Origin of the sequence: Aliiroseovarius marinus (assembly GCF_004360145.1) — a bacterium.
In the GTDB taxonomy this organism is placed as follows: Bacteria; Pseudomonadota; Alphaproteobacteria; order Rhodobacterales; family Rhodobacteraceae; genus Aliiroseovarius; species Aliiroseovarius marinus.
On record NZ_SAIT01000019.1, the window covers coordinates 1 to 56520 of the forward strand.

The window sequence follows — 56520 nt, forward strand, 5'->3', positions numbered from 1 at the left end:
GGCGGCGCTACCGTGGTCCAATATTGCGCCGCCCTTTATACTGTCGGCGATGGTTCGAAACCTGATCCGTATGCGCGGAACATATGACGAGATCATGCGCCATCGCGACATCTCGGCCGAGTTTGGATGCGCCGAGGACGCGGCGAGCTTTGTTCCCGCAGCCCATATTGCCCTTGTCGCGCCGGAACCGGAACATGGGCTTCTGTGGCGCCGAAAGCTTGGGCTCGAGCTTCCGCACCGCCTGGATGTACTGACAAAATCTCAGGCACTCAGCGACGTGAGCACCCTTAAGACTGCCCCCGACGCCTTTGTGATAAGCGCGTCACTGGCGGGGGAGTCTGACGGTCTACGATTGGTGAGCGAGCTGCGCTCGCGCGTGCATACCCGTAACGCGATCATCGTGGTCATCCATGACCGGGATCGCCCTCATGATGGTGCGATGGCCTTGGATCTGGGGGCGGATGCGATCCTGAATTGCGGGTTCGATGCGACAGAGCTTGCCGTGCGCCTGAAAACCCTTCTGGCACGCAAACGAGAGCTGGATGCCCTACGCAAACGCTTTGACCACAACCTGTCACTGGCGGTGCAGGATCCGCTGACCGGGCTGCACAATCGCCGCTACGCACAAAGCTATCTGAACCGGCTGGAGCAAGAGGCGCTGACCAACGGGCAGCCCTATGCGATTATGGTGCTGGATCTGGACCACTTCAAATCCATCAACGACCGGTTCGGCCATGGTGTCGGCGATCAGGTGCTGATCGAGGTCGCAAACCGTCTGCGCGACAATCTACGTGCCTTCGACCTTCTGGCGCGGTTTGGTGGCGAGGAGTTCATGGTCGCCCTGCCCGATGTCAGCCAAAAAGATGTGATCGCCATGGCTGAACGTTTGCGCCGCGCCATCGGGGATCAGCCGATTTACGTCGCCGAGGCCACTTTCCCGATCGCAGTGACGGTCTCGGTCGGGGTTGCGGTTTGGGGTGATCAGCCGAACGACGCGCGCAGCGCCCATGAGCTGACACAGGCTGCGGATCAAGCGCTATATGCTTCGAAATCCGACGGCCGCAACGTGGTCACCTTCGGGCGATCTGCGGCCTAAGCAGACGGGCCACGTACAGACGCAGCCCACCTGAAATTAACGATCCTTGGGCCTCGGCCCGCGATCCACAGCGCTTTCCAAGCGATCGGCAAAGGCCTTGCGGTCTGCCACGGACATGCCGTCGATCTGCTCGACAAGAAGATGCCGCAAGGTCTCGCCGCGCAGACGCAGACGTTCGGCCTGCTGAGCCAACGTGGCTTCAAAAGCAGCCGCGTCGAAACTGTCACTGCGCAACAGCTGCAGAAGCATCACAAAATCCCGCTCGAGCACCGCGCGATTGTCCTTGAACGATCCGCTTTCACGCCGAAACGCGCGACCGATTTCGCGCCGGTCCTTGTGATCCAGTGCTTTGGCAATTGGGCCAAACCCCAGATCGCGGATCGCACCACGCTCGGGGCCGCGGTGATCAAACTCTTCCCCACGATGGCCCGAAACTTTGGCGCCCACGATCAATCCCAGAACCAGAAGGTTCAGCGTCAACGAGACCACAAGTACCACGCGCGTCCAGCGTCGGGGTGCGCGCGGATCCGAGGTCGGTGTCTGCGGTGTCTGATCTGACATGGTTATCCCTCATCCTCTGCAAAGAGTGTCGTTCCCAAATATCCGGGCGCAAGGTCTTCCAGCGCGTAAGACGTATCCGTGGTGACATAATCCCCGGCCAGCACCAGCCCGCCAGAAAGCGTTTCAAGTTGCACGGGCTGCGTGAATCCAATCCAGACACCAGCCACGGTTGCCGTCGCAAGGCTGGCCGCAGCCGGCAGCCCGCCAATTGCGCTCCAGATAGAGGCGAACACCCCCTTCGTCTGCGCTTTCGGTGCGGGCAGTGGATCGACCACAGGCATATGTGCCTGCGCGTCGGCCATGATCGCCGCCATCAGCGCATCAGTGGGCGCTGCCACATCCTGCCGGGCCGCCTCAAAGAACAGGTCCAGCTCGTCGTCTTGCATCGGCTGATTATCAGTCTTCGCCATATCCCAACTCCTCTCGTCGCCCGGCCAGATCCTTGGCCAGAGCCCTTTTTCCCCTTGCGGTCAGGCTTTCCACCGCTTCGACGCTGATGCCCAGGATCTGGGCGATCTCGGGGTTCGTTGCCCCTTCTATATGTCGAAGCGTCACCGCAACTTTCTGTCGATCCGGCAAGCGGTTCAGCGCGTCTTGCAGCGCCGTCGCCCGATCGACATCCATCATGTTTTCAACCGCCGAGGGCTGACCATCTTCCGGGTCACCCGCCGCGTCCAGATCAACGGTCCGGCGTTTCCGCAGCCGGTCCGTGCAGAGGTTCGACACCACTCGATACAGCCAGGTCGAGACCTGAGCCTCGCCGCTGCGCCAGCTTGCGGCCTGTTTCCACAGACGCAACATCGCTTCTTGCGTGACGTCCTCGGCCTCGGCGCGATCCCCGCCCAGAAGGCGTGTCGCAAAGCCCAAGACGCGCGGTGCCAGCCGATGGGTCAGCAGCTGCGCTGCCATAGGGTCGCCATTGCCGTAAAGCACCAGCAACGCCTCATCCGAAGCACCTTCATACGCGTCCAAGGCCATGTTCATATACCCTGCCTAGCCCGTTCCCTGACCCATGACAATGTGCGGATGCCCCACCCCGTCAGGCGGGGCATCCACGTCAGGTTTAGCCCTTGCGGTCGCGGTTTTTACCGCCATGACGCATGAACATCTCTTTCTGGGCCGCATCGAACTCGGCCGCCGAAATCGCGTTGTCATCGTCCGTGTCGAACCGGTCGATCATACGCTCAAGCTTGGCCTGATCAGGCGACATTTCATCAAAGCTCAGGCTGCCATTGCCGTCCGCGTCTTTCTTGGCCAGCATGTCTTCCAGCTTCCAGCCCATGCGCTTTTGGAACATCTTGCCTTTGCCGTCACCCTTACCGTCGCCTTTTGCAGCCATACGATCTGCCATGCGCTTTTCGGCCTGGGCTTTTAGCTCGTCCAACGTCAGTGCGCCGTCACCATTGGCATCAGCCGTATCAAACCGTGCCTTGGCAGCGGCCTGCAGGTCCTCGACGGTGATTTGACCGTTCTTATCCAGATCAACATCGACGAACTCCATCTGCATGAACCCGCCTTTACGGCCCATCGGGCCACGGTCGCCGTCTTTGCCCCCAAACGCCATGGCAGCGGTCGAGGTCAACGTCAGCGCGGCACCCAGGCCCAGAGCAATGGCGGTCGCAGCAGTTTTCTTGTTCAGTTTCATAACGATCTCCTAAGATTTCTTGCCTCTTGCAACACCGTGTTTCTGTGTCGCTGTTTCTGTGTCGCTATGTATCTTCAACGCGTGGGCGTCAGCTTTCCGTCGCCGTTCTGCGCATTTTTCCGCGACATCCCGACGCAAGCGTGTTTCTGGGCCTGATTTACATGTGAAGTTCTGTATGATGGTCTGACGCGCGATAAAGGATTCCCAGATGACCGAGAACGCCCAGATGACTGCGGATGACGTAATGCCAACGCTGACCGACGCTGAACGCGAGATGAAACCCGCCCTGCGCAAGGGCTGGGCGAAGCGGTGCCCGAACTGTGGCACGGGCAAACTTTTTCAGGGCTATCTAAAGGTCCATCATGACTGCACCGTCTGCGGAGAAGAGCTGCACCACCAGCGCGCAGATGATGGCCCGGCCTATCTGACCATCATTCTTGTCGGCCACGTCATGGCCCCGCTACTACACGTCTTTTATGTGCATATCGTGCAGGACCCTCTGATCCTCGCCACGATCTTTACGGTCGGGACTGTCGCTGCGTCACTTTACCTTCTGCCCCGTTTCAAGGGCTTTATGATTGCCTTTCAGTGGGCGAAACGTATGCATGGGTTTGCTGGACCGAAATAACAGAACACACTCAGGGGCCGACATGGACAAATCCAAGATCATCCGCGACGCAGCAACCGTCATTCTGATCCGGGACAAGGCCACCCGCCCCCAAGTTCTGATGGGACAGCGCGGCGCAAAGGCCGCTTTCATGCCCAACAAATTCGTCTTTCCCGGTGGTGCGTTGGACGCCACCGACGCACAAGTGCCTTTGGCAGACGCCGGAGCCGAGCCCTGCCTGACCCGTCTGGGCGAACAGGCGGATGCCTCGAAAGCGCAGGCGCTTTTGGTCGCAGCCATTCGCGAATTGTGGGAAGAAACCGGTCAGATTTTGGGCGAGGCTGGCGCGTGGTCCGGCGACATCCCCGGCGATTGGCAGAGCTTCGCAGATGCGGGCTTTATCCCATCCGCCAAGGGCATGTCCTTTGTTTTTCGCGCCATCACGCCCAAAGGCCGTCCGCGCCGCTTTGATGCGCGCTTCTTTGCGGTGGACGCGGACGAGCTACAGACAGACATCGACGATTTCTCGCGCGCGTCGGACGAGTTGAGCCACCTGCAATGGATCCCGCTCGATGACGTCCGCCGCTTTGACCTGCCCTTCATCACCGAAGTTGTGCTGGCCGAAATCGTGGGCAACCTGCCCAACCTCGGCGCGCCTGCGCAGGTGCCGTTCTTCAACAACTCGGACGAAGAAAGCCTGTTTGAGCGTCTGGGCGGTGTCGGCCCGCTGTCCGCCACGCTGTAACAGCGTTATTTCAGGTACAGAACCAGCACCAGAACCGAGGCGAGGATCAACGCGGTCCCCGCATATTCACGCCCGCTGACCTTTTCGCGGAACACGAACAGTGTAGCAGCGTAGGAAAACAACAACTCGATCTGGCCCAGAGCTTTCACGAGAGCTGCGTTTTGCAGCGTGAAGGCGGTGAACCAGCAAAAGCTGCCGATCATCGAGCTGAGCCCAACCAGAACACCCACGCGCCATGCGGCAAACACGCGGGTGACCTCGCCCTTTTCGCGCAGGACCATCCAACCTGCCATGACCAGCGATTGAAACGCGGTGACAACCGCCAAGGTAAAGCCTGCGCGCGCCACCACATCCTCGACGCCCAGCGACAGGGACGCGCCGCGATAACCGATGGCGGAAAAGGAAAAGAGCAGCCCCGCCCCCAGCCCCAGCGCAGCGGCCTTATTAAAGAAGCGCCGCCAGCCCTGCCCGCCTTCGGGTGGGTCGGACAGCAAGATCAGCCCGAAGAACCCGATGCCAATCGCCAGCGCCCCAGCCATGCCGACGCCCTCGCCCAGCACAAGAAGGCCAGTCAGGGCCGTTAGCACCACTTCGGTTTTCTTGAAGGTGATCCCAACCGCAAAATTACGCTCAGCAAACAGCGCCACCACGCAGATCGTTGCCAAAATTTGGGCAATCCCTCCGGTGAAGGCAAAGGCAAAGAACCGGGCGTCAGGGCGTGGCACCTCCACCCCCGTGACCGCGAAATAGCCCGCCATCAGAACGGCGACCAGCGGCGCGGAATAGACAAACCGCGCGAAAGTGGCCCCGGTTGCGCTGAGCCGCGTGTCCTTCAGCCGCTTTTGCAGCATGAAGCGCAGGTTTTGCGAGAACGCGGCCAATATGGTGATGGGGATCCAAGCTTGCATGCAAACGGCTTCGCACGTCCCGCGCCCCTTCGCAAGCGCGGGGCTTACCGCGTTTGCAGCCGGTCCGTGGCGTATCCGTTAAAGGCCAGCATGTCGGCAGCCGCCTTGATGCGATCCGCGCCGCCAGTGCGCTTTCGGTCGATGATCCAGCCGAAGCTGCCCGACGGCGTGCCAATCGCTGCGGTGCGATAGTCTGCATCCACCCAAAGCACCCAGTATTCGGTCCCGAACGGTGGCGTGCCCACGACAATCCGGCCCGGCGTTTTCATCTGCGCGTCATAGCGCTCGCGCGAACTGGCCGCGTTGCTGAGCGTGATGCCTGTGATGCCCCGTGCGCCATGTTCAATGGACACCTTGCCATAAAGCGGTGTTTCGTCGGGATGAACGAACTCACCCCGGATCACCCAGTCCCCAGCGAACCGCGCCGCGTCAAACCGCGTGGTCGAACTGATGGGGCGGCGGGTGTTGCGATGAAACTCGATCCCGCCGCCACCGACGCAGGCCGTGACCAAAGTGGGCGCAACAGCGGCCACACCAAGTTTCAGCACAGTACGTCGGTCTATCATATTGGTTTCCTTAGAACGGCATCGGATGCGCGCGATGCGCGGCGTCGATATCGGCCAGAACCTCGTCCGACAAGACCAGATCCTTGCTATCCAAGATAAGCCCCAGCTGCTCCATCGAGGATGCGCCGAAGATCGTCGAGCCCATGAAGGGCCGCGAGACCGAGAACGCCAGCGCCATCTGAACCAGATCTAGCCCATGCTTGTCAGCCACCGCCTGATAAGCATCCACGGCAGGGAAGGCTTGGTCTGTGATACGTCCGCCCAAATCCGGATAGCCGTTCTTCGCCGCGATCTCGAGACGCGAGCCAGCAGGCACTGCGCCGTTTTGATATTTGCCGGTCAGAAGCCCTGTTGCCAGTGGCGAATAGGACAGAACCCGCGGGCCTTCGTTCATGCAGAGCTCGGCCAGATCGGTGTCCGCCAAGCGGCACATCAGGCTGTATTCGTTCTGGATCGAGATCACCTCGGGCGCGCCCATGTCGCGGGCAATGCGCAGCCATTGCGCGGTGCCCCACGCGCTTTCGTTGGACAGACCGAAATGGCGGACCTTGCCGGCGGCTACGACCTCGGCCATAGCGGTCAGCACGTCGCGCATATGCGCTTCGGTTTCTTCGCGGTTCTGCTTTGACGGATCAAAAGTCCAGTTCTGGCGGAAGGCATAGCTGCCGCGCAGTGGCCAATGGGTTTGATAAATGTCGATATAGTCGGTCTGCAGCTTCTCAAGCGACTCGTCCACCGCCTGATGAATAACCGCACCGTCATAGCCCTTGCCGTCCCGTTTCCAGCCCGGATTGTCGCCCGAAACTTTGGTGGCGATGACCACCTCGTCACGGCGCCCCGATTTGGCCAGCCAAGTGCCGATAACGGCCTCCGACGCGCCACAGCGCTCGGCCTTGATGGGGTTCACCGGGTACATCTCGGCCGTATCGATGAAGTTGCCGCCATGATCCAGGAACATGTCGATCTGCGCGTGACCCTCGGCCTCGGTATTCGTTGACCCCCACAGCATCGAGCCAAGAGAAAGCGCGCTGACCTCGAGCGCGCCACCGGCAAGTTTATTCATTCGCATGACAATTCTCCGTCTAAGCTCGTAATCTTGTTGGGGGTAGGTAAGCGGACCGGCGCAAAGCTCAAGCCCCGGCCCGTTGAAATGTTGGGTTAAATGGTTGCGTTCACGCCGCCGCCATCCAGCAGGACGTTCTGCCCGACCATAAAGCCCGCATGCTGAGAGCACAGAAAGGCGCAGGTTGCGCCAAACTCTTCCCGCGTGCCATAGCGCCCGGCGGGAATGGTCGCCATACGCTGGGCGCGCGCTTCGTCCATGGTGATCCCTTGTGCCTCGGTGGCGCCTTTGTCCAGGGCCGCAGCGCGATCAGTATCGTGCAGCCCTGGCAGCAGGTTGTTGATAATTACACCCTGCCCCGCCACCTGACGCGCAGTGCCCGCAACAAAGCCCGTCAATCCGGTACGGGCCGTGTTGGACAGGCCCAGAACCGCAATTGGTGCTTTCACCGATTGGCTGGTGATGTTCACCACGCGGCCCCAGCCCCGGTCGATCATCCCCGGCATCAGTGCCTGCATCAGCGCGATCGGCGTCAGCATGTTGGCATCAAACGCGTCGATGAAATCATCGCGGCTCCAGTCCGACCACATGCCGGGGGGCGGACCGCCTGCATTGGTCACAAGGATATCGACCTCGCCCGCCGCCTTCAGAACCTCTGCGCGCCCGTCTTCCGAGGTGATGTCGGCGGCAACCGTCACAACCTCGACACCAGTTTCCGCGCGGATCGCGTCAGCTGCCTCTAACAAAGGCCCCTCAGTCCGCGCATTCATCACCAACGACACGCCCTCGCGCGCCAGAGCTTGCGCACAACCAAAGCCCAAGCCTTTGGACGATGCACAGACCAGCGCCTTCTTTCCCGAAATTCCCAGATCCATGTGACCCTCCGCTGCATTTGTTGTTGTCCAACACCTAGCGGTCCACGCTGTGGGAACGCAACCTGCATGTTGCGCGCCCCTGCCCGCGTCGCTATATGCGACCCATGTTGGATACGAACACAAACCGCCCCGAATTGCCGCCCGAGATTGCGCGCCGTCGCACCTTTGCGATCATCAGCCACCCGGACGCCGGCAAGACGACCCTGACCGAGAAATTCCTTCTGTATGGTGGCGCCATTCAGATGGCCGGACAGGTGCGCGCCAAGGGCGAGGCACGTCGCACGCGATCCGACTTCATGAAGATGGAACAGGACCGGGGCATCTCGGTTTCGGCTTCGGCCATGTCGTTTGATTTCGGCAAGTATCGCTTCAATCTGGTCGACACGCCCGGCCACTCGGACTTCTCGGAAGACACCTATCGCACGCTGACCGCAGTGGACGCCGCCGTCATGGTGATCGACGGGGCGAAAGGTGTGGAAAGCCAGACGCAGAAACTGTTCGAGGTCTGCCGCCTGCGCGATCTTCCGATCCTGACCTTCTGTAACAAGATGGACCGGGAAAGCCGCGACACGTTTGATATCATTGATGAAATTCAAGAAAACCTCGCCATCGACGTGACGCCCGCCAGCTGGCCGATCGGGATGGGGCGTGATTTCATGGGGTGCTATGACCTGCTGAATGATCGTCTGGAACTGATGGACCGCGCCGACCGGAACGTCGTCGCCGAAACCATCGAGATCAACGGTCTGGACGATCCCAAACTGGCCGAGCATGTGCCCGAACACCTGCTTGAAAAGTTTCTGGAAGAGGTCGAGATGGCGAAAGAGCTTCTGCCCACGCTCGACCCCAAATCCGTGCTGGAAGGCCACATGACGCCGATCTGGTTCGGCTCGGCCATCAACTCGTTCGGCGTGCAAGAGCTGATGCAGGGCATCGCGAATTACGGCCCGGAACCGCAGCCGCAACAGGCCGATCCCCGCGCCATCGCGCCCGAGGAAAAGAAGGTCGCCGGTTTCGTCTTCAAGGTTCAGGCCAACATGGACCCGAAACACCGCGACCGGGTGGCGTTCATGCGTCTGGCCTCGGGCCACTTTAAGCGCGGTATGAAACTGACCCATGTGCGTTCGAAAAAACCGATGGCGGTGTCGAACCCGGTTCTGTTTCTCGCCTCGGACCGTGAGTTGGCGGAAGAGGCTTGGGCGGGCGACATCATCGGTATTCCGAACCACGGCCAGCTGCGCATCGGCGACACGCTGACCGAGGGCGAGATGATCCGCGCCACAGGCATTCCGTCCTTTGCGCCGGAACTGCTTCAGGGTGTCCGCGCGGGCGACCCGATGAAAGCCAAGCACCTTGAGAAAGCGCTGATGCAGTTTGCTGAAGAAGGCGCTGCAAAGGTGTTCAAACCGAACATCGGTTCCGGCTTCATCGTCGGCGTCGTCGGCGCGCTGCAGTTCGAAGTCCTCGCCAGTCGGATCGAGCTGGAATACGGCCTGCCCGTGCGCTTTGAACAGTCGCAATTCACCTCGGCCCGCTGGATCCTTGGCGACAAGGACGAGGTCGAAAAGTTGGTGAATGCCAACAAGCAGCACATCGCGCACGACAATGACGGAGATCCGGTGTTTTTGACGCGTCTTCAATGGGATATCGACCGTGTTGAACGCGACTATCCGCACCTGAGACTGTCAGCCACCAAGGAAATGATGGTCTGATCCATGTGCCCGCCACGCACCTCGCCCCTGCAAAACCGTGTTTTGCCAACGGGCGAGGTTGTGGCGGATCCCGCACGTGGAATGTTCACCGGAAATCGCGGCATTCTGCCCTTTACCGAGGGGCGGCTTGGCACCTCCCGCTGGAAACATCAGCATTGGATCATTTGCGATCTGACCCACCCCAAAGGCCGCTATCACGGGCCCATGCCGGCGCGGGCATGGACGCCTCTGTTCTTTCTGGATGAGGCCGTCGGCCTTGCCGCTGGCCATCGCCCCTGCGCCTATTGTCGCCCCGATGCTTATCGTCGTTTCAAAGCCGCATGGGCCACGGCGCATGGCCCGATGGGACACCAAGACATGGATCGCTTGCTGCACACCTCCCGCGTGACCCGCAATCGTCAGCAAGTTCGGCACAGTGCCGAATGCTCGGTTCTACCAGACGGAACATTCATTCTGCACGACAATCAACCTCACCTGCTGATCGGGAATGTCGCACGCCGTTTTACGCTGAAAGGATACGATGCCCCGACGGATCGCCCAACTGCGATAGTCGAGGTCCTGACCCCGGCCCCAACCGTCGCGACTCTTCGCGCCGGGTATCAACCTGAACTGCATCCAAGCGCGTGATCCGTGCAACAGCGGCACGTTTTCGGCCACAATTCACGCAAACTGCCCCATGTCATTGACCCTAGCGCCTTTTTTCTTTAGGCACTTCTTCATCAGAGAGGGACGCGAAAGCGCACGCCATCCGGGCCTCCCTCGTTCAGCCGCACGGGCGCAGGATGTCCGTGATACAGGACATACATGACCAAATTTTCTGACTTGAAACTCAGCCCCAAGGTGCTGAAAGCTATTGACGAAGCGGGCTATGAAAGCCCGACCCCCATTCAGGCAGGCGCAATCCCCCCTGCCCTCGAAGGCCGCGATGTGCTGGGCATTGCCCAGACCGGCACCGGCAAGACAGCCTCGTTCACACTGCCGATGATTTCGGCCTTGGCCCGTGGCCGCGCCCGCGCACGGATGCCGCGCTCGCTGGTACTTTGCCCGACGCGCGAGCTTGCTGCGCAGGTTGCCGAAAACTTCGACGTGTACGCCAAACACGTGAAACTGACCAAAGCCCTTCTGATCGGCGGTGTCAGCTTCAAAGAACAGGATCAGCTGATCGACCGTGGCGTTGACGTTCTGATCGCTACCCCCGGCCGCCTTCTGGACCATTTCGAACGCGGCAAGCTCTTGCTGACCGGCGTGCAGATCATGGTTGTGGACGAAGCCGACCGGATGCTGGACATGGGCTTTATCCCTGACATCGAACGCATCTTTGGCCTGACCCCGTTCACGCGCCAGACGCTTTTCTTCTCGGCCACGATGGCACCGGAAATTGAGCGGATCACCAATACCTTCCTGTCGAATCCCGAACGGATCGAGGTTGCCCGTCAGGCCACCACATCCGAGACGATCACGCAGGAACTGTGCATGTTCAAGGCCTCGCGCCGCGACCGTGCCTCGTCTGAGAAGCGCAAGCTGCTGCGCGCGCTGATCGACCGCGAGGGCGAAAAATGCACCAACGCGATCATCTTCTGCAACCGCAAGACCGATGTGGATATCTGCGCGAAATCGCTGAAGAAATACGGCTATAACGCGGCGCCCATTCACGGCGATCTGGACCAATCCAAGCGCATGGAAGTTCTGGACGGGTTCCGCGCTGGTACGCTTCAATTCCTCTGCGCCTCGGACGTGGCCGCACGCGGGTTGGACATTCCGAATGTCAGCCACGTGTTCAACTATGATGTACCCGGGCATGCGGAAGACTATGTTCACCGCATCGGTCGTACCGGGCGTGCCGGACGTGAAGGCAAAGCCATCATGATCTGCGAGCCGCGTGACGAAAAGAATCTGGATGCCGTTGAGCGTCTAATCGAAAAAGAAGTGCCGCGCGTCGACAGTCCGCTGAAAGACGAAAAGCCCAAGCGTAGCCGTGCGAAAGCGGACGAAGAGAAGGCCGAAAAGCCTGCCCGTCAGCGCAAGAGCGCCAAGCCGAAGGACGAGGTGGTCGAGGCCGCCCCCACTGAGCAGTCGAAGCCCGAAGCCAAGCCCGAGCGCAACGATCGCAACAAATCGCGTGGCCGTGGTAACAATCGCGGTGGCGGCAACAAGGTCGTTGGCATGGGCGATCACCTGCCCGAGTTCATCGCCAAAAGCTTTGAAGAGCGCCGCGCAGGATAATCCCTGCCCCGCCCTACGCACAAAAAAAACGCGACGCCTGATCGGGCGTCGCGTTTTTGTTTCAGCGCGTGCGCGTGGATCACTCCAAGCGGCTGACCACAACCGTGACTTCCGGCTTGCGCCCGATCTCGTCATTGGTGGATTTGCGCGCGATGCGTTTCAGTTCATCCGCCAGTTTGTCTTCGTCGCGCAGCGTCTTGTTCGCGGCGCGCATCAGGAACTGGCCCAAATCTTCTTCAAGCACATCGACCAGCGGCGCGTTAGAATGGCCGACCTCGGGCAGGCCCATCAGCTCGACCCACGGTTCGCCCAGCGGCTCATCGCCGTCCAGAATGACGTTGACGATCACATGGCCGTTCAGCGCGAGACGAATTCGGTCGCGGACGATCCCGTCCAGCGCACCGATCAGGATGTCTCCGTCCAGATAAATACGATCCGTTTCAACATGTTCCACCACATGCGGCACGTCCCCGGTCAGGTCACAAACGGCACCATTCACGACAACCATCGAAGGCCGCCCGCCCTTCTCGGCCAGTTTGGCATGTTCGCGCAGATGGCGGTGTTCGCCGTGCATCGGGATGACCATTTCGGGGTTGATGATCTCGTGCACACGTTGCAGATCGGGGCAGTTCGCGTGGCCCGAAACGTGATAGCGGTCGTTCTCGGCAACCAGTTCCACACCCATTTCCGAGAACGCATTCATGATGCGGATCACACCGCGCTCGTTGCCCGGAATGGTCTTGGAGGAAAACAGGAACATGTCCCCTTCCGCCATCGACAGGCCCATATATTTGCCCCGCGCCAGTTGGGCCGAGGCCGCGCGGCGCTCGCCTTGCGATCCGGTCACGATCAGCATCAGGTTTTCCCGCGGGATGTCGCGCGCGTCTTCCGGCGTCACAGTGGTCGGGAAGTCGTCCAGCACGCCGGTTTCGATCCCGGCTTGGATCATCCGGCGCATAGCGCGGCCCAACAGGCAGATCGAGCGCCCAGCAGCCTTGCCAGCGTCAGCCAGTTGCTTCACACGTGCCACGTTCGACGCAAAGGTGGTTGCCACGACCATATGCGGCGCGTCTTTCAGCAATTCGATCAGCTCAGGACCGACCTCGGCCTCGGACCTGCCCGGCGCAGGCGAGAATACGTTGGTTGAATCGCAGACCAGTGCCTTCACGCCCGGTTTTGCCACCTCGCGCCACAGATCCTCGTCAAACGCATCGCCCAGAACTGGGGTTTCATCCAACTTGAAGTCGCCCGTGTGCACGATGCGACCTGCGGGCGTGTCGATGATCAGACCTGCGCTTTCGGGGATCGAGTGGCTGAGCGGCAGATAGCTGACCTTGAACGGTCCGGCCTCGATCACCTGCGGATATACGCCTGCGGTCACGACGACCTCGGGCACCTGCCCGGCTTCCTCCAGCTTGCGCTGCGCATGGTAGCGGGTGAAGGGGCGTGCGTGGATCGGCGCCTTCAGTTTCGAATAGAGCCGTCCCACCGCGCCCACGTGATCTTCGTGCGCGTGGGTGATGAAAATGGCTTCCAGCCGGTCGACGTTTTCCACCAGCCAAGAGATGTCCGGCATAATCAGGTTTACGCCCGGTGTCGTATCCATATCCGGGAAGGTCACGCCCAGATCCACAAGGATCAAACGTTCCTTGCCGGGCTTGCCATAGCCATAGACATAGGCGTTCATGCCGATCTCGCCGGCGCCCCCTAGCGGGAGGTAAATCAGACGGTCAGCGCTCATATGTTGCCCTGTTCCTTATTGTAATCATAGATGCGCACAAGCCCGTGCATGGTCAGATCTTCATCGATCTCGTCGTATAGATGCGCGCCTTGTTCAAAGAGCGGCGCGAGCCCTCCGGTTCCGATGACCTTCATGGGAAGGCCGTATTCGTCTTTCACTTTTTGCACCAGCCCTTGCACAAGGCCCACATAGCCCCAGAAGATGCCGGACTGAATGCAGCCCACGGTGTTGGTGCCAATCACCTTGTCGGGTTGGGTCACATCCACATGAGGCAGCGCGGCGGCGCCTTGGTGCAGGGCTTCCAGCGACAGGTTCACGCCGGGGGCGATCACGCCGCCGATATAGGCCCCATCATGGGCCACCACGTCGATATTCGTCGCAGTCCCGAAATCGACAACCATGCAGTCGCCGCCATAGCGTTCAAACCCAGCCACAGCGTTGGCCAGACGGTCGGGACCGGGCGTCGTGCCCTGATCCACGCGCGGGGCGACGGGCAGCAGGCAGTCAGGTTTGCCCACAACCAGCGGACGCAAGCCAAAGAAACGATCTGCGAAAACGCGCAAGTTCCACACAACGCGCGGCACGGTCGAGCTGATCACCACACCCGTAATCTGGGGATCAATCTTGTAGTGATTGATCAGCGTCGAGAACCACGTGAAATACGCATCCGCGGTCCGCGAATGGTGGGTCGATGTTCTGAGCGTGCACAGAAATTTTTCGCCATCCCAGATCGAGAAAACGGTGTTCGTGTTGCCGCAGTCAATGGCCAGAAGCATGGGCCACTCCTTCAGAAAAATATCTCGGCCGCGGGGATGACCTCGCGGGATCTTGCTGTTGATAGGACAAGGTTGCCCTGCGCGTCCACTGTTTCAAATCGTCCCACGTATTCGTCGCGGGTGGTGCGGGCGGTAATGACCTCGCCCAGACGGGCTGCGCGGGCCAACCAAGCCTCGCGGATGGGCTCGAACCCGTAAGTGGTGAACTGGGTCTCGTAATGCTGATAGGCCGGCGCCAAGAAGCCCAGAAACTCTTCTGGGGTGAGCTGTACGCCCGTTTCGCCTGCCAGACTGACCGGGGCTACGGCGGTAGCTTCGACCTGCTGGGTCTGCGGGGCGTCGATCAGGTTGACGCCGATCCCGATGGCGATGTGGCTGACCTGACCGCCAGCAAGACCCGCGCTTTCCAACAGGATGCCAGCCACCTTGCCGCCATTCAAAAGCACGTCATTGGGCCATTTCAACGACAGCCCGCTGGTGCGCCCGGTGGCCGTGGCGAAGGCATCGTAAAGCGCCAAAGACGCAACGAAGCTGCGCAGCGCAACCTGATCCGGGGTTTCATTCGGGCGCATGACCAGCGTGGCCGAGAAGTGACCACGTGGCGCGGCCCACGGCCTGCCCCGGCGCCCGCGCCCGGCTGTTTGCTCATGCGCAAGCACCCATGTGGGGCCCAAAAGGCCCGGCGCAATACGCCGGGCCTCTTCATTGGTGCTGTCCACACTGGCCAGAACGCGTTTCTCAACACTTTCAGGCCATTTGGGCAGGGCTTTATTTGACAAGGGCTTCAGCAGCCGCAGCAGCGGCGCCTTCGATGCCGAAGAAGTTTACGACACCCAACAGGATGATCGCAGCCGATCCCATTAGAGCCGCCCAAGCCGCGGGAGACATGTTCAGCTCGACGCCCTCTCCTTCTTCACCGAAATACATGAAGTACACGATGCGCAGGTAGTAGAAGGCACCGATCACCGAGGCGATCACACCCGCCACGGCCAGCCACGCCATTCCGGCCTGAACGGCGGCGATCAGCACACCGTATTTGGCGAAGAAGCCAAGCATCGGCGGCACACCCGCCAGCGAGAACAGAAGGATCAGCATCGCCAGCCCCTTCAGCTTGTCGTTCACGGCAAACTGGTTCAGCGCTGAGATGTCAGTGACGGGGCGGCCATCCCGTTCCATCGACATGATGAAGGCGAAGGTGCCGATGTTCATGGTCAAGTAAACGGCCATGTACAGAAGCATCGCCTGCACACCATATGCACTGCCTGCGGCCAGACCCAGCAGGGCAAAGCCCATATGGGCGATCGACGAGAACGCCATCAGACGTTTGATGTTGGTTTGACCAATCGCGGCCACAGCGCCCAGGAACATGGACAGGACAGCCAGCAGCGCGATGATCTGCTGCCAGTCGCCAACGGCCTGACCGAAGGCGTCGAACAGCACACGGGCGAACAGGCCCATTGCGGCCAGTTTCGGTGCGGTGGCGAAGAAGGCTGTGACCGGGGTCGGTGCGCCCTCGTACACGTCCGGGGTCCACATGTGGAACGGCACGGCCGAGACTTTGAAGGCCAGACCGGCGGTCACAAACACCAGACCGATAAGAAGGCCAAGGCCAACCTGACCGTGGTTTGCAGCCTCGATAATGCCCGAGAACAGCGTGGTACCCGAATAGCCATAGACCAGCGACGAACCATAGAGCAGCAGACCCGAGGACAAGGCGCCCAGCACGAAGTATTTCAGACCGGCTTCGGTCGACTTCACGCTATCACGGTTCAGCGACGCCACAACGTAAAGCGACAGCGACTGCAGTTCGAGGCCCATATAGAGCGTCATCAGATCGCCAGCCGAAACCATGACCATCATGCCAACTGTGGCGAGCGTCACAAGGATCGGGTACTCGAACTTCAAAAGACCCCGGCGCGACATGGTTGCCTCGCCCATGACCAGAACTGCAGCGGCGGCCAGAAGGATCGCAACCTTGGCGAAGCGCGAATACGCGTCGTCCAGGAACATGCCGCCAAAGGCCGCTGTGTTGCCGTCTCCGCCCGCGACCATCAGGGCCACAAGCACCATGACACCGCCAGTGATCCAAGTGATCGGCTTGGCCAGCCCGTCCTTCGACGTATAGACCGCGCCCAGAAGCGCCACCATCGCATAGACCGCAAGGATCAGCTCAGGCAGAACCGTTTGAATATCAACAGAGCTCATCTTTCGCTCTCCTTAATGCGCTGCGGCCTGAGCCATCTCTGCATCAGCAGGGATAGCGGCGTGGAAGTTGGTCAGAAGTGCCTCGACCGAGGGGCCAATGATGTCCGTGACCAGCGAGGGGTAGACACCCAGAAGCAGGGTCATGAAGACGAGCGGTGCGAAGATCGCTTTCTCGCGGCTGTTCATCTCGGTGATCGACTTCAGGCTTTCCTTGATCAGGTCACCAAAGACGACGCGGCGATAGAGGTACAGCGCATACGCGGCCGAGAAGATCACGCCCGAGGTAGCAACCAGAGCCACCCAGGTGTTGGCTTTGAACATGCCGACCAGCGTCAGGAATTCACCGACGAAGCCCGAGGTGCCCGGCAGACCCACATTTGCCATGGTGAAGAACATGAAGATCAGCGCGTAAGCCGGCATGCGGTTCACAAGGCCTCCGTACGCGTCGATCTCGCGGGTGTGCATGCGGTCATAGATGACGCCCACACACAGGAAGAGCGCGCCCGAGATAAAGCCGTGGCTGATCATCTGGAAGATCGCCCCGTCCAGACCTTGCTGGTTCAGCGCGAAGATACCGGCGGTCACATAGCCCATGTGGGCGACCGACGAATACGCAATCAGCTTTTTCATGTCTTCCTGCACCAGTGCCACCAGCGAGGTATAGACAATCGCAATCGCCGACATCCACAGGACGAAGCAGGCCATGGTGTCTGCGCCGATGGGGAACATCGGCAAGCTGAAACGCAGGAAGCCATAGCCGCCCATTTTCAGAAGGATCGCAGCCAGAACAACCGAACCGGCGGTAGGCGCCTGAACGTGTGCATCCGGCAACCAGGTGTGGACAGGCCACATCGGCATTTTCACCGCGAAGCTTGCGAAGAAGGCGAGGAACAGAAGCGTCTGCGCGCCACCTACGATCTGAATTCCCAGCAGGCTGAAGTCTTCTGAACCAAAGCTGTGGTTCATCAGCGTCGGGATATCCGTCGTGCCCGCATCGACGAACATATAGATCATCGCGACCAGCATCAGGACCGAGCCCAAGAAGGTGTAGAGGAAGAACTTGAAGGACGCATAGATGCGGTCCTTGCCGCCCCAGATCCCGATGATCAGGAACATCGGGATCAGGCCTGCTTCGAAGAACAGGTAGAATAGCACCAGATCCAACGCCATGAAGACACCCAGCATCAGGGTCTCAAGCAGCAGGAAGGCAATCATGTATTCCTTCACGCGCGCGGTCACGCCCCAGCTGGCCCAGATGGTCAGCGGCATCATGAAGGTGGTGAGCATCACAAACAGGACCGAGATCCCGTCGACGCCCATTTTGTACTTCAGCCCCATGATCCACTCGCCCTCTTCCACAAACTGGAAGCCGGTGTCGGCGGGATCAAACCCGACAAGCACCAGAAGCGAGAAAAGGAAAGTTGCAACCGTCGCTGCCAGCGCAAGATATTTCGCGTTACGCCCGGCCGCTTCGTCATCGCCGCGCAAGAACAGCGCGAGGATCACCGCCGCGACCAGCGGCAGGAAGGTGATGATGGAAAGCAGGTTGTTCATTAGTGCGCTCCACCGCTGAAGATAATCATGATTGTCACCAAGGCGACGATGCCAAGGACCATCGCGAAGGCATAAGAGAAGAGGTAACCGGTCTGTGCGCGGCCAGCCTGCTTGGTGAACCAGGGCACGATGCCCATCGCCACGCCATTCAGGAAGCCGTCAATCACGTTGCCGTCACCGCGTTTCCACAGGAACCGTCCAACCATGAACGCGGGTTTGACGAAAAGGATGTCGTAGATCTCGTCGAAGTACCATTTGTTCAGAAGGAAGTTGTAGACATGCGGGAAGGTTTCGGCCAGGCGCTTCGGCAGGCTCGGGTTCTTGATGTAGAACCAGAACGCCGTCACGAACCCAATGATCATCGCCACGAAGGGCGAAAGCTTGACCCATTTCGGCACATAGTGCGCGTCATGCAGGACGTGGTTGTCCGGGTGCATGAAGATCGCACCTTTCGGGGCTTCGCCGTGATGGGCAGCGGCAACCGCCGCATGTGCTGGGTCGGCCATGGTTTCAGCATGTGCTTCATCCGTGGCATGGGCTGCGTCGTCATGGCTGTGATCGTCCGCATGCGTATCTGCGGCGTGATCATCACCGTGACCGTCAGCGGCTTCGCCGTGATCGTCATGATGCGCGCTTGCATGGGCTTCGATGCCGAAGAACTGGTTCACTTTATCTTCTTTGCCGAAGAACGGGCCGTACCAAATCATACCAGCAAAGATCGCACCGATCGCCAAAACACCCAGCGGGATGGTCATGACCAAGGGGCTTTCATGGGCGTGCTCATGCGTGTGCTTGTCGCCGCGCGCCTTGCCGTAGAAAGTCATGAACATCAGACGCCAGCTATAGAAGCTGGTGAACAGCGCCGCGATGACCAGCATCCAGAAGGCGTAGCCTCCGTTCGTGCCGGCAAAGGCGCTTTCAATCACGGCGTCTTTCGACAGGAAGCCTGCAAAGCCGATGGTGGTCAGCGGGATGCCGACACCGGTGATGGCCAGCGTGCCGATCATCATCGCCCAGAAGGTGATGGGAAGCTTCTTCCGCAGGTCGCCGTAGTTGCGCATGTCCTGCTCGTGATGCATCCCGTGGATGACCGAACCGGCGCCAAGGAACAGCATCGCCTTGAAGAAGGCGTGGGTGAACAGGTGGAACATGGCGACCGAGTAGACGCCGACGCCAGCGGCCACAAACATATAGCCCAGCTGCGAACAGGTCGAATAGGCGATCACGCGTTTGATGTCGTTTTGCACAAGACCCACGGTGGCCGCGAAGAACGCGGTAGTGGCGCCAAGGAAGACGATGAAATTGGTGGCCTCGGGCGCGTATTCCATCAGGGGCGACATGCGGCAGACCAAGAAGACACCGGCGGTCACCATGGTCGCGGCGTGGATCAGCGCCGACACTGGAGTCGGGCCCTCCATCGCGTCCGGCAGCCAGGTGTGCAGGATCAGCTGCGCCGATTTACCCATCGCACCGACGAACAACAGGAAGGCCAGCAAGTTTGCGGCGTTCCAGTCGGTCCACAGGAAGTGGATGTTGGTTTCCGCCAGCGCGGGCGCTGCAGCGAACACATCGTCAAAGCGGATGCTGTCGGTCATGTAGAACAGGCCGAAGATGCCCAGAGCGAAACCAAAGTCACCTACACGGTTCACCACGAAAGCTTTGATCGCCGCCGCGTTGGCCGAGGGTTTCTTATAGTAAAAGCCGATCAACAGATACGAGGCCACGCCCACGCCTTCCCAACCGAAGAACATCTGCAACAAGTTGTCTGAGGTCACCAGCATCAACATGGTGAAGGTGAAGAAGGACAGATAGGCGAAGAAACGGGGACGATAGCTTTCGCCCTCGAACTGCGGATCATGGGCCATGTAGCCCATAGAATACAGGTGAACCAGCGACGAAACGCTCGTCACCACGACCAGCATGATCGCGGTTAGGCGGTCCAGACGGATCGACCAGTCAACGCTCAGCGAGCCCGACTGCACCCAATCCATCAGGTGAATGATCTGCGTCTCGGACCCCAGTCCGAAGAAGGTGATCCACGACAGGAAGGCCGACCAGAACAGCAGGGCTGTTGTCAGAATCTGCGCGCCCTTGTCTCCGATGAACCGGTGGCCGAAGCCAGCGACCAACGCGCCAAAAAGCGGGGCAAAAAGGATGAACTGTACCATTCTTGGTTAGCCTTTCATCACGTTGACATCTTCGACAGCGATTGTGCCGCGGTTGCGGAAGAAGCTGACAAGGATCGCCAGACCGATGGCAGCTTCAGCAGCAGCCACGGTCAAAACAAAGAGCGTGAAAACCTGCCCCGTCAGATCGCCCAGATAGGACGAGAACGCGACAAGGTTGATGTTCACGGAAAGAAGCATCAATTCGATCGACATCAAAAGGATGATGACGTTCTTACGGTTCAGGAAGAGCCCGAAAATGCCGATGACGAACAGCGCCGCACCAACTGCGAGATAATGTTCAAGACCTACCATTTTGTCCCTTCCATTCCGGGCGCATCGTCTCGCGCCCACATCGTTTTATTCTTGTTCATCTCAGCCTCTTAAAGCCCCTGCCCCGGTTTTACGTCGATGATCTCCATCGCTTTGGCCGGGTCGCGGTGCATCTGGGCCATGACGTTCTGGCGCTTCACATTCGTGCGGTGGCGCAGGGTCAGAACAATGGCGCCGATCATGGCGACCAGCAGGATCAGACCTGCCAGCTGGAAGAGCAGGATGTATTGGGTGTAAAGGATCTGGCCCAGAGCCTCGGTGTTGTGGGCCACGTCCAGCGCGGGGGTGACAGCAACGCGTGCGGCCTCGGCCCCGTCAGCGAATTGCCAAACGCCGAAGATGGTGCCCAGTTCCATCAGAAGGATCACACCGATCAGCAGCGCCAGCGGCAGAGACTTCGACATCTCGGCCTTCAGGGCGGCGAAATCCACGTCCAGCATCATGACGACGAACAGGAACAGCACCGCAACCGCGCCCACATAGACGATCATCAGAAGCATCGCCACGAACTCGGCGCCCAAGAGGACGAACAGGCCCGTTGCGCCGATGAAGGCGGTGATCAGCCACAGGACCGAGTGGACGGGGTGCCGTGCCATCACGGTAAAGAACCCGCCGACCACGGTGGTCAGGGCAAAGAGGTAAAAGGCGAAATCGGCAACGCTCATGCGTCCCCCTCCTCGTTTTCGTCAAAGACGGCTTGCGCTTCTTCCAGCGCCCGGTTCATCGCCGGCAGGCCGCCCAACATGGACATTTGATAGATCACTTCCGAGATCTCTTTTTCGGTGGCGCCGGCCTCGATGGCGTGGCGCACGGTCACTTTCAGCTGAGGTCCGGCCTGCGCGCCCGCGGCCACCAGCCCGGCAAGGGCCACCAGCATGCGGGTCTTCGCGTCCAGACCATCCTTGTTGAAGGTGTTGCCAAACATCATGTCCATCATGTCTTTCGGCATGGTGGGCATCAGCTTGTCCAAACCCTCGGGAACGAACTTCTCGAGCGCAGGGTTGAAGGCGCGGAGCATCAAGGTGCCCTGCTCCAGCATTTCAGCGTATTTTTTTGATAGTTCGTCCATGGGATTTCCTTAGCGGTAAGGCGCGTCGAGTTCGATGTTGCGCGCGATCTCGGCTTCCCAGCGTTCGCCGTTCTCAAGCAGTTTTGCCTTGTCATAGAACAGCTCTTCGCGGGTTTCCGTCGCGAACTCGAAATTCGGACCTTCGACAATCGCATCTACCGGGCAAGCTTCCTGACAGAAGCCGCAATAGATGCACTTGGTCATGTCGATGTCATAGCGCGTGGTGCGGCGCGAGCCGTCGTCGCGGGGTTCCGCGTCGATGGTGATCGCTTGCGCGGGGCAGATCGCCTCGCAGAGTTTACATGCGATGCAACGCTCTTCCCCGTTGGGATAGCGGCGCAGCGCGTGTTCCCCACGGAAACGTGGGCTGAGCGGGCCCTTCTCGAACGGGTAGTTGATCGTTGCCTTCTTGGCGAAGAAGTACTTCAGGCCCAGCTGGAACCCTTTGATGAAGTCCGTCAGCAGGAAGTACTTCGTAGCGCGTGCGTAATCAAAAGCCATTGATCAGCCCCCCACAGTCCAGCGGGCATAAGCGCCCCAGAATGCCCCGTATTGGGCGAAGAATGCGACCAGCACGACCCAAGCCAGCGACAACGGCAGGAAGACTTTCCAGCCAATGCGCATCAGTTGGTCATAGCGGTAGCGCGGAGTGATGGCCTTCACCATCGAGAAGACGAAGAAGAAGAAGAAGATCTTCGCGAACAGCCACAGGATGCCGTCCGGTAGGCCTTCCACGGGCGACAGCCAGCCGCCGAAGAACAGGATCGAGATCAGCGTACACATCAGAACGATGGCCACATATTCACCGATCATGAACAGCAGGAAGGGCGTCGACGAGTATTCGACCTGATAGCCCGCCACCAGTTCCGATTCCGCTTCGGGAAGGTCGAAGGGCGGGCGGTTGGTCTCTGCCAGTGCCGAGATCAAGAACAGGAAGACCATCGGGAAGTGCGGCAGCCAGTACCAGCTGAACAGACCCGCGCCGTCTTGTGCGTTCACGATGTCTCCAAAGTTCATCGAGCCGGTCGAGATGATCACACCGATGATGATCAGGCCGATCGAGACTTCGTAAGAAATCATCTGTGCGGCCGAGCGCAGCGAGCCAAGGAACGGGTATTTCGAGTTCGAGGCCCAGCCGCCCATGATCACGCCGTAGACCTCAAGCGAGGAGACCGCGAAGACGAACAGGATCGCCACGTTCACGTCTGCCAGAACCCAGCCGTCGTTAAACGGGATAACCGACCACGCGACCATTGCCAGCACGAAGCTCAGCATCGGGGCCAGCATGAAGACAAACCGGTCCGCGCCCGCAGGCACGACGATTTCCTTCAGCACGTATTTCAGGAAGTCCGCAAAGGATTGCAGCACGCCGAAAGCACCAACCACGTTGGGCCCTTTGCGCAGCTGAACGGCTGCCCAGACCTTGCGGTCGAAGTAGAGCAGAAAGGCCAGCGCCACCAGAAGTGGGACCACGATCAGCAGACACTGACCGATGATCAAAAGCGCGATGCCTAAGTTTGTTGTGGTGAAGAATTCATACATATCTCTTCATGCCCTCAGACCGTAGGTATTCCATATTCATTCAGCAGCCAGCGACGTGCCGGTGCGGGCGCGCGCTTGTGCGGACAGTTCAGCCATCACTTCCGACGCCCGAGCGATCGGGTTGGTCAGGTAGAAATCGCCAATCACATAGCGGAAGGACGCGTTGCCCATCTTCTCGACCGGCAGCGGCTGCCATTCATTGTCAGCGACTTGATCAACGCCACCCAGAACCGGAGCCGCTTCAACCATTGCGCGGCGCAGGCCGGCTTGGGTGTCCCACGGCAGGGTCGCACCCAGTTCAGCCGACAGTGCACGCAGGATGGCCCAGTTTTCCTTGGCCTCGCCCGGTGCGAAGTTGGCGCGCAGCGCGACCTGCGGGCGGCCCTCGGTGTTCACGAACAGACCGCTTTCTTCCGTGTAGGCTGCGCCCGGCAGGATCACGTCGGCGCGCATTGCGCCACGATCACCGTGGCTGCCCTGATAGATCACGAAGGGACCATCAGCGATTTCGATCTCATCCGCGCCCATGTTGAAGAAAACGTCAGCGCCTGTGGTGGCGGCTTCCATGCCGCCTTCGGTCACAGCGCCCAGATCCATTGCGCCAACGCGGCCAGCGGCAGTGTGCAGGATCATCAGCTTCGAGCCGGTATCCTCGGCCAGTTTCATCGCGTTCGACAGAACGGCCAGACCGTCCGCTTCACGCAGGGCGCCCTGCCCGACGATCACCACAGACGGCGCGTCTTTCACAGCGCCATAGTCTTTGCCCACGATGCTGTCCAGCGCGGCGCGGTCATTGCCCACATGCGCGTAATCGTAGGTCAGATCAACGGCTTCACCGACCAGCCCAACCTCGGCACCTTTCAGCCACGCCTTGCGGATGCGGGCGTTCAGAACCGGCGCTTCAACACGCGGGTTGGTGCCAATGAGCTGGATGAATTTGGCGTTGTCGATGTCTTCGATCGATGCCGTGCCGACATAACCCGAGCGGTTGCCAATCGGCAGGCGCGCGTTGTCGGTGCGGCATTCCACGTTGCCACCCAGACCTTCAACGATGGTCTTCAGGCTGAAGGTCGCCTCGGCCGAGGCCAGATCACCGATCAGACCAGCAACTTTATCGGCACCTTTCAGTGCCTCGGCAGCTTTCGACAGAGCCTCCCCCCAGGTGGCTTTGCGCAATTTGCCGTTTTCGCGGATGTAAGGCACGTCCAGACGCTGGCGGCGCAGACCGTCCCAGATGAAACGCGTCTTGTCGGAAATCCATTCCTCGTTCACGCCGTCATGGTTGCGCGGCAGCACGCGCATGACTTCGCGGCCCTTGGTGTCCACGCGGATGTTCGAACCAAGCGCGTCCATCACGTCGATGGTTTCGGTCTTGGTCAGTTCCCACGGACGGGCAGTGAACGCATAGGGTTTCGAGGTCAAGGCACCTACCGGACACAGGTCGATGATGTTGCCCTGCATATTCGAGTCCAGCGTCTGGTTCAGATAGCTGGTAATCTCGGCGTCTTCGCCGCGACCGGTCTGGCCCATCTGGCTGATGCCCGCGACCTCGGTCGTGAAGCGCACGCAGCGGGTGCAGGAAATGCAGCGGGTCATCGCGGTCGACACCAGCGGACCCAGATCCAGATCATCCACCGAGCGCTTCATCTCGTTGAAACGTGTACCGGACATGCCGTAAGCCATCGCCTGATCCTGCAGGTCGCATTCGCCACCCTGGTCGCAGATCGGGCAATCCAGAGGGTGGTTGATCAGCATGAACTCCATCACGCCTTCGCGGGCCTTCTTGACCATGGGCGAGTTGGTTTTCACGACCGGCGGTTGACCTTCCGGACCGGGGCGCAGATCGCGCACCTGCATCGCACAAGACGCTGCCGGCTTGGGCGGACCGCCCACGACCTCGACCAGACACATGCGGCAGTTGCCCGCAATCGACAGACGTTCGTGATAGCAGAAACGCGGAACCTCGATCCCGGCCACTTCACATGCCTGGATCAGCGTCATCGCGCCGTCCACCTCGATTTCCATGTCGTCAATGACGATCTTTTTCAGGTCGCTCATCACGGTCCCTTTTTCGTTCCGCGGGCCGGGTTTTCCCGGTCCCGCACATGTCAGCCCCTCAACGCTCGTACAGTAACGAGCCGGCAAAGGTGCCTTTTTCCATCTCCGCACGGCCTACCGTGCAATAGGTTTCTTCCTGGCCCGCAACCACACCTTTCGACGCCAACAGAGGCTCGGCGATGGCGCGGAAACGGTCCTGTTCAGTTTCGCTGTCGACATAGGCCATGACCTCGCCATGCGAGAAGCCCAGCGACATGGCGTGCTTGCGCAGCGAAAACGCCTTGTTCAGAAGGCGCAGCTTGCGCAATTTCAGCGCATCACAGTTTTCGTCGATCAGATAGGCGACCGACGCCCCCAGCAGCTCGGAATGCATCCGCGCATCCTTGCGCAGCGGATCGTAATCGGTGGCCTGTGCCACACCGGCAGCCAGAGACAGGCCAGCGGCCAGAAAAACAGTGCGAATACTCATCATGACAAATCTCCTTTGTGTCCAAAGGAGATGGTGATGCAGAGCGCTGTCATGCAATAACAACGCGCTGAAACGGGCGTGAAACCGCCTGTTTTCAGTATGTTGCGTTGCTTGATCATGATCCGGCCTCTATCCCGTCTATCGCCCGCTTACTCAGCAGCGATGCTGACTTTGCCCTGTTTATTCACACGAATACGGTCTTCGATTTCATCGCGGAAGTTGTTGATCAGGCCTTGGATCGGCCAAGCCGCCGCATCCCCCAGCGCACAGATCGTGTGGCCTTCGACCTGTTTGGTCACGTCCCACAGCATGTCGATCTCTTCCACGTCGGCCTCGCCTTTCACCAGACGATCCATCACGCGCATCATCCAGCCAGTACCTTCGCGGCACGGCGTACACTGGCCGCAGCTTTCGTGCTTATAGAATTTCGACAGGCGCCAGATGGCTTTGATGATGTCGGTGGACTGGTCCATGACGATCACAGCCGCGGTACCAAGGCCCGAGCCCAGCTCGCCGCGCAGATAGTCGAAATCCATGATCGCATCGCGCATGTTTTCGGCGCGCACACAGGGAACTGAGGACCCGCCCGGAATAACCGCTTTCAGGTTGTCCCAGCCGCCGCGAATGCCGCCGCAGTGCTTTTCGATCAGTTCTTCAAAGCTGATCGACATCGCCTCTTCCACCACGCACGGGTTGTTCACGTGGCCCGAGATGCCAAAAAGCTTGGTGCCAGCGTTGTTGGCGCGGCCAAAGCCCGCAAACCACTCGGGGCCACGGCGCAGGATGGTCGGAACGACAGCAATCGATTCCACGTTGTTCACGGTGGTCGGGCAGCCATACAGACCCGCACCCGCCGGGAATGGCGGCTTCATGCGGGGCATGCCCTTTTTGCCTTCAAGGCTTTCGATCAGCGCAGTTTCTTCACCACAGATATAGGCGCCTGCCCCGTGATGCAGGAACAGGTCGAAATCCCAACCGGATTTCGCAGCATTCTTGCCCAACAGACCCGCATCATAGGCTTCGTCGATGGCCGCTTGCAGCGCTTCACGCTCGCGGATGAATTCGCCGCGGATATAGATGTACGCGGTGTTGGCACCCATCGCGAAGGACGCGATCAGCGCGCCTTCGATCAGCGTGTGCGGATCATGGCGCATGATCTCGCGGTCTTTACAGGTGCCGGGTTCGGATTCATCGGCGTTAATGACCAGATAGGCCGGACGTCCGTCGCTTTCCTTCGGCATGAAGGACCACTTCAGACCGGTCGGGAAGCCCGCCCCGCCACGACCCCGCAGGCCCGAGGCCTTCATCTGATCGATAATCCAGTCGCGACCCTTTTTGATGATCCCGGCTGTGCCGTCCCAGTGACCACGCGCTTTGGCGCCCGCAAGGGTGCGTTCGTGCATGCCATAGAGGTTGGTAAAGATCCGGTCTTTATCCTGCAGCATTCGCTTCTATCCTTCATCCGTCTGACGCGCGCGCCAGATCCGATACGTTACAACCAGTCCGAAAACGAAACCGGCCAGCGCCAGCATGTCGACCAAGGCCATAGTCCGGTTGGACCAGCCAAGGCTGTTGCCAGCAAACGTGCCGCCAACCCACAACAGACCGGTCGCAGCGATGACGAGTGCCGCCAAACGCCCCTGCTGTCCGATGTTGTTTTGCGGGTCAGTTGCCATGTTTATCCCTTAGTAAACCTTGCCCTTTTTGACCTTGGACGAGAATTCGGTTTCTCCGCCCTCGGCCAGGATCTTGGCTTGCTCAATCCAGCCGTCCCGTTCGATCCGGCCTTTGAATTTCAGGTTGTCGTCAACCCATGCGATCTCGTCCGCGCCCCATTTGGCGATCTGGTCGAAATGCCAAAAGCCCAGCTCGTTCAGGGTCTGCTCAAGCTTCGGACCAACGCCCTTCAGCTGTTTCAGATCGTCAGCACCTGCCTTGCGGGGGGCTTTCATGGTGCGAGGTTTCTTCGCCTTGCCGGTCGCCGCGGGGGCTGCGTCAGCCTTGGTCGCCTTGGTAGGCGCTTTAGCGGAGGTTTTTTTCGGGGTTGCCTTCTTCGGCTCGGCTTTCTTAGCGGCCGGTTTGGCCTGCTGGGCCGCCGGTTTGCCGGTCGCAGGCGCTTTCGGGGTCGGCGCGGCGGCGTTGCGGCCAGCCACAACACCGTCTTTGCCGATCCACGGCGTCAGCAGCGGAACTTCGGTGCCGTCGATGCGCTTCACGGTGTCACCAATGTCGGTGGCCAGCTGAACCGATGCGTTATACTGCGTTTTGCCGCTGTCATATTCGGTCAGCGAGGTCAGACCCGACAGAGGCTCGGCCGCATAACGACCGTTCTGCGGGCCGGGCGTGGGCACATTGCCGGCGCGCAGCTCGTCCACGATCTTGGCAAAGCTCTCGGCCGTCAGATCTTCGTAGTAATCCTTGCCAATTTGGGCCATCGGCGCGTTGGTGCACGAGCCCAAGCACTCGACCTCTTCCCAGCTCAGCTTGCCATCGTCCGAGACAACATGCGGCTTGTCGGCGATCTTTTCACGACAGACAGCGATCAGGTCTTCCGCGCCGCAGATCATGCAGCCTGTGGTGCCGCAAATCTGGATATGCGCGACCGAGCCAACCGGCTGCAGTTGGAACATGAAATAGAACGAGGCGACTTCCAGCACGCGGATATAGGCCATACCCAGCATGTCGGCCACTGCTTCAATCGCGGGCTTGGTCAGCCAGCCTTCTTGTTCCTGTGCCCGCCACAAAAGCGGGATCACCGCCGAGGCCTGACGCCCCTCGGGATATTTCGTGATCTGCCCTTCCGCCCACGCAAGGTTGGCTGGCGTGAAAGCAAAGCTTTCGGGCTGTTCATGATGCAAACGGCGGAGCATTAGCGGTCGATCTCCCCAAACACGATGTCCATGGTGCCGATGATGGCGGCAACGTCGGCCAGTTGGTGGCCACCGGCCACATAGTCCATGGCCTGAAGATGCAGGAACCCGGGCGCGCGGATTTTCGAGCGGTAGGGTTTGTTCGATCCGTCCGACACCAGATAGACGCCGAATTCGCCTTTCGGCGCTTCAACGGCGGCGTAGACTTCACCCTCGGGCAGCTTGAAGCCTTCGGTGTAAAGCTTGAAGTGGTGGATCAGGCTTTCCATCGACTGCTTCATGTCGCTACGCTTGGGCGGGGTCAGCTTGCCACGGGCCAGCACATCGCCCTGCCCTTCCGGCGCGCGCAGTTTGTCGACACACTGCAGGATGATCGACAGCGACTGGCGCATCTCTTCCATGCGGACGAGGTAGCGGTCATAGCAGTCGCCGTTCTTGCCGACGGGGATCTGGAACTCGAACTCGTCATAGCATTCATAGGGCTGCGCGCGACGCAGGTCCCATGCCAGACCCGAGCCACGAACCATCACGCCCGAGAAGCCCCAATCCAGAATGTCCTGCTCATCGACCACACCAATGTCAGCGTTGCGCTGCTTGAAGATGCGGTTTTCGGTCAGAAGCTCGTCCAGATCCTTGATGCGGGTCGGGAAGTGGTGGGCCCATGTCTCGATATCGTCGATCAGTTCGGGCGGCAGGTCCTGGTGGACACCGCCGGGACGGAAATAGTTGGCGTGCAGACGCGCGCCACAGGCACGTTCGTAAAAGCCCATAAGCGCTTCACGCTCGACAAAGCCCCAGAGCGGCGGGGTCAATGCGCCCACGTCCATCGCCTGCGTGGTCACGTTCAGCAGGTGGTTCAGCACACGACCGATTTCCGAGAACAGAACGCGGATCAGCTGACCACGACGCGGCACTTCGACACCGGCCAGTTTCTCGATCGCCAGACACCACGCGTGTTCCTGGTTCATCGGGGCCACATAGTCCAGACGGTCGAAATACGGCAGGTTCTGCAGATAGGTGCGGCTTTCCATCAGCTTTTCGGTGCCACGGTGCAGAAGGCCGATATGCGGGTCGGCCCGCTCGACAATCTCGCCATCCAGCTCAAGCACCATACGCAGCACGCCGTGTGCCGCCGGGTGCTGAGGCCCGAAGTTGATGTTAAAGTTTCGGATCTTCTGTTCGCCGGTTTTGGCGTCTTCGAAGTTGTTGGATCCGTCCATCATACGCTCACCATCTTCTGGGTCCATTCCGACGGAAGTTCACCCATGAACTTCTCGACGAAATTGTATTGCGGTTTAAGGGCTGCTTGCAGCTGGGCCCGTTGGGCTGCTGGCAGGTCGGCAGACACGCTGCGATGCACCACGCGGTCAAACTGTGCCGGTTCATGGGTGATCCCCAAAAACGCACAAAGGCGCGCGATTGCGTCAGGCGTGAACAGCCGTTCGTAAAATTCAATGTGAAACATCCCAGTCGGCACAGCGGCGCTGAGACGGTTCAGAGTGCGGCGATAGTTCGACCGCTCAAGGATGTTCGTGGCCGTCCCGTCCAGAACGCCCTTGATTTTGGCGTCCAAGGCAGCGCGTCCGCCCTGTCCTGCGACCATGCGGATGTTCGACCAGATGCGTTCCACCGGGTCACGCATCAAATAGACAAAGCGCACTTTGTCGGTCAGCCCGGCCATCGCACGGAAGGTTGCCTCTTTCAGCATGCCATAGGCCGGGGTGAAGTCCCCGATCAGTTTGGCATCGCCCGAGGCTTTCTGGACAAAGCTCAGATAGGCGGCGTCGTCGCGGGTTTCCCCGTCAAACGTGTCCAGCCAAGCCTCGCCATCCGCCAGCAGGCGTTGCTGATGCGGCTTCGGAGTGTCCTCTGCCGCCAGTCGGGCGCGCACGCCGTCCAGACGCTCTTCCAGCTGCTTGCGGTGCCAAGCTCCGCTGCCATGCTCAAGCGCGTCGAAATAGTGAAGCTCCTTCACCGCCGGAAGCTGACACTCCCGGTGCGCATTCAGGTAGTCGTACAGCCAGCTTGTGCCAGCCTTCGTCGCCCCAACGCAGAATATGAAGGTTTGCCCACTCATCAGGATCAGCCTTTGGCCTCTTCCGTTTTCTCGTCGCCGGGCAGGATATAGTTTGCACCTTCCCACGGGGACATGAAGTCGAACTGGCGGTAATCTTGGGTCAGGGTTACGGGTTCATACACCACGCGCTTCTCGACCTCGTCATACCGCACTTCGGTATAGCCGGTGGTCGGGAAATCCTTGCGCAGCGGGAAGCCGCGGAAACCATAGTCGGTCAGGATGCGACGCAGATCCGGGTGGCCTGTGAACAGGATGCCGAACATGTCGAACACTTCACGCTCGAACCAGTTGGCCGATTTGTGGACTTCGGTGATCGAGGGCACCATCTCGTCCTCGCGCACGGCCACTTTCACGCGGATGCGCTGGTTCGTGTACATGGACAGGAAGTGGTAAACCACGTCGAAACGGGCTTCACGCTCGGGATGGTCGACGGCGGTGATATCCACCAACGTCGAGAACTTGCAGCCGTTGTCGGTCTTCAGGAACTCGATAAAGGCCACAATACCCGACAGCGGTACGTTCACGGTCAGCTCGCCATAGGCGACATCCCAGTTCAGGACACAGTCGGGACGTTTGGCTTCAATGGTTGCGCCAAGTTCTTTCAGGGCTTCGCTCATCGCTTACCTCACAATCGTGCCGGTGCGGCGGATTTTGCGTTGCAGCTGCAGGATGCCATACAGCAGTGCCTCTGCAGTCGGAGGGCAGCCGGGTACGTAAACGTCCACGGGCACGATGCGGTCACATCCACGCACCACCGAGTAGGAATAGTGATAGTAACCACCACCGTTCGCGCAGGATCCCATCGAGATCACATAGCGCGGATCGGGCATCTGGTCGTACACTTTGCGCAGCGCCGGGGCCATCTTGTTGGTCAGCGTGCCGGCCACAATCATCAGGTCCGACTGACGCGGGGACGCACGCGGGGCGGTCCCGAAACGCTCGAGGTCATAGTGGGCCATCGCCGAGTGCATCATTTCAACCGCGCAGCAGGCCAGACCAAAGGTCATCCAGTGCAGTGAGCCAGTACGGGCCCAGTTGATGATGTCATCCGTGGTGGTCAGCAGAAAGCCCTTGTCGGCCAGCTGATCATTCAGAAGACGGGTCGCGTGTTCGCGGTCACCGCCTGCCGTGTTGGCTCCGGTCATCACTCCCATTCCAGCGCACCTTTCTTCCATTCATAAGCAAAGCCGATCGTCAGAACGGCCAAGAACACCATCATCGACCAGAACCCGACCAACCCGACATCCTTGAAGGCCACGGCCCAAGGGAACAGGAAGGCAATTTCCAGATCGAAAATGATGAACAGGATCGCCACCAGGTAAAACCGGCTGTCAAATTTCATCCGTGCGTCATCGAAGGCATTGAAACCGCATTCGTAAGCACTAAGTTTTTCGGGGTCGGGATTGCGGACTGCCAGCACAACGGCTGCGAGGATCAGAACAAGTCCGATAACAATGGCGAGTCCGAGGAAAATGATGATGGGGAGGTATTCCCGGAGAAGATCTTCCACGTGTGGCTCCTTATAAAGCGGATTTACCGCCTTTCGCTAGCTATGTGCGGTTTACCGCCGCACCGATGCAGGGTCAACCGACAGGCCATCGCATTCAATCATTTGAATTCGAGGCCGCATACCGTCACAAAACGGTCGCAATAGCGTTGAAAGTAAGGGGCGTGAGCGCTACCCGCGCTGCAGGATCATTCAAAAATTCCATCACGTGTTAAGCAATTTTCCTTGTCGTCTTTTCGCCCGTCCGAGCATCTGCAGCATTTCCGCTTCTGTGACGGGTCAGAAAAGAGACTCACCGGGGCGTGCGTCGTCGCCTAGCTAAACGCAAGTCGCAGGGCGCAAATTGTCAGCACGACAGTCACCGGTCCCCACAAAAAACGCTCGGCGCGCGAAGGAGTGGCCAGATTGGCTATCGTCGTGGCAATTGTGACGGCAAAGGCGGCCCAAAAAGTCCAGTTTGGCCAGTCTGGTACAATGCCGGCGCGTGCCGCCATCGCGGTTCCCATGAAAGCCAGAAGAGCCCCCTGCCCGATGGCCGCCATGCGCATGGCCGGAGGCAAACGACCGCGCCAGCGACCGCCGTTTGCCAGATGCCCCCACGGTGCCCCCAACGCCATGCAGGCTTGGAAGCACACAAGGATCGCGATCAGCGCGACGTATATCCAGCCAGCCCAGATCATGTGCGGAGGCTAGCAGGTTACGCCCAACTTGGCTTCTCTTTTGCGAAGAAGGCCGCGATGCCTTCCTGCGCCTCGGCGCTTTCCCAGCGCGCGACCAGACCAGCAATGGTTTCGTCGATGATCTCTTCCGTGATGGGCGGACCAAGACGGCGGGCCAATGCTTTGGCTTCGGCCACAGCGCCCGGAGCCACGGAGAGGTAAGGCTTCACTTCCGCTTCGACGGCGGCATCCAAATCCTCGGGCGCGACGGCCTTGGCCAGAAGGCCCAGTGTCACAGCCTCGTCCGCATCGAAAATGCGCGCCGACATGAAGACACGGCGCGCCATCGCCTCGCCCAGACGGGCCAGAACGTAGGGTCCGATGGTGGCCGGGATCAGGCCCAGACGGGTTTCGGTCAGGCCAAACTTTGCCCCCTGAACACCGATCGAAACATCGGACACCGAGGCCATGCCAACCCCACCACCAAATGCCTGCCCCTGCACGCGTGCAATCAAGGGCTTGGGCATTTCATTCAATGCGTTCAACATCATAGCCAGCTTCTTGGCCTCGACCCCACGGGTCACCGGGTCCGCCGCCATCTGGTCCTGCATCCAGCGCAAATCCCCGCCCGCGCAGAAGCTTTTGCCGTCGCCGGTCAGGATCACGACTCGTACCGCGTCATCCGCACCCAGCTTGTGGGCGGCGTCCGTCAGCTCTTCAATCATCTGAGCCGACATGGCATTGTGCTTGTCCGCACGATCCAGAAGCAGTGTGGCTACGCCGCGTTCGTCCGTGCTGATCGAAATGGTTTCGTAGGCCATGGTCACTCCCCTGCCCGCATTTGCCGCGCCATGACGGCGGCTTTTTCAAGAATGTCCCGGTCCAGCCCGGTGGTGTAGCCCAGCGCAGTCACACGGTCATGCACGGCCTCAGTCGCCACGTTGCCCTGCGCGCCCGGCGCGTAAGGACAGCCGCCCAGCCCGCCGACAGCCGCGTCAAACACGCGAATGCCCTTGGCCAAGGACGCCTCGACATTGTCACAGGCCCGACCGCTGGTGTCGTGATAGTGGCCAGCAAACTTCGCCGCGTCGCCCTCGCCCAACACGGCGTCCAGCATGGCCGAGATACTCTCGGGCGTCGCTTGCCCAATCGTATCACCCAGCGAGATTTCGTAGCAGCCCATCGCCAGAAGCTCTTTCGCGACCCACGCCACCTGCGCGGGGTCGGTCGGCCCATCGTAAGGGCAGTCCGTCACGCACGAGATATAGCCACGCATCGGAAGGCCTGCCGCCTTGGCCGCTTCGGCCACCGGTTGGAACCGTTCAAGGCTTTCGGCAATCGTGCAGTTGATGTTGGCTTTCGAAAATCCTTCCGAAGCCGAGCCGAAAATCGCAATCTCGTCGGCCTTCGCCGCCACTGCGCCTTCAAACCCGCGCATGTTCGGTGTTAGCGCCGCATAGGACACGCCCGGCGCGCGGGTGATACCCGCAAGAACATCTGCGCTATCGGCCATTTGCGGCACCCATTTGGGGCTAACAAAGCTGGCAATCTCGATCCGCTTGAAGCCCGCGCCAGACAGCAGGTCGACCAGAGCGATCTTCTCTTCGGTCGGGATCTGACGCTTTTCGTTTTGCAACCCGTCACGCGGGCCGACTTCGAAAATTTCAACATATTCCATGACTTACTCCTCAGGCACGGGATAGAAATCCTGCGCATAGAAACGCTGTTCACCTTCACGGGCGACGGTGCGCTGATAGGACGGCAAGGCTTCGATCCGCGCTTTATAGGCCGTGACATTCGGGAACTCATCGAGCTTCACATAGTAAGGCGCGGCGAAGATGTTGAACCCCATCATGATATCGGCGGCCGAGAATCCGCGATCCAACAGCCAGTCGCGTCCTTCAAGCCGTTTCTCAAGCCCCGCCAGCGTGTGGCGCAGACGCGCCACGTTCAGCTTCAGCACAATCGGGCTGGCCTTTGCAGGCGGACGCAGGAAAACCATCTGCATGTTTAGCTGTTCGATCAGGCTGGCCATGGTTTCGGTGTAGTGAATCCACTGCAGATAATCCGTGCGTTCCGGCTGGCCGGGGGCCACGCCCAGTTCGGGCGCATAGGTCTCGGTCAGGTACTCAACAATGGCCCCGCTTTCCGACATGGTGATGTCACCGATTTCCAGCGCCGGAATGCGGGTGGCGGGCGAGACCTTGCGCAACCCGCCTTCGAACATCTCTTTCGAGCCGATCTTGTACTCGACCACCTCAAGAGCCTCGCCGAGCTTGTCTTCCAACCCGATCTCTTCGATCAGCCACAGCACCCGGACCGAGCGCCCGTATTGCACATGGTGCAGACGGAACGTCATGCCTCTTCCTCTTCGTCTTCCAGACGGATCAGCGGCGCGCCAGCTTCCACCTGATCGCCATCGGCGCAGAGGACTTCGGCAACCACACCGTCGCGCGCAGCTTCCAGCGAATGCTCCATCTTCATCGCTTCAAGGATCGCAAGGCGGTCGCCTTCCTTCACCTCTTGGCCTGCGGTGGCGAAGACGGCTTTCACAAGGCCCGGCATCGGCGCTTCGATCACACCCGCACCAGCACCGCTGTCAGCCATCTGATCCAAGGGATCGGCCACGTGGAATTCCAGACCCGATTGGGCAAAGACGGTAACCACATTGCCCGCTTTCGCCACGCGCGGGCCACGGTCGCCGCCCATTTTCCACTGACCGTTCAGGCACAGCGCCTCGATCTGGTCTTCGCCCACGGTGATCATGTGGCGATCCGCGCCATAGGATGTCACGACCACGTCAAACTGTTCGTCCGCGTGGGTCAGGGTCACGAAATGGTTCAGCCCGCCCCACAGGGTAAAGCCCGTACCTTCGCGCTTCAGCAGGTCCAGAGCACACAGGGCCGCGGCGCCAATGTCACTTAGGCTTGGGCCCGGCTCGTCGGTCAGCGCTTCCAAATCACGTTCGATCAGGCCGGTGTCCACGTCGCCAGCGGCAAAGCCCTCGTGACGCGTCAGGGCGCCCAAGAAGGCAAGGTTGGTGACCGATCCCGCCACTTCCGTGTGCGACAGAGCCGAGGACAGCATCCGCAACGCAGCCGCACGCGAGCCCGCATGCACCGTTAGTTTCGCAATCATCGGGTCATAGAACGGGCTGATCGTATCCCCTGCCCGCACGCCGGTATCGGCGCGCGCGCCTTCAGGGAACTTCAGATGAGACAGCGTACCGGTCGCGGGCAGGAAGCCCTTCGGCACATCCTCTGCATAAAGTCGTGCTTCGAACGCGTGGCCGGTGATGGTCAACTCGTCTTGCTGCTTGGGTAGACCTTCGCCCGAGGCAACGCGCAGCTGCCATTCAACAAGGTCAACGCCCGTGATTTCTTCGGTCACGGGGTGTTCCACCTGCAGGCGGGTGTTCATTTCCATGAACCAGAAACCATCGGTCCGCAGACCATTGGCGCCGTCCACAATGAATTCAACCGTACCTGCGCCCTTATAGCCGATGGCCTCGGCCGCGCGAACGCCTGCCATGCCCATCGCCTCGCGGACCTCTTCGGTCATGCCGGGCGCCGGAGCTTCTTCGATCACTTTCTGGTGGCGGCGCTGCAACGAGCAGTCGCGCTCGAACAGGTGCACCGCGTGGGTGCCGTCGCCGAAAACCTGCACCTCGATGTGACGGGGCGATAGGATGTATTTCTCGATCAACACGTCGGGGTTGCCGAAGGCGGTCTGTGCCTCGCCCTGTGCGCTGGCCAGAGCGTCTGCGAAATCCGCAGGATCGTCCACACGACGCATCCCCTTACCGCCGCCGCCAGCAACAGCCTTGATCAGCACCGGATAGCCGATGTCCTTTGCCTGATCTGCCAAGAACGCCGGATCCTGATTTTCGCCGTGATAGCCAGGCACGACCGGCACGCCAGCCTCTTCCATCAGCTTCTTGGCGGCATCCTTCAGACCCATCTTGCGGATCGCGTCTGAAGACGGGCCAATGAAGGTCAGGCCAGCTTTTTCAACCGCGTCCACGAAGTCGGGGTTTTCCGACAGGAAGCCATAGCCGGGGTGAATGCCTTGCGCACCGGTGTCGAGCGCCACCTGAATGATCCGGTCGCCCAGAAGATAGGACTGCGCGGGCTGCGGCGGGCCAATGTGAACAGCTTCATCGGCCATCCGTACGTGACGCGCATTCGCATCGGCATCCGAGTACACCGCCACGGTGGCCACGCCCAGCTTTCGGGCGGTGTCGATGACGCGGCAGGCAATCTCGCCGCGGTTTGCAATCAGAATTTTCGTGAACATATTTCTGTTCCTTTTGTCGGGCGGAGGCTCCGGGGTTACGTGCCCTGCGGACCTCCGAGAGTATGTCCGGCCCAATGACGGGCCGGGTCCGATTACATGCGGAAGACGCCGAATTTGGTGTCTTCGATCGGCGCGTTCAGCGCGGCCAGCAGCGACAGGTACAGCACCTCGCGCGATTTACGCGGATCGATGATGCCGTCATCCCACAGACGCGCCGAGGCATAGAGCGGGTGGCTCTGTTCCTCGAACATGTCGATGGTGGGCTGCTTGAATTCGGCTTCCTCTTCCGCCGACCATTCCCCGCCCTGACGCTCGATCGCGTCACGTTTCACGGTGGCCAACACGCCAGCGGCCTGTTCGCCGCCCATCACGGAAATCCGCGAGTTCGGCCAGGTCCACATGAAGCGCGGCTGATAGGCGCGACCGGCCATGCCGTAGTTGCCTGCGCCATACGAGCCACCGACAACCATCGTCACTTTCGGGACGTTGGTGGTGGCCACCGCGGTCACCATCTTGGCGCCGTGACGGGCGATGCCCTCGTTTTCGTACTTGCGACCCACCATGAAGCCGGTGATGTTTTGCAGGAAGACCAGCGGGATATTGCGTTGGCTGCACAGTTCCACGAAATGCGCACCTTTCTGCGCGGCTTCCGAGAAGATCACGCCGTTGTTCGCGATGATCCCGATGGGACAGCCTTTCAGGTGGGCAAAGCCGGTGACCAGCGTTTCGCCAAAGCGCGGTTTGAACTCGTCAAAGCGCGAGCCATCAACGATACGCATGATGACTTCGCGAATGTCGTAAGGCGTCTTCAGATCGGCGGGGACCACGCCCAGCAGCTCTTCCGCGTCATAAAGCGGCTCTTCCGGTTCCTGCCATTTCACGGTGGCAGGACGCTCGCGGTTCAGGCTTTCAACCGCGCGACGGGCCAGCGCCAGAGCGTGGGCGTCGTCTTCGGCCAGATAGTCTGCCACACCGGACAGACGGGTGTGGACATCGCCACCGCCGAGGTCTTCGGCCGACACAACCTCGCCGGTTGCGGCCTTCACCAAGGGCGGGCCTGCAAGGAAGATCGTCCCCTGCTCTTTCACGATGATGGTCACGTCCGACATGGCGGGCACGTAAGCGCCACCTGCGGTACAGGAGCCCATCACAACCGCGATCTGCGGGATGCCCTTCGCGGACATGCGCGCTTGGTTATAGAAGATGCGGCCAAAGTGGTCGCGATCCGGGAAGACCTCGTCCTGCTGCGGCAGGTTCGCGCCACCCGAGTCCACTAGATAGATACAAGGCAGATTGCACTCTTCCGCGATCTCTTGCGCGCGCAGGTGCTTTTTCACGGTCATCGGATAGTAAGTGCCGCCCTTCACGGTGGCATCGTTACAGACGATCATGCACTCCTGACCGTGGACCTGACCGATCCCGGCAATCACACCGGCGCAGGGCGCGGCATTGTCATACATGTCGTGGGCGGCCGTCGCGCCGACCTCGAGGAACGGAGACCCCGGATCCAGCAGGTTCGACACGCGATCACGCGGCAGCATCTTGCCGCGGCTCAGGTGACGGTCGCGGGATTTCTGCCCACCACCGCCTACGGCGGCCTCGGCAGCATCTGCCACCACTTTCAGGGCATCCAGATGCCCTTCGCGGTTTGCTTTATACGCCTCGGACCCGGGCGTGGCTTGGGATTGAAGTTTCATCTCAGCATCCTTCGTGGTTGCAGATTTGCGCGCCATAAGCGTTCAGGTCAGCTTCCAGCGACCAGGCTTGTCGGGCAGTTATAAACAAGTGGCACGATGTGGCAGCCGGACCGCCGCCGGTGCCCCCACCCCATTTCGTGCGTTCATAATCGCACGAGGTGTCACGGAATGTGATCCATGCCCTTTGCATCTCGCGCAGCGCGGGGGCCTGCTTTGGTGCAGAGGAGCCCAGCGCCGCCATCTCTTCATCTTCGGCTTTCAGCTTTGTCATCAAAAGGCCGTAGGCGCGGTTCAGCCGACGATCCCAGTCTTGAAGCTCCAGCCCAAGACAGGTCGACATGCCAACAGTGCTCCACCCTCCTGGGGTGTTCTCCATGCAGGCGTTGGCAGCAGTGCCAAAACACTGATGTGCTTCGCCTTCGGGACCTTTTTCTGCAAGGCAATCGGTGGTCGGCGCAAAAGAATAGACCATGTCCTGCGCCGCGGCGGATTGCGCAACTGCACCGAACAGGATCACTGCGCCAACCAGAGCCTTCATCACTGCGCGCTCATCAGTTCGCGGCCGATCAGCATGCGGCGGATTTCCGAGGTGCCCGCGCCGATTTCCATCAGCTTGGCGTCGCGGAAGATGCGGCTCACGGGCGTTTCGTTCATGAAGCCCGCACCGCCCATGGCCTGAACCGCTTGGTGCGCCTGCTTCATCGCTTCTTCCGAGGCATAAAGCACACAGGCCGCAGCGTCCTGACGGGTCACTTCACCACGGTCACAGGCCTTGGCAACTTCGTAAACATACGCACGGGCCGAGTTCATCGCGGTGTACATGTCGGCGATCTTCGCCTGCATCAGCTGGAAATCTCCGATCGGGCGACCAAACTGCTTGCGCTCTTTCATATAGGGCATGATTTCGTCCAGGCAGGCGGCCATGATGCCGGTGCCAATGCCCGACAGAACCACGCGTTCATAGTCCAGACCCGACATCAGAACGGCAACACCTTTGCCTTCCTCGCCCAGAATGTTTTCAAACGGCACTTCTACGTCTTCAAAGATCAGCTCGGCGGTGTTCGAACCGCGCATGCCCAGCTTGTCGAAATGTTCGGAGGTCGAGAAACCCTTCATGCCCTTTTCAATGATGAAGGTGGTGATGCCTTTGGGGCCAGCGTCCGGGTCGGTCTTGGCGTAAACCACCAGCGTGTCCGCGTCGGGTCCGTTGGTGATCCAGAATTTGGTGCCGTTCAGAACGTAGTAGCCGTTGCGCTTTTCCGCGCGCAGCTTCATGCCCACAACGTCCGAGCCTGCGCCGGCTTCCGACATGGCCAGTGCGCCGATATGCTCGCCCGAGCACAGTTTCGGCAGGTATTTCGCCTTCTGTTCGTCGGTGGCGTTGCGGCGGATCTGGTTCACGCAGAGGTTCGAGTGCGCACCGTACGACAGCGAAACCGAAGCCGAGGCGCGGGCGATCTCTTCCACCGCGATCACGTGCGCCAGATAGGACATGTCCGACCCGCCATATTCTTCCGGTGTGGTGACGCCCAAGAGGCCCAGCTCGCCGAACTCTTTCCACAATTCATTCGGGAACGCGTTTTTCTGGTCAACTTCGGCAGCGATCGGCTTGATCCGGTCCTGCGCAAAGCGGTGGACCATCTCGCGGATGGCGTTGACGTCTTCGCCCAGGTCGAAGTTCATCGAGGTATTGAACATGGCGGCTTCCTTTCGGATCTGGTATTCAGGATCGCATTATTGAACGCTTGTTCAGTTAATGCGCCGAAAGCTCGATTCGCGTCAACAGCCGTGCAAATTCACGCAGCGTCACAAAACGCTGGTGCCTTTACTTTCCCTGAATTGTCGGAGGATTCAGCCCGCCTGATGCACCCGCCCCACCACGTCACGAATGATCCGCGCAATCAGCGCGCAATCGTCCAGCGAGAAGGTCAGCGGCAGGCGCAGGTCCAGAATGCCTTTCAGGATCCGGTCAGTCTTGGGCAGGCTGGGCGTGTCGGCATACCGCCAACTGTCATAGCGGCTGGTAAAGCCCGCAGGCTCGGCCCCGCCAAACCATTTCAGTTCGACGCCACGGTCGGCACATTGGCGGACCACCTCGGTCACCTTCGCGTCGGACCAGTCTAACAGAAGGAATTGGAACGAGGACATAACGTAGTCCTCAGCCGCCGGTCGTTCGATCACCGTCAGGCCGGGGGTGTTGCCCAGCCCCTCTTCCACCACCCGATAGCGCACATTCCACGCCGCACATTGGTCATCCAACCTCGCCAATTGAGGCCGCAGGATCGCCGCCCGCAGATTGTCCATCCGGCCCGAGATATTGGGGGTGATGTATTTCACGTTCTCAAACGCCTCGGGCGGGGGCCCCGCTAAGTGACGCTCATACAGCATATAGCTGCCAGACAAGATGATCGCGCGGGCCATCAGGTCGGGATCATCGGAAATCAACAACCCGCCCTCGCCGGAATTCACATGCTTATAGGTCTGGGTCGAATAGGCCGCCATCGCGCCGTGCCGCCCGGACAAGGTGCCGTTCCAGCGCGCGCCCATCGTGTGGGCGCAATCTTCGATCACCGTGACCCTGGCCCCGTCGCAGATCTGCATCAGGCGGTCCATGTCGCAGATATGCCCGCGCATATGGGACAGCAGCAAGACGCGCGGCGCGTCCTTTTCGGCCACAATCTGCGCCAAATGGTCCAGATCGATGGTCAGCGCCTCGGTCACCTCGACAAAGACCGGTTTCGCGCCAAGGGACGCAATCGCGCCCGGTACTGGGGCCAGTGTGAAGGCGTTGGTCAGAACGTGGTCACCCGCTTCGACCCCCACCGCACGCAGGGCTGTAGCAATCGCGTAGCCGCCAGACGATACAGCCAGCGCGTATTTCGATCCCATCTGGGCGGCAAATTCCTGCTCCAGCAAGGCGGCATGCGCGGTCTCGCCCTCGGCCACATTATAGCGGTGCAGGCGCCCATGACGCAGGACGTCCAAAGCCGCATTGATCCCCTCGTCGGGAATGGGTTCTTGCTGGGTAAAATTGCCGGTGAATCGTTCAGTCATGGCGGCAGAGTGCGCAGCCCTGCCCGGAAGGTCAATGGAGTGGCTTAACCAATCAGCCGCGCGACGGTGTCGTCCAGATCGTCATAGTGGTTCAGCATCGCCTCAGGTTCCAACCGCGCAACGCCCGGTCCCTCGGGCCCGAAGCCTACAAGGATACAGGGCGCGTTGGCGGCGCGCGCGGTTTCACGGTCGGTCACGGTATCGCCCACCAACAGCGCGCGGGACGGATCGCCCCCGGCTTGCACCGCCGCCGCAACAAAGGGGGCCGGATCAGGCTTACGGGTCGGTAGTGTATCGGCCCCGATAAGCGAGGTGAACTCGTCCAGAATGCCAAGGCGCGTGAGAAGCAGCCGCGCCAGTCCCTCGGGCTTGTTGGTGCAAATTCCGACCGCATAGCCGGCCACATGCAGCCGCTCGACCGCTTCCATTGTGCCGGGATAGATCACGGTATGCCGGTCGATATCAGCTTCATACGCAGTCAGAAGGTTGGGAAACTCGCGATCCACGTCGACCTCGTCCGCTGTGCCGTTCAACCTTTCAAAGCCTAAGCGCAGCATCGCACGCCCGCCATGAAACGCCGTCAATGCGTCCGCCACAGGGTCCAACAGCGCCCCATGCCCCAGCCCCTCGAAACAGGCATTTGCAGCGGCAATCAGGTCGCCTGACGTATCCGCCAGCGTGCCATCCAGATCAAAGATCACCGTGCGTTTTCCGTTGCCTTGCGCCATTCCTTAGATCCTTCTTTGGCAAATCCCCGCCGACCCTGTAACCTCGCGTAAGGTTAATTGAACGTCTTAGACTTGCGAGCCACGCCCCAAGGGGTAAAACGGGCCAAAAGGAATTGAAAGAGCAGATCGATATGGCAACAGCCTTGATTGTCCTTGCCGCTGGCAAGGGAACACGGATGAATTCGGACCTTCCCAAGGTGATGCACGAGGTCGCAGGAGCGCCGCTGTTTGCGCATGCGCTGGCCTCGGGTGCGGCGCTAGAGCCCGAACGTGCCGTGCTGGTCGTCGGCCACGGGGCCGAGGTCGTGGGCAAAGCTGCCGCTGATCTGGATCCCGACATCACCATCGCCGTGCAGGAAGAACAGCTTGGCACCGGCCACGCCGTCGCCCAAGCCCGCCCCGCGCTGGACGGGTTCGATGGGGACGCAATTGTCCTTTATGGCGACACGCCCTTCATCCGCCCGGAAACGTTGGAGGCCATGGCCGCCGAACGCGCTGCGGGCGCCGATGTCGTCGTTCTGGGGTTTGAGGCCGCCGATCCCGGCCGTTATGGCCGCTTGATCGTGAATAACGGCGCCTTGGAGCGCATCGTTGAATTCAAGGACGCATCAGATGAAGAGCGCGCTGTAACCCTTTGCAATAGCGGCGTTGTCGCTGCGAATGCCCAAACCCTATTTGACCTGATCGACGGGGTTGGAAACGACAATGCCTCGGGCGAGTATTACCTGACCGACATCGTGGAAGTCGCGCGTGCCAAGGGCCTGACCGCCCGCGTTGTCACCTGTGACGAAGCCGAGACGCTGGGCATCAACTCGCGCGCTGAACTGGCCGCCGCGGAAGAGGTGTTCCAAGCCAACGCCCGCGCCTCCGCGATGGAAGATGGCGTCACGCTGATCGCCGCCGACACGGTCTATTTCGCGCATGACACGGTGATTGGTCGCGACACGGTCGTAGAACCCAACGTGGTCTTCGGCCCCGGCGTGACCGTGGAAAGCGAGGCCCGCATCCGCGCGTTCTCGCACCTGGAAGGCTGCCACGTGTCGCGCGGTGGGGTGGTCGGCCCCTATGCCCGTCTGCGCCCCGGCGCTGAGCTGGCCGAGCACGCAAAGATCGGCAATTTTGTCGAGATCAAGAACGCTCAGATCGAAGAAGGCGCGAAGGTGAACCACCTGTCCTATGTGGGCGATGCACGTGTGGGCGAAGGTGCCAACATCGGTGCGGGCACGATTACGTGCAACTATGATGGCGTCTCGAAACACCACACCGATATTGGCGCGCGCAGCTTCATCGGGTCGAATACCTGTCTGGTTGCCCCCGTATCCGTCGGGGACGAGGCGATGACCGCCACCGGCACCGTGGTCACGAAAAACGTGCCCACAGGGGCGATGGCCGTCGCCCGCCCGAAGCTTGAGATCAAACCGGGCCTTGCCGTGAAATTGTTTGAAAAGTTAAGGGCGTCCAAAGCCCGTCGTCAGAAAGGATCCTGAAAATGTGTGGTATTGTAGGGGTACTTGGCGATCACGAAGCAGCACCGATCCTTGTAGAAGCACTGAAACGGCTGGAATATCGCGGCTATGACAGCGCGGGCATTGCGACGATCGACGCAGGCGGCAAGCTGGGCCGCCGCCGCGCGGTTGGCAAACTGGTGAACCTGTCAGACACGCTGGTCCATAACCCGCTGGCCGGCAAATCCGGCATTGGTCACACCCGCTGGGCCACCCACGGCGCGCCCACAACCGACAACGCCCACCCGCACCGCGCAGGCGACGTGGCCGTTGTCCATAACGGCATTATCGAAAACTTCCGCGAGTTGCGCGATCAGCTTGCCGCCGACGGATTTGAGTTCTCGACCGAAACAGACACCGAAACCGTCGCCCTGCTGGCGCAAAGCTATGTGGCGCAGGGGAAGACCCCGAAAGAAGCGGTCGAGGCCACGCTGGCGAAGCTGGATGGCGCCTTTGCGCTGTGCTTCCTGTTTGACGGCGAACACGATCTGATGATCGCCGCGCGCAAGGGCAGCCCCTTGGCCATCGGTCACGGAGACGGTGAAATGTTCGTGGGTTCGGACGCCATCGCGCTGGCGCCGATGACCGACAAGATCACCTATCTGGAAGAAGGCGACTGGGCCGTCATCACCCGCGACGGGGCCGAGATCTATGACGCCGAAGGCCGCCGCGCCAACCGCCCCGTGAAGCAGGTCAAGCTGGACGCTGCCCGGATCGAGAAAGGCGGCTACAAGCACTATATGGCGAAGGAAATCGCCGAACAGCCGACCGTGGTCGGCAATGTGCTGAAGGCCTATACTGCGGGCGACAAGATCACCATGGATCTTGGCGGGGTGAATTTCGCTGACGTGGATCGCCTGTCCATCGTGGCCTGTGGTACGGCCTACTACGCCGGGTTGGTCGCGAAATACTGGTTCGAACACTACGCGCGCCTGCCCGTCGACATCGACGTCGCGTCCGAGTTCCGCTATCGCGAGGCACCCTTCTCGCCCAAGACCATCGGCCTGTTCGTCAGCCAGTCAGGCGAAACCGCCGACACTTTGGCCGCGCTGCGCTATTCGGCAGGGAAGGTCGACAAGATCGTCTCGCTGATCAACATGCCCGAAAGCTCGATCGCGCGGGAAAGCGATGTGGCGGTGGAAATCTATGCGGGCGTCGAGGTGTCTGTGGCCTCGACCAAAGCGTTCACCTGCCAGCTGGCCAGCTTTGCCATCATGGCCCTGAAAGCCGCCCATGATCGCGGCCATCTGGATGACGCGGCCCTTGCGAAGCACCTGACCGAGTTGCGCCAGCTGCCGGGCTTGATGAGCCACGCGCTGACCATCGACGCGGCCACCAAAAACATCGCCAGCCAACTGGCCGAGGCGCGTGACGTCCTGTTCCTTGGTCGCGGGCAAATGTTCCCGCTGGCCTTAGAAGGCGCACTAAAACTTAAGGAAATCAGCTATATCCACGCCGAAGGGTATGCGTCGGGCGAACTGAAGCATGGCCCCATCGCGCTGGTTGACAAGGTCACACCGACGGTCGTCATGGCACCTCATGATGCGCTGTTCGACAAGACCGTGTCCAACATGCAAGAGGTCATGGCCCGCGGTGGCCGCGTCGTTCTGGTCTCTGACGCACGCGCCGCCCAAGAAGCAGGGGATGGCGTGTGGCAGTCGCTTGCGCTGCCGGAAGCCCCTGAATTGGTCCAACCGATCCTTTATGCGATCCCGGCGCAGCTTTTGGCCTATCACACGGCGATCGCAAAGGGTACAGACGTGGATCAACCCCGCAATCTTGCCAAATCGGTGACCGTAGAATGACACTAGACGACGCGCTGGCCGCGCTGAAGGCCCAGATCGAACCGGGCCGCGCCGAAGGGCAGAAGGCCTATCACAAGCAAACCCGCGAAGTGTGGGGCATCCCGAACCCGGCGCTGAATGATCTGACCAAGGAATGGCGTCAGTCGCTGTCCGTGGACGAGCGCGTGGCGCTGGCTGATCAGCTGTGGAAAACCGATGTGTTCGAAGCCCGGATCGCCGCCGCTAAGCTGCTGACGCAGGCCCGTATCCGTCCGGATAATGCTGTGTGGGATCTGATCCAGAGCTGGGTGCCTGATTTCGATAGCTGGGCGATTGCCGATCACGTCTGCATGGCGGGGCAGAAACGACTGGTGGCCGATCCCTCGCGCCTTGATGACGTCGAGAAATGGACCACGTCCGATCACATGTGGACCCGCCGCGCGGCGCTTGTGATCACCTTGCCCTGGACCAAGCAGAACAACCCGAAAGACGACGAGATTGCCATCCGCGATCGCGTTTTGGGCTGGGCAGATGGCTATGTGAGCGACCCCGAATGGTTCATCCAGAAAGCGGTGGCTTGGTGGGTCCGTGATCTGTCCAAACACGACCCGGACCGCGCCCGCGCGTTCCTGAAACCGCACGCCAAAACGCTTCAGCCTTTCGCCCTGAAAGAGGCACGGAAATACCTGCCCCCGCCCGCCCAGCTTCAGAAAGAAGCCAAGGACAAGCGGAAGGCGGAACAGCGAAAGCTACGAGAAGAGCGCTGGGGCCGCGCGCGCCGCGATACACCTGACCGCGACAGCTAACCGCCCCAATCCTTCTTCTGGGCTTTTTCTTGTCCTAAATATCCCGGGGGAGTCTGACCTTTCACCGAAAGGTCGGACGGGGGCAGCGCCCCCTTTATCCCCGCAGCTCGCGCCGCATGATCTTGCCTGTGGCGGTCATGGGCAGCTGATCTACGAAGTCGACGCTTCTCGGCGCCACATGCGGGCTGATCCGATCACGGACCAGTTGGATCAGCGCCTTTTCCATCCCGTCAGACGCACAGCCGTCGCGCAGAACCACCACAGCCTTCACCGCCTCGGTCCTCAGCGGGTCCGGCACACCGATTACCGCCGCCATCGTGACAGCCGGATGGGTCATCAGGCAGTTCTCGATCTCGCTAGGACCGATACGATACCCGGCCGAAGTGATCACGTCGTCATCGCGGCTGGCAAAGGTGAAATAGCCCGCCGTGTCGCGGGTCGCCAAATCCCCGGTACGCAGCCATTTGACCCCGTCCACATCATGGAACTTGTCTCGGGTTTTCTCTGGCAGGTTCCAATAGCGCAGAAACATCACGGGATCGGGGGCCTTCACGCAGATTTCGCCCATCTCACCGGGTTCAACAGGCCCTCCATCCTCGCCCAGCAACGTCACCTCGTGCCCCGGAATAGCCTGCCCCATGCTGCCCGGCTTGACCTCCATCGCACCGGCAACTGAGGACAGGACCAGATTGCATTCGGTCTGGCCGTAAAACTCATTGATCTTCACGCCCAGCGCTTGATCCGCCCAGTCGAGCAGCCCCGCCCCGAGGCTTTCTCCGCCGGACCCGATCGAGCGGATGTGCACGCCGTCGGGTGTCGCGTCGGACTGCCGCAGCAGCTTCAGCGCAGTCGGAGGCATGAACAGGTTGCGCAGCTTGTGATCGGCCATCAGGCGATAGGCCATGTCGGCCTCGAATTTGCGCATGCGGTGGCTGACGATGGGCACGCCGAAATAGAGAAACGGCAGCGCCAAATCCATCAGACCGCCAATCCACGCCCAGTCGGCGGGGGTCCAGCCTTTGTCGCCCGCCTGTGGGAAGTCCTCGTTGAAGGTCTCGACACAGGGCAGATGGCCCAACAGGAACCGATGGGCATGTAGCACCCCTTTCGGTGGGCCCGTGGTGCCGGAGGTATAGATCATCACCGCTGGATCTTCCGCCAGCGTATCGACCGGATCGGTCAGCGGATCGGCAGCGTTCAGCGCCTGCCATATATCCTCGGCCCCGTCGCAGGGCTTCACGGTGAACACCGCATGAAGCGTCGGCAGATCCGCGCGGATCTCGGCCAGTTTGGCCATATTGTCGGGGTCCGTAACCACCAGCTTGGCACCGCTGTCAGACAGACGATACGCCAAGGCGTCCGCACCAAAGAGCGTGAACATCGGCAATACCACCGCGCCCAGCTTGTAGGCCGCAAAATGGGTGATCAGAACCTCGGGCCCCTGCCCCAGCAACACGGCAATCCGGTCGCCTTTCTCAAGCCCCGCCGCGCGCAGAACCGTCGCAAACCGGTCCGAGGCCTCTTTCAAGCGGCCGAAACTCCAATCCTCGGCACTGCCGTCTTGGCGCACATGGGTCAGCGCGATCCGGTCGGGATCTAACGCCGCCCAACTGTCGCAGCAGCGCTCGCCAATGTTGAACTGTTCGGGAATATCCCATGAAAACCCGTCCTGCATGTCCCGCCATGGTCCCCAAGGCGAAACAAGCTTGCGGGCGCGGCCATGGGCCAGCCACGCCGCGTCTGTCACGGACGTCACGACCCGAAGACCACCAACTCATGTAGACCGGACAAGTCCAAGTCCAACAACTGCAGCGCCGAAATTGAAATCCGGCTACCGCCAGTGGTGGTTGGCTTCAGCGTCACCTTCACTGTGCGTCCGGTCGCCTTGGATTGCACGCGGCCCTCGGTCTCGGTGGTGACAAGCGGGGTTTCCACCCAGAAGCCCGGAATGGTCGGGTCACCCAGATTGGCAACCGTCGTCCCCAGAGCACCCGCGGGTGTCGGGGTCGATGACAGCGCCGCCATCTTGTCGTCGTCGCTGGCGGTGTCGAACTCATCCGCCGTTGTTGCATCCGCAGGCGGCGCATCCGGGTTCACGATCGGCCCCGCTGGCGCCTGACGCAGATGGGGCGGCGACGGCCAAAGGGTGTTCACGTCCACACCGGCACAACCCGTGACGGCCAGACAGGTGGCGGTAAGAAGAATAACCTGTTTCATACAGGCAAACTGGCGCAATTCGCAGACGCATTCAACGCTTGAAATGACATAGCCGTGACTTGCGCACAGCTTTGCCCACGCTTAGGTTCATCGCATGGAAATGTCCAAGCTTGTCGACCCGTTTCACCGCCCGGTGACCTATCTGCGCCTGTCTGTTACTGACCGGTGCGACTTCCGTTGCACCTATTGCATGTCTGAAAACATGACCTTCCTGCCCAAGAAGGATCTTCTGACGCTCGAGGAATTGGATCGCCTGTGCACGGCCTTCATCGGGCTGGGCGTGCGCAAGCTGCGCATAACCGGCGGCGAGCCTCTGGTCCGTAAAGGCATCATGGGCTTTTTCGACGCGATGGGGCGGCATCTGGACAGCGGCGCGCTGGACGAGCTGACGCTGACCACCAATGGCTCGCAACTGCATCGCTTTGCCGATGATCTGTTCAAGGCAGGCGTGCGGCGGGTGAACATCTCGCTCGACACACTAGACGAGGACAAGTTTGCCGAAATCACGCGATGGGGCCGTTTGCAAAATGTAATCCGCGGCATCGACGCCGCCCAGAACGCCGGGCTGCGGGTCAAAATCAACGCCGTCGCGCTGAAGGGCTTCAACGATGACGAGGTCTTCGCCCTTGCCGACTGGTGCGCTGGCCGCGACATGGATCTGACCTTTATCGAGGTCATGCCGATGGGCGATATGGGCGAGGAAAACCGGCTGGATCAATACTGGCCCCTGACCGATCTGCGCGCGCATCTGGAAAGCAAGCTGACCCTGACCGATCTGGATCACAATACCGGCGGTCCCGCACGCTATGTGCGGGTCGAGGAAACCGGGCAGAAAATTGGCTTCATCACGCCGATGACCCATAATTTCTGCGAAAGCTGCAACCGTGTCCGGATGAGCTGCACCGGACAGTTTTACACCTGCCTCGGCCATGACGGCATGTCAGACCTGCGTGAGCCCTTGCGCGCATCTGAAAGCGACGCGGTGCTGATCGACGCCATCCACGCTGCGATCGGGCGCAAACCCAAGGGGCATGATTTCGACTATAGCCGTCAGGAAATCCGCGGCCAGACCATCCGGCACATGAACCACACGGGCGGCTGACTCCGGCCCGCTTTTTTCTTTTTTCAAGTATTCTGGGGTGAGGCCCAATCGGGCCGAGGGGCAACGCCCCTCCCCCAATCTCACCTCAGCCAATCGGCATCCGACTTTCCGCCATTTCTGCCCACCACGAACAGCCCTGCGGGATGGCTTCGTCATTGAAGTTGTATTCCGGGTGATGGACCATGGCGGTGTCCCCGTTCCCCATCAGAATGTAGGCGCCGGGACGCTCTTCCAGCATGAAGGCGAAATCTTCGCCGCCCATCACGTAGGGCGCTTCGCTGCACTCTCCCGAGACTTTGCGCGCAGCCTCGGCAGCAAACTCTGTCTCGTCGCCGTGGTTCACCATCACCGGATAGTTCCGCTCGTAGCGCACCTTGGCCTCGCCGCCAAAGGTCGCCGCGATCCCATTGCAGATCTCAGTGATGCGGGTTTCGGCCAGATCGCGGATCTCAGGCGACAGGGTGCGCACCGTGCCTTTCAGTTGCACGGATTGCGGGATTACGTTGAACGTGGTCGAGGACGTCTCGACCGAGGTGATCGAGACCACCACCTGCAACGTCGGATCCGCATTGCGCGAGGCAATGGTCTGAAGCGCGGTCACTGCCTGCGCGGCCATTACCACGGGGTCGATTGTGTCATGAGGTTTCGCCGCATGCCCGCCACGCCCGATGAACTGGATGTCCAGAAGATCGGCCGCCGCAAAGAACGGGCCGGGGCGGATGGCAAATGCCCCCAATGGCTGGCCCGGCCAGTTGTGCATGCCATACACCTCTTGCACGCCGAACCGATCCATCAGCCCGTCTTCACACATCACACGGCCACCGCCCCCACCTTCCTCGGCGGGCTGGAAGATCACGACACAGGTGCCATCGAAATTCCGGGTCTCGGCCAGATACTGCGCGGCGCCCAACAGCATCGCGGTGTGCCCATCATGGCCACAGGCATGCATCTTTCCGGGCATCTTGGATGCATAGTCCAACCCGGTTTCTTCATGGATTGGCAGCGCATCCATATCGGCCCGCAGACCGACCACCTTGCCCGACCCGGTCTTGCGCCCGCGGATCACGCCAACGACGCCCGTGCGTCCGATCCCTTCAACCACCTCGTCGCAGCCAAACGCGCGCAGCTTCTCGGCCACAATGCCGGACGTGCGGTGGGTATCGAACAGCAGCTCGGGATGTTCGTGGAAATCCTGACGCCACGCGGTGATGTCCTTGTGAAGCTCGGCAAAACGGTTTCGGATCGGCAAAGGATCATCCTTTTCGTTAGGGTTGGTCGCGGCTGATGCGCCTTGCAGACGACAATGCCCAGAAACCCACGGCGGCTCAAGACACGTCTCTGCGATACCCCCGCGAATAGCGCCGCTGAATGGTCGAACTTGTGGCCCGCTACACCTTTGAATTCTACCAAAATTAGAAATGCAACAGCAGGGGGAATTCCCGCAAACCCACGAACACCCCCTTGCAACCGCCCAGCATTAAGGTGTCATATTGCCCTCAAGTTTGGCAGCGCGCGACACGGGTGTTTGAGTTTGTTTTCTGCCACAAACAATCGAACTTGCACTGCTATCTCTCTGTGTACAGCAGGGATGGCTTGCGGAATGACCTAGGGAAGCGACGAAGAAATGCCTCCTGTTTTCAAACATATACCCCTTGCAGCACTCAGTGTTTCAGCCTTTACCACCGCCGCCTACGCCGAGCGCGGCGCGCAGGGGGATCTGAACCTGATCTATTGGCAGGCGCCGACGCTATTGAACCCCTACCTTGCCTCTGGCCCCAAGGATTCCGAGCCCGCGTCGCTGGTACTGGAACCTCTCGCCCGCCATGACGAAACCGGAAAAATGGTCCCATGGCTGGCTCAGGCGATTCCAACCTTGGATAATGGTGGCATTGCTGCGGATTTGCAGTCGATTACGTGGGTTCTAAAGCCCGGGATCATGTGGTCAGATGGCAGTGAATTCACTGCCGATGACGTGGTCTTTACTGCGAATTACTGTATGGATGCCGAGAGCGGTTGCCAGATGACCGCCAAGTTCACAGACGTCGAAAAGGTCGAGGCTCTGGATCCCCATACGGTGAAAATCAGCTTCTCAAAGCCCAAACCCTATCCCTATGCGCCCTTCGTGGGCCTTGAGATTCCTGTTCTGCAGGCTGCCCAGTTTGCGGATTGTATGGGGCCAAATGCGCTGAACTGTTCGGCCCAGAACCTCGCTCCGATTGGCACTGGCCCCTATCAGATCACCGATTTCAAGCCGGGCGATGTCGTGACCTATGACATCAACCCCCACTACCGCGACGGGGACAAGCCGGGCTTTGCCAAAGTGACCATCAAAGGCGGCGGCGATGCCTCGGGCGCGGCCCGCGCTGTGCTGGAAACTGGCGAGTTTGACTATGCGTGGAACCTGCAACTGGACCCGCAAGTGCTGGCCCAAATGAAATCTGCGGGCAAAGGTCAAGTCGTGTCCTCGTTCGGGACCGCTGTGGAACGCCTGCAGGTCAACCTGACCAATTCGGCAGCCGATCTGGGCGACGCACGCTCGACCCGTGACGGCGGCGCGCACCCCTTCCTCGCCGATCCGCGCGTGACGAAAGCCCTGTCGCTGGCAATCGACCGCAGCACCTTGATCGACATCGCCTACGGTGACGCCGGCCGCCCCACCTGTGATGTGCTTGCCGCCCCAGCCATCTATGCCTCGGGCGCAAATGATGCCTGCCTGACACAAGACCTGAACGCCGCCCGCGCCCTGCTGGACGAGGCAGGCTGGACCGACACGGACGGTGACGGAATCCGCGATAAGGATGGTGTCTCGATGACCATGCTGTATCAGACCTCGGTCAACCCGGTACGCCAGACCACGCAGGATCTACTGAAAGCTTGGTGGGCCGAAATCGGCGTCGCGGCCGAGCTGCGCGCCATTGCGCCTTCCGTCTTTTTTGGTGGCGACCAGTCCAGCCCGGACACCTATCAGAAGTTCTATGCCGATTTGGAAATGTTCACCAATTTCTTCCCCGGCAACGACCCTGAACCCTATCTGAACAACTGGGCCTGCACCGCGATCCCGACGCCCGAAAACGGCTGGTCCGGCATGAACGTCCCGCGGTATTGTGACCCGGACTATGACGCCATGCTGGCCAAGCTAGGCAATACGGTGGACATCGAAGAACGGATCGCGATCTCGAAACAGCTGAACGACATGCTGATGCAGGCGGGCGCGCTGATCCCGCTGGTGCACCGAGGCGAGGTTTCGGCCCATGCCAATTCGCTTGAAGGCGTGCGGATGAATGTCTGGGACAGCGAACTTTGGAACATCGCGGACTGGACCCGCGCCAAGTAAGACCGCTAGACTGGCGGCGCGGCTGGTGTCAGGCCGCGCCCCGGAACCAAAGGCCGTCGACCGCCCATGTTAACCTATTGTTTGCGCAGGCTTGCTTTCTCGGTTCCCGTGCTGATCTTCATCAGCTTCGCCATCTTCCTTCTGATGGATATGGCCCCGAACGACCCCACCGCCAACCTGCCCATGTCGATCCCATCTGAGACCCGCGCACAACTGCGCGAGGCATTGGGCATAGGGGATCCGCTGGTGACCCGCTATCTTCTGTGGTGCAAACAGTTTTTCATCCATGAACCGCTGAATTGGCTGAGCGACTTGACCGGCCTTAGCTTCGGAGACCCCGACCGCCTGCGCGTCCTCAGCTGGGCCTCGCGCGCGCCGGTGGTCGAGCTGATTGCGGACCGCCTTCCCCAGACCCTTTGGGTCGTGAGCCTGTCCTATGTCATCGGCATCCTGATCGCCCTACCCGTTGGCATCTATTCGGCCTACCGGCAACACGGCTGGTTCGACCATCTGGGCAGCTTCATCTCGATGATCGGTTATTCCGTGCCATCCTTCTTTCTGGGCGTCGTGATGATCGTGATCTTCGCGGTGAAACTGAATTGGTTCCCGTCGGTCTATGACACGACGTTGACCGTCACGGGCTGGGACAGCCTATTGGCCCAACTACGCCAGATGGTCATGCCGGTTACGATCCTTGCGCTCTATAACGCCGCACAAATCAGCCGCTACATGCGCGCGTCTATGTTGGAGAACCTGCACCACGATTACGTCCGCACCGCCCGTGCGAAAGGCGCGTCCGAGCGCCGCGTGGTTCTGGCCCATGTGGCCCGCAACTCGCTTCTGCCCGTGGTGACCGTGATCGCCTTGGGCATCCCGCAGGTACTGGCCGGCGCCATCATCACTGAGCAGATTTTCAAGATCAACGGGATCGGCGCGCTTCTGATTTCATCGATCCAAAGCGGCGATCTGCCCGTCGTGCAGACGCTGACCTTCTTGTTCGCGGTGCTGATCGTGTTGTTCAACCTTCTGGCCGACATCGCCTATGGCCTGTTGGATCCGAGGATCAGCTATGACTGACTTGTCCACCTTGAACGCCCCACCCAACGGGTTCTGGCGGCGGTTTCAGCGGCATAAGGGCGCTATGATCGGCGGCGGTGTGCTGGCACTGATCCTTCTTGCCGTCCTGATCGGCCCAATCCTGTGGCCGCACGCAGCGGGACAGATCAACGTCACAGCCCGTAACCTTGGTCCCAGCCTGTCGCACCCGATGGGTACCGACCATCTTGGGCGCGATCTGTTCGCCGCCGTCCTGCAAGGTGGCCGTGTGACGATCTTGGTGGGTGTGGTCGCGATGGGCTTGTCAATTCTGATCGGCGCAGCAGTCGGCATTCTGGCGGGCATGGTCCGCTGGCTGGACGCCCCCTTGATGCGCCTCACCGACCTGTTTCTGGCCCTGCCCGTCCTGCCCCTGCTTCTGGTCACGATCATGCTGTGGCGCGACAGTCTGCGCAGCCTCTTCGGGGCCGAGGCCGGGATCTTCCTTCTGATCGTTACAATGATCGGCCTGACCAGCTGGATGCAAACAGCACGGATCCTGCGCGCCGAAGTTTTGGCCTTGAAAAAGCGCGAGTTCGTTACCGCCGCCACCGCTCTTGGTCTGCGGCCATGGGGGCTGATCCGGCGTCATATCCTGCCCAACGTGATGGGAGTGATCATCGTCTCGGCCACGCTGGGACTGGCGAACGCGATCATCATCGAAAGCGCGCTCAGCTTCCTTGGCCTCGGCTTCCCGCCAGATCACCCAACCTGGGGACGGCTGCTGTTTGACGGGACCGAGTATCTGACGCTGACCCCCGCCCGCGCGATCTGGCCGGGGTTGATGATCACGCTGACCGTTCTGTGCGCCAATTACCTTGGCGACGGGCTGCGGGATGCGCTGGACCCGCGTGGCGGTTTGGGGCGCAAATAAGGACAAGGGTCAGCGCCGCGCGCGCCGCTTTAGACCGCCAATCCGAACACATCGCGCCTAGAGGTCCATTATTCCAAGACAGCCCCGTAGTCAGAACTTTTTCCCACACCACTCACACGAAGCGCCCATTATAAGGGTTGCGAAACACCACTTCCCGCGCCAAATGGAACATATTCCCAAATTCGGAGACGTGAAGATGTTTGAGACCTTCGGTTTTGAGACCCTGACCCCACGCACAGCCTCGATCCTGTTCGGGCTGGGCCTTGGTGCTGCCTTCGGCATTCTGGCCGAGGTCACGCGCTTCTGTCTACGTCGTGGTGTGATCGGGGCCGGCATCGAAGGCCGTCAGGCGCTGGCCGTCTGGCTGACCGCTTTGGCCGTTGCGGTGATCGGCACGCAAGGCGCGGTCTGGGCAGGCTGGATCAGCTTCGCAGACCACCGCTTTCACGCGCCCACCCTTCCGATCCTCTCGCTCGTCGTTGGTGGCCTGATGTTCGGCGCCGGCATGGTCCTGACCCGCGGTTGCCTGTCGCGACTGGTCGTTCTGGGGTCCTCGGGCAATCTGCGCGCGATCGTCGTGCTGGGCGTGGCCGCGCTGGCCGCCCTTGCCACCATGAAAGGCGTGTTTGCCCCGCTTCGAAACTCCCTGGGGGCGGTTGAGTTCGCTGCCCCTTCCCTGCCAGCCCTGGGCGCGCTCCTGCCCCTCGTTCTGGCCGCTGTCTTTATCGCGCAAGCTCGTCCCAAGTTGCGCGTGCTGGTACCGGCGGTTTTGCTTGGGGCACTTGTGCCTCTGGGCTGGCTGGGAACCGGATTGGTCCTGATGGACGAATTCGACCCCATCGCCGTGGAAAGCCTGTCCTTCACCGCACCTTTGGCTGATACGCTCTTTTGGACCGCTGCTGCCAGCGCGGTTGGCGGCAACTTCGGCACCGGCCTGATCGGAGGCGTCATCGCAGGCGCTGCCCTGTCCGCCCTGATCGCCGGGCGCTTTGCATGGCAGGG

At 60.5% G+C, this 56520-nt stretch carries 56 protein-coding genes (1 of these 56 only partly in view); 14 read left to right on the plus strand and 42 right to left on the minus strand.

The genetic code is table 11. From position 1 onward, the window contains the following. Nucleotides 1–1096: diguanylate cyclase (locus EOL43_RS13670; protein ID WP_205669557.1), on the plus strand; the 1096-nt coding region annotated here is incomplete at its 5' end. Nucleotides 1097–1132: 36 nt separating this feature from the next. Here the strand turns inward: EOL43_RS13670 and EOL43_RS13675 are convergent. From EOL43_RS13675 to EOL43_RS13690, 4 genes are all read right to left on the minus strand, one after another. Further along, nucleotides 1133–1657, minus strand: a complete 525-nt coding sequence (locus tag EOL43_RS13675; RefSeq protein ID WP_133489475.1) for a periplasmic heavy metal sensor — start codon at nucleotides 1655–1657, stop codon at nucleotides 1133–1135. A 2-nt stretch (nucleotides 1658–1659) separates the two neighbouring features. Further along, nucleotides 1660–2067, minus strand: a complete 408-nt coding sequence (locus tag EOL43_RS13680; protein ID WP_133489476.1) for a dihydroorotate dehydrogenase — start codon at nucleotides 2065–2067, stop codon at nucleotides 1660–1662. After that, a complete protein-coding gene (locus tag EOL43_RS13685; protein WP_133489477.1) occupies nucleotides 2054–2641 on the minus strand; it encodes an RNA polymerase sigma factor in 588 nt (195 codons plus the stop codon). Before EOL43_RS13685 ends, EOL43_RS13680 begins: the two co-directional genes overlap by 14 nt. Nucleotides 2642–2720: 79 nt before the next feature. Further along, entirely contained in the window at nucleotides 2721–3302 is a 582-nt protein-coding gene (locus EOL43_RS13690) for an EF-hand domain-containing protein (RefSeq protein WP_133489478.1), read from the minus strand. A gap of 208 nt (nucleotides 3303–3510) precedes the next feature. Here EOL43_RS13690 and EOL43_RS13695 point away from each other — a divergent pair, with 208 nt between their 5' ends. Beyond that, nucleotides 3511–3930 carry a DUF983 domain-containing protein gene (locus tag EOL43_RS13695; RefSeq protein ID WP_240686562.1) on the plus strand — a complete coding sequence of 140 codons (420 nt, stop codon included), beginning with the start codon at nucleotides 3511–3513 and terminating at the stop codon, nucleotides 3928–3930. Between the two features lie 22 nt (nucleotides 3931–3952). Next, on the plus strand, nucleotides 3953–4654 hold the full coding sequence (locus EOL43_RS13700; protein WP_133489479.1) for an NUDIX hydrolase: 702 nt from the start codon (nucleotides 3953–3955) through the stop codon (nucleotides 4652–4654). A 5-nt stretch (nucleotides 4655–4659) separates the two neighbouring features. On the opposite strand, the gene EOL43_RS13705 is transcribed toward EOL43_RS13700, so the two are convergent. The 4 genes from EOL43_RS13705 to EOL43_RS13720 form a co-directional block, all read right to left on the minus strand. Further along, on the minus strand, nucleotides 4660–5562 hold the full coding sequence (locus EOL43_RS13705) for an EamA/RhaT family transporter (RefSeq protein ID WP_133489480.1): 903 nt from the start codon (nucleotides 5560–5562) through the stop codon (nucleotides 4660–4662). A gap of 44 nt (nucleotides 5563–5606) precedes the next feature. Further along, nucleotides 5607–6128, minus strand: a complete 522-nt coding sequence (locus tag EOL43_RS13710) for a lipocalin family protein (RefSeq protein WP_133489481.1) — start codon at nucleotides 6126–6128, stop codon at nucleotides 5607–5609. A 10-nt stretch (nucleotides 6129–6138) separates the two neighbouring features. After that, nucleotides 6139–7197: an aldo/keto reductase gene (locus EOL43_RS13715; protein WP_133489482.1), complete on the minus strand. Its 1059-nt coding sequence runs from the start codon at nucleotides 7195–7197 to the stop codon at nucleotides 6139–6141. A gap of 89 nt (nucleotides 7198–7286) precedes the next feature. Beyond that, nucleotides 7287–8066: an SDR family oxidoreductase gene (locus EOL43_RS13720; protein WP_133489483.1), complete on the minus strand. Its 780-nt coding sequence runs from the start codon at nucleotides 8064–8066 to the stop codon at nucleotides 7287–7289. 104 nt (nucleotides 8067–8170) lie between these two features. Between EOL43_RS13720 and EOL43_RS13725 the strand changes: the two genes are divergently transcribed. From EOL43_RS13725 to EOL43_RS13735, 3 genes are all read left to right on the plus strand, one after another. Then, nucleotides 8171–9778, plus strand: coding sequence for a peptide chain release factor 3 (locus EOL43_RS13725; RefSeq protein WP_133489484.1), 1608 nt, complete (start codon nucleotides 8171–8173; stop codon nucleotides 9776–9778). 3 nt (nucleotides 9779–9781) lie between these two features. Continuing rightward, nucleotides 9782–10405, plus strand: a complete 624-nt coding sequence (locus EOL43_RS13730) for a hypothetical protein (RefSeq protein ID WP_133489485.1) — start codon at nucleotides 9782–9784, stop codon at nucleotides 10403–10405. A 177-nt stretch (nucleotides 10406–10582) separates the two neighbouring features. Beyond that, the gene (locus EOL43_RS13735; protein WP_133489486.1) at nucleotides 10583–12001 is read left to right on the plus strand and encodes a DEAD/DEAH box helicase; all 1419 of its coding nucleotides are present in this window, start codon (nucleotides 10583–10585) and stop codon (nucleotides 11999–12001) included. Nucleotides 12002–12080: 79 nt separating this feature from the next. Here EOL43_RS13735 and EOL43_RS13740 read toward each other — a convergent pair whose 3' ends face one another. The 31 genes from EOL43_RS13740 to EOL43_RS13890 all read right to left on the minus strand — a co-directional run bounded on the left by EOL43_RS13740 (nucleotide 12081) and on the right by EOL43_RS13890 (nucleotide 42801). Continuing rightward, nucleotides 12081–13742: a ribonuclease J gene (locus tag EOL43_RS13740; RefSeq protein ID WP_133489487.1), complete on the minus strand. Its 1662-nt coding sequence runs from the start codon at nucleotides 13740–13742 to the stop codon at nucleotides 12081–12083. Further along, entirely contained in the window at nucleotides 13739–14518 is a 780-nt protein-coding gene (locus EOL43_RS13745) for a type III pantothenate kinase (RefSeq protein WP_133489488.1), read from the minus strand. The genes EOL43_RS13740 and EOL43_RS13745 overlap by 4 nt, the downstream gene beginning before the upstream one ends. Before the next feature lie 11 nt (nucleotides 14519–14529). Then, on the minus strand, nucleotides 14530–15282 hold the full coding sequence (locus tag EOL43_RS13750) for a biotin--[acetyl-CoA-carboxylase] ligase (protein WP_133489541.1): 753 nt from the start codon (nucleotides 15280–15282) through the stop codon (nucleotides 14530–14532). A 4-nt stretch (nucleotides 15283–15286) separates the two neighbouring features. Next, nucleotides 15287–16723 (minus strand): NADH-quinone oxidoreductase subunit NuoN, encoded by a 1437-nt coding sequence (nuoN, locus tag EOL43_RS13755; RefSeq protein ID WP_133489489.1) that lies wholly within the window; start codon nucleotides 16721–16723, stop codon nucleotides 15287–15289. A gap of 12 nt (nucleotides 16724–16735) precedes the next feature. Beyond that, on the minus strand, nucleotides 16736–18277 hold the full coding sequence (locus tag EOL43_RS13760; protein WP_133489490.1) for an NADH-quinone oxidoreductase subunit M: 1542 nt from the start codon (nucleotides 18275–18277) through the stop codon (nucleotides 16736–16738). After that, nucleotides 18277–20445, minus strand: coding sequence for an NADH-quinone oxidoreductase subunit L (gene nuoL / locus EOL43_RS13765; RefSeq protein WP_133489491.1), 2169 nt, complete (start codon nucleotides 20443–20445; stop codon nucleotides 18277–18279). The genes EOL43_RS13760 and nuoL overlap by 1 nt, the downstream gene beginning before the upstream one ends. A gap of 6 nt (nucleotides 20446–20451) precedes the next feature. Beyond that, entirely contained in the window at nucleotides 20452–20757 is a 306-nt protein-coding gene (gene nuoK, locus EOL43_RS13770) for an NADH-quinone oxidoreductase subunit NuoK (RefSeq protein WP_108856011.1), read from the minus strand. Nucleotides 20758–20825: 68 nt separating this feature from the next. Further along, nucleotides 20826–21440: an NADH-quinone oxidoreductase subunit J gene (locus tag EOL43_RS13775; protein WP_133489492.1), complete on the minus strand. Its 615-nt coding sequence runs from the start codon at nucleotides 21438–21440 to the stop codon at nucleotides 20826–20828. Beyond that, complete coding sequence (locus EOL43_RS13780) at nucleotides 21437–21844, minus strand: carboxymuconolactone decarboxylase family protein (RefSeq protein WP_133489493.1); 408 nt, start codon at nucleotides 21842–21844, stop codon at nucleotides 21437–21439. Before EOL43_RS13780 ends, EOL43_RS13775 begins: the two co-directional genes overlap by 4 nt. A gap of 9 nt (nucleotides 21845–21853) precedes the next feature. Then, on the minus strand, nucleotides 21854–22345 hold the full coding sequence (gene nuoI / locus EOL43_RS13785) for an NADH-quinone oxidoreductase subunit NuoI (RefSeq protein ID WP_133489494.1): 492 nt from the start codon (nucleotides 22343–22345) through the stop codon (nucleotides 21854–21856). A gap of 3 nt (nucleotides 22346–22348) precedes the next feature. Then, nucleotides 22349–23386: an NADH-quinone oxidoreductase subunit NuoH gene (gene nuoH, locus EOL43_RS13790; RefSeq protein WP_133489495.1), complete on the minus strand. Its 1038-nt coding sequence runs from the start codon at nucleotides 23384–23386 to the stop codon at nucleotides 22349–22351. A gap of 36 nt (nucleotides 23387–23422) precedes the next feature. Further along, entirely contained in the window at nucleotides 23423–25444 is a 2022-nt protein-coding gene (gene nuoG / locus EOL43_RS13795; RefSeq protein ID WP_133489496.1) for an NADH-quinone oxidoreductase subunit NuoG, read from the minus strand. Between the two features lie 58 nt (nucleotides 25445–25502). Continuing rightward, nucleotides 25503–25913 carry a DUF5333 family protein gene (locus tag EOL43_RS13800; RefSeq protein ID WP_205669558.1) on the minus strand — a complete coding sequence of 137 codons (411 nt, stop codon included), beginning with the start codon at nucleotides 25911–25913 and terminating at the stop codon, nucleotides 25503–25505. 149 nt (nucleotides 25914–26062) lie between these two features. Then, on the minus strand, nucleotides 26063–27358 hold the full coding sequence (gene nuoF, locus EOL43_RS13805; RefSeq protein WP_133489498.1) for an NADH-quinone oxidoreductase subunit NuoF: 1296 nt from the start codon (nucleotides 27356–27358) through the stop codon (nucleotides 26063–26065). Nucleotides 27359–27364: 6 nt separating this feature from the next. Then, on the minus strand, nucleotides 27365–27589 hold the full coding sequence (locus EOL43_RS13810) for a DUF5337 domain-containing protein (RefSeq protein WP_133489499.1): 225 nt from the start codon (nucleotides 27587–27589) through the stop codon (nucleotides 27365–27367). A 9-nt stretch (nucleotides 27590–27598) separates the two neighbouring features. Beyond that, nucleotides 27599–28783: an NADH-quinone oxidoreductase subunit E gene (locus tag EOL43_RS13815; RefSeq protein WP_133489500.1), complete on the minus strand. Its 1185-nt coding sequence runs from the start codon at nucleotides 28781–28783 to the stop codon at nucleotides 27599–27601. Then, entirely contained in the window at nucleotides 28783–30003 is a 1221-nt protein-coding gene (locus EOL43_RS13820; RefSeq protein ID WP_133489542.1) for an NADH-quinone oxidoreductase subunit D, read from the minus strand. The genes EOL43_RS13815 and EOL43_RS13820 overlap by 1 nt, the downstream gene beginning before the upstream one ends. Further along, nucleotides 30003–30860, minus strand: coding sequence for a sulfotransferase (locus tag EOL43_RS13825; RefSeq protein ID WP_133489501.1), 858 nt, complete (start codon nucleotides 30858–30860; stop codon nucleotides 30003–30005). The genes EOL43_RS13820 and EOL43_RS13825 overlap by 1 nt, the downstream gene beginning before the upstream one ends. A gap of 5 nt (nucleotides 30861–30865) precedes the next feature. Further along, on the minus strand, nucleotides 30866–31477 hold the full coding sequence (locus EOL43_RS13830; RefSeq protein WP_133489502.1) for an NADH-quinone oxidoreductase subunit C: 612 nt from the start codon (nucleotides 31475–31477) through the stop codon (nucleotides 30866–30868). A gap of 3 nt (nucleotides 31478–31480) precedes the next feature. Continuing rightward, nucleotides 31481–32014 (minus strand): NuoB/complex I 20 kDa subunit family protein, encoded by a 534-nt coding sequence (locus EOL43_RS13835; protein WP_108855999.1) that lies wholly within the window; start codon nucleotides 32012–32014, stop codon nucleotides 31481–31483. Continuing rightward, nucleotides 32005–32370, minus strand: coding sequence for an NADH-quinone oxidoreductase subunit A (locus EOL43_RS13840; RefSeq protein WP_133489503.1), 366 nt, complete (start codon nucleotides 32368–32370; stop codon nucleotides 32005–32007). The genes EOL43_RS13835 and EOL43_RS13840 overlap by 10 nt, the downstream gene beginning before the upstream one ends. A 311-nt stretch (nucleotides 32371–32681) precedes the next feature. Beyond that, nucleotides 32682–33047 carry a hypothetical protein gene (locus tag EOL43_RS13845; RefSeq protein WP_133489504.1) on the minus strand — a complete coding sequence of 122 codons (366 nt, stop codon included), beginning with the start codon at nucleotides 33045–33047 and terminating at the stop codon, nucleotides 32682–32684. A gap of 17 nt (nucleotides 33048–33064) precedes the next feature. Next, complete coding sequence (locus tag EOL43_RS13850; RefSeq protein WP_133489505.1) at nucleotides 33065–33847, minus strand: crotonase/enoyl-CoA hydratase family protein; 783 nt, start codon at nucleotides 33845–33847, stop codon at nucleotides 33065–33067. Between the two features lie 2 nt (nucleotides 33848–33849). Next, nucleotides 33850–34704 (minus strand): hydroxymethylglutaryl-CoA lyase, encoded by an 855-nt coding sequence (locus tag EOL43_RS13855; RefSeq protein WP_133489506.1) that lies wholly within the window; start codon nucleotides 34702–34704, stop codon nucleotides 33850–33852. 3 nt (nucleotides 34705–34707) lie between these two features. After that, nucleotides 34708–35385, minus strand: a complete 678-nt coding sequence (locus EOL43_RS13860; RefSeq protein WP_133489507.1) for a glutathione S-transferase family protein — start codon at nucleotides 35383–35385, stop codon at nucleotides 34708–34710. After that, entirely contained in the window at nucleotides 35382–37322 is a 1941-nt protein-coding gene (locus EOL43_RS13865) for an acetyl/propionyl/methylcrotonyl-CoA carboxylase subunit alpha (protein WP_133489508.1), read from the minus strand. Before EOL43_RS13865 ends, EOL43_RS13860 begins: the two co-directional genes overlap by 4 nt. Nucleotides 37323–37414: 92 nt before the next feature. Then, entirely contained in the window at nucleotides 37415–39019 is a 1605-nt protein-coding gene (locus EOL43_RS13870; RefSeq protein ID WP_133489509.1) for a carboxyl transferase domain-containing protein, read from the minus strand. Between the two features lies 1 nt (nucleotide 39020). Continuing rightward, a complete protein-coding gene (locus EOL43_RS13875; RefSeq protein WP_133489510.1) occupies nucleotides 39021–39557 on the minus strand; it encodes a lysozyme inhibitor LprI family protein in 537 nt (178 codons plus the stop codon). Next, nucleotides 39557–40717 carry an isovaleryl-CoA dehydrogenase gene (locus EOL43_RS13880; protein WP_133489511.1) on the minus strand — a complete coding sequence of 387 codons (1161 nt, stop codon included), beginning with the start codon at nucleotides 40715–40717 and terminating at the stop codon, nucleotides 39557–39559. The genes EOL43_RS13875 and EOL43_RS13880 overlap by 1 nt, the downstream gene beginning before the upstream one ends. A gap of 153 nt (nucleotides 40718–40870) precedes the next feature. Beyond that, nucleotides 40871–42073 (minus strand): DegT/DnrJ/EryC1/StrS family aminotransferase, encoded by a 1203-nt coding sequence (locus EOL43_RS13885; RefSeq protein ID WP_133489512.1) that lies wholly within the window; start codon nucleotides 42071–42073, stop codon nucleotides 40871–40873. A gap of 44 nt (nucleotides 42074–42117) precedes the next feature. Further along, nucleotides 42118–42801: an HAD-IA family hydrolase gene (locus tag EOL43_RS13890; RefSeq protein ID WP_133489513.1), complete on the minus strand. Its 684-nt coding sequence runs from the start codon at nucleotides 42799–42801 to the stop codon at nucleotides 42118–42120. Between the two features lie 131 nt (nucleotides 42802–42932). Between EOL43_RS13890 and glmU the strand changes: the two genes are divergently transcribed. From glmU to EOL43_RS13905, 3 genes are read left to right on the plus strand one after another with little or no spacing between them, the layout of a single operon-like run. After that, nucleotides 42933–44288 carry a bifunctional UDP-N-acetylglucosamine diphosphorylase/glucosamine-1-phosphate N-acetyltransferase GlmU gene (glmU, locus tag EOL43_RS13895; protein WP_133489514.1) on the plus strand — a complete coding sequence of 452 codons (1356 nt, stop codon included), beginning with the start codon at nucleotides 42933–42935 and terminating at the stop codon, nucleotides 44286–44288. 2 nt (nucleotides 44289–44290) lie between these two features. Continuing rightward, the gene (gene glmS / locus EOL43_RS13900; RefSeq protein ID WP_133489515.1) at nucleotides 44291–46111 is read left to right on the plus strand and encodes a glutamine--fructose-6-phosphate transaminase (isomerizing); all 1821 of its coding nucleotides are present in this window, start codon (nucleotides 44291–44293) and stop codon (nucleotides 46109–46111) included. Next, nucleotides 46108–46896 (plus strand): DNA alkylation repair protein, encoded by a 789-nt coding sequence (locus tag EOL43_RS13905; RefSeq protein ID WP_133489516.1) that lies wholly within the window; start codon nucleotides 46108–46110, stop codon nucleotides 46894–46896. The genes glmS and EOL43_RS13905 overlap by 4 nt, the downstream gene beginning before the upstream one ends. Nucleotides 46897–46990: 94 nt before the next feature. On the opposite strand, the gene EOL43_RS13910 is transcribed toward EOL43_RS13905, so the two are convergent. Both EOL43_RS13910 and EOL43_RS13915 read right to left on the minus strand, forming a co-directional pair. Continuing rightward, the gene (locus EOL43_RS13910; protein ID WP_133489543.1) at nucleotides 46991–48571 is read right to left on the minus strand and encodes an AMP-binding protein; all 1581 of its coding nucleotides are present in this window, start codon (nucleotides 48569–48571) and stop codon (nucleotides 46991–46993) included. Between the two features lie 77 nt (nucleotides 48572–48648). Then, entirely contained in the window at nucleotides 48649–49113 is a 465-nt protein-coding gene (locus EOL43_RS13915) for a D-galactarate dehydratase (RefSeq protein WP_133489517.1), read from the minus strand. Between the two features lie 100 nt (nucleotides 49114–49213). Between EOL43_RS13915 and moaA the strand changes: the two genes are divergently transcribed. Further along, nucleotides 49214–50215: a GTP 3',8-cyclase MoaA gene (moaA, locus tag EOL43_RS13920; protein ID WP_133489544.1), complete on the plus strand. Its 1002-nt coding sequence runs from the start codon at nucleotides 49214–49216 to the stop codon at nucleotides 50213–50215. A gap of 85 nt (nucleotides 50216–50300) precedes the next feature. Here the strand turns inward: moaA and EOL43_RS13925 are convergent, their stop codons facing one another. After that, nucleotides 50301–51464: a M20 aminoacylase family protein gene (locus tag EOL43_RS13925; protein ID WP_133489518.1), complete on the minus strand. Its 1164-nt coding sequence runs from the start codon at nucleotides 51462–51464 to the stop codon at nucleotides 50301–50303. 375 nt (nucleotides 51465–51839) lie between these two features. On the opposite strand from EOL43_RS13925, the gene EOL43_RS13930 reads away from it, so the two are divergent. The 4 genes from EOL43_RS13930 to EOL43_RS13945 all read left to right on the plus strand — a co-directional run. Continuing rightward, nucleotides 51840–53549: a peptide ABC transporter substrate-binding protein gene (locus EOL43_RS13930; protein ID WP_133489519.1), complete on the plus strand. Its 1710-nt coding sequence runs from the start codon at nucleotides 51840–51842 to the stop codon at nucleotides 53547–53549. A 66-nt stretch (nucleotides 53550–53615) separates the two neighbouring features. Then, nucleotides 53616–54626, plus strand: coding sequence for an ABC transporter permease (locus EOL43_RS13935; protein WP_133489520.1), 1011 nt, complete (start codon nucleotides 53616–53618; stop codon nucleotides 54624–54626). Then, complete coding sequence (locus EOL43_RS13940; protein WP_240686563.1) at nucleotides 54619–55518, plus strand: ABC transporter permease; 900 nt, start codon at nucleotides 54619–54621, stop codon at nucleotides 55516–55518. The genes EOL43_RS13935 and EOL43_RS13940 overlap by 8 nt, the downstream gene beginning before the upstream one ends. A gap of 163 nt (nucleotides 55519–55681) precedes the next feature. Beyond that, a protein-coding gene (locus EOL43_RS13945; RefSeq protein ID WP_338068779.1) for a YeeE/YedE family protein crosses the window boundary here: on the plus strand, nucleotides 55682–56520 show its 5' portion. 259 nt of this gene lie beyond the right edge of the window; 839 of the gene's 1098 nt are visible here — the first part of the coding sequence; it begins with the start codon at nucleotides 55682–55684; its stop codon lies off the right edge, out of view.

Bases quoted from the DNA above. Each gene is read 5' to 3' on its own strand.
- EOL43_RS13675 (WP_133489475.1), bottom strand. From the start codon at position 1,657: ATGTCAGATCAGACACCGCAGACACCGACCTCGGATCCGCGCGCACCC.
- EOL43_RS13680 (WP_133489476.1), bottom strand. From the start codon at position 2,067: ATGGCGAAGACTGATAATCAGCCGATGCAAGACGACGAGCTGGACCTG.
- EOL43_RS13685 (WP_133489477.1), bottom strand. From the start codon at position 2,641: ATGAACATGGCCTTGGACGCGTATGAAGGTGCTTCGGATGAGGCGTTG.
- EOL43_RS13690 (WP_133489478.1), bottom strand. From the start codon at position 3,302: ATGAAACTGAACAAGAAAACTGCTGCGACCGCCATTGCTCTGGGCCTG.
- EOL43_RS13695 (WP_240686562.1), top strand. From the start codon at position 3,511: ATGACCGAGAACGCCCAGATGACTGCGGATGACGTAATGCCAACGCTG.
- EOL43_RS13700 (WP_133489479.1), top strand. From the start codon at position 3,953: ATGGACAAATCCAAGATCATCCGCGACGCAGCAACCGTCATTCTGATC.
- EOL43_RS13705 (WP_133489480.1), bottom strand. From the start codon at position 5,562: ATGCAAGCTTGGATCCCCATCACCATATTGGCCGCGTTCTCGCAAAAC.
- EOL43_RS13710 (WP_133489481.1), bottom strand. From the start codon at position 6,128: ATGATAGACCGACGTACTGTGCTGAAACTTGGTGTGGCCGCTGTTGCG.
- EOL43_RS13715 (WP_133489482.1), bottom strand. From the start codon at position 7,197: ATGCGAATGAATAAACTTGCCGGTGGCGCGCTCGAGGTCAGCGCGCTT.
- EOL43_RS13720 (WP_133489483.1), bottom strand. From the start codon at position 8,066: ATGGATCTGGGAATTTCGGGAAAGAAGGCGCTGGTCTGTGCATCGTCC.
- EOL43_RS13725 (WP_133489484.1), top strand. From the start codon at position 8,171: ATGTTGGATACGAACACAAACCGCCCCGAATTGCCGCCCGAGATTGCG.
- EOL43_RS13730 (WP_133489485.1), top strand. From the start codon at position 9,782: ATGTGCCCGCCACGCACCTCGCCCCTGCAAAACCGTGTTTTGCCAACG.
- EOL43_RS13735 (WP_133489486.1), top strand. From the start codon at position 10,583: ATGACCAAATTTTCTGACTTGAAACTCAGCCCCAAGGTGCTGAAAGCT.
- EOL43_RS13740 (WP_133489487.1), bottom strand. From the start codon at position 13,742: ATGAGCGCTGACCGTCTGATTTACCTCCCGCTAGGGGGCGCCGGCGAG.
- EOL43_RS13745 (WP_133489488.1), bottom strand. From the start codon at position 14,518: ATGCTTCTGGCCATTGACTGCGGCAACACGAACACCGTTTTCTCGATC.
- nuoN (WP_133489489.1), bottom strand. From the start codon at position 16,723: ATGAGCTCTGTTGATATTCAAACGGTTCTGCCTGAGCTGATCCTTGCG.
- EOL43_RS13760 (WP_133489490.1), bottom strand. From the start codon at position 18,277: ATGAACAACCTGCTTTCCATCATCACCTTCCTGCCGCTGGTCGCGGCG.
- nuoL (WP_133489491.1), bottom strand. From the start codon at position 20,445: ATGGTACAGTTCATCCTTTTTGCCCCGCTTTTTGGCGCGTTGGTCGCT.
- nuoK (WP_108856011.1), bottom strand. From the start codon at position 20,757: ATGGTAGGTCTTGAACATTATCTCGCAGTTGGTGCGGCGCTGTTCGTC.
- EOL43_RS13775 (WP_133489492.1), bottom strand. From the start codon at position 21,440: ATGAGCGTTGCCGATTTCGCCTTTTACCTCTTTGCCCTGACCACCGTG.
- EOL43_RS13780 (WP_133489493.1), bottom strand. From the start codon at position 21,844: ATGGACGAACTATCAAAAAAATACGCTGAAATGCTGGAGCAGGGCACC.
- nuoI (WP_133489494.1), bottom strand. From the start codon at position 22,345: ATGGCTTTTGATTACGCACGCGCTACGAAGTACTTCCTGCTGACGGAC.
- nuoH (WP_133489495.1), bottom strand. From the start codon at position 23,386: ATGTATGAATTCTTCACCACAACAAACTTAGGCATCGCGCTTTTGATC.
- nuoG (WP_133489496.1), bottom strand. From the start codon at position 25,444: ATGAGCGACCTGAAAAAGATCGTCATTGACGACATGGAAATCGAGGTG.
- EOL43_RS13800 (WP_205669558.1), bottom strand. From the start codon at position 25,913: ATGAGTATTCGCACTGTTTTTCTGGCCGCTGGCCTGTCTCTGGCTGCC.
- nuoF (WP_133489498.1), bottom strand. From the start codon at position 27,358: ATGCTGCAGGATAAAGACCGGATCTTTACCAACCTCTATGGCATGCAC.
- EOL43_RS13810 (WP_133489499.1), bottom strand. From the start codon at position 27,589: ATGGCAACTGACCCGCAAAACAACATCGGACAGCAGGGGCGTTTGGCG.
- EOL43_RS13815 (WP_133489500.1), bottom strand. From the start codon at position 28,783: ATGCTCCGCCGTTTGCATCATGAACAGCCCGAAAGCTTTGCTTTCACG.
- EOL43_RS13820 (WP_133489542.1), bottom strand. From the start codon at position 30,003: ATGGACGGATCCAACAACTTCGAAGACGCCAAAACCGGCGAACAGAAG.
- EOL43_RS13825 (WP_133489501.1), bottom strand. From the start codon at position 30,860: ATGAGTGGGCAAACCTTCATATTCTGCGTTGGGGCGACGAAGGCTGGC.
- EOL43_RS13830 (WP_133489502.1), bottom strand. From the start codon at position 31,477: ATGAGCGAAGCCCTGAAAGAACTTGGCGCAACCATTGAAGCCAAACGT.
- EOL43_RS13835 (WP_108855999.1), bottom strand. From the start codon at position 32,014: ATGGGAGTGATGACCGGAGCCAACACGGCAGGCGGTGACCGCGAACAC.
- EOL43_RS13845 (WP_133489504.1), bottom strand. From the start codon at position 33,047: ATGATCTGGGCTGGCTGGATATACGTCGCGCTGATCGCGATCCTTGTG.
- EOL43_RS13850 (WP_133489505.1), bottom strand. From the start codon at position 33,847: ATGGCCTACGAAACCATTTCGATCAGCACGGACGAACGCGGCGTAGCC.
- EOL43_RS13855 (WP_133489506.1), bottom strand. From the start codon at position 34,704: ATGGAATATGTTGAAATTTTCGAAGTCGGCCCGCGTGACGGGTTGCAA.
- EOL43_RS13860 (WP_133489507.1), bottom strand. From the start codon at position 35,385: ATGACGTTCCGTCTGCACCATGTGCAATACGGGCGCTCGGTCCGGGTG.
- EOL43_RS13865 (WP_133489508.1), bottom strand. From the start codon at position 37,322: ATGTTCACGAAAATTCTGATTGCAAACCGCGGCGAGATTGCCTGCCGC.
- EOL43_RS13870 (WP_133489509.1), bottom strand. From the start codon at position 39,019: ATGAAACTTCAATCCCAAGCCACGCCCGGGTCCGAGGCGTATAAAGCA.
- EOL43_RS13875 (WP_133489510.1), bottom strand. From the start codon at position 39,557: ATGAAGGCTCTGGTTGGCGCAGTGATCCTGTTCGGTGCAGTTGCGCAA.
- EOL43_RS13880 (WP_133489511.1), bottom strand. From the start codon at position 40,717: ATGTTCAATACCTCGATGAACTTCGACCTGGGCGAAGACGTCAACGCC.
- EOL43_RS13885 (WP_133489512.1), bottom strand. From the start codon at position 42,073: ATGACTGAACGATTCACCGGCAATTTTACCCAGCAAGAACCCATTCCC.
- EOL43_RS13890 (WP_133489513.1), bottom strand. From the start codon at position 42,801: ATGGCGCAAGGCAACGGAAAACGCACGGTGATCTTTGATCTGGATGGC.
- glmU (WP_133489514.1), top strand. From the start codon at position 42,933: ATGGCAACAGCCTTGATTGTCCTTGCCGCTGGCAAGGGAACACGGATG.
- glmS (WP_133489515.1), top strand. From the start codon at position 44,291: ATGTGTGGTATTGTAGGGGTACTTGGCGATCACGAAGCAGCACCGATC.
- EOL43_RS13905 (WP_133489516.1), top strand. From the start codon at position 46,108: ATGACACTAGACGACGCGCTGGCCGCGCTGAAGGCCCAGATCGAACCG.
- EOL43_RS13910 (WP_133489543.1), bottom strand. From the start codon at position 48,571: ATGCAGGACGGGTTTTCATGGGATATTCCCGAACAGTTCAACATTGGC.
- EOL43_RS13915 (WP_133489517.1), bottom strand. From the start codon at position 49,113: ATGAAACAGGTTATTCTTCTTACCGCCACCTGTCTGGCCGTCACGGGT.
- moaA (WP_133489544.1), top strand. From the start codon at position 49,214: ATGTCCAAGCTTGTCGACCCGTTTCACCGCCCGGTGACCTATCTGCGC.
- EOL43_RS13930 (WP_133489519.1), top strand. From the start codon at position 51,840: ATGCCTCCTGTTTTCAAACATATACCCCTTGCAGCACTCAGTGTTTCA.
- EOL43_RS13935 (WP_133489520.1), top strand. From the start codon at position 53,616: ATGTTAACCTATTGTTTGCGCAGGCTTGCTTTCTCGGTTCCCGTGCTG.
- EOL43_RS13940 (WP_240686563.1), top strand. From the start codon at position 54,619: ATGACTGACTTGTCCACCTTGAACGCCCCACCCAACGGGTTCTGGCGG.